Annotated in this window: 53 protein-coding genes and 6 tRNA genes (1 of these 59 running past the window's edge); 18 read left to right on the top strand and 41 right to left on the bottom strand. The window is 61.7% G+C overall.

Features of this window, described 5'->3' with window-relative positions; all coding sequences use genetic code 11:
- From ACF8O8_RS25755 to ACF8O8_RS25765, 3 genes are all read right to left on the bottom strand, one after another.
- On the bottom strand, positions 1-322 hold the start of the coding sequence (locus ACF8O8_RS25755; RefSeq protein ID WP_392510731.1) for a DNA cytosine methyltransferase. The gene continues 977 nt to the left of window position 1, outside the view; only the first 322 of its 1,299 coding nucleotides appear in the window; the start codon lies at positions 320-322; its stop codon lies beyond the left edge, outside the window.
- A 139-nt stretch (positions 323-461) separates the two neighbouring features.
- Positions 462-1,733, bottom strand: coding sequence for a Y-family DNA polymerase (locus ACF8O8_RS25760; RefSeq protein WP_392510732.1), 1,272 nt, complete (start codon positions 1,731-1,733; stop codon positions 462-464).
- Entirely contained in the window at positions 1,730-2,161 is a 432-nt protein-coding gene (locus ACF8O8_RS25765; protein ID WP_196163412.1) for a hypothetical protein, read from the bottom strand. The genes ACF8O8_RS25760 and ACF8O8_RS25765 overlap by 4 nt, the downstream gene beginning before the upstream one ends.
- Before the next feature lie 325 nt (positions 2,162-2,486).
- Between ACF8O8_RS25765 and ACF8O8_RS25770 the strand changes: the two genes are divergently transcribed.
- A complete protein-coding gene (locus tag ACF8O8_RS25770; protein WP_392510733.1) occupies positions 2,487-2,657 on the top strand; it encodes a hypothetical protein in 171 nt (56 codons plus the stop codon).
- A 91-nt stretch (positions 2,658-2,748) separates the two neighbouring features.
- Here the strand turns inward: ACF8O8_RS25770 and ACF8O8_RS25775 are convergent.
- The 3 genes from ACF8O8_RS25775 to ACF8O8_RS25785 form a co-directional block, all read right to left on the bottom strand.
- Positions 2,749-2,825: transfer RNA gene (locus ACF8O8_RS25775), tRNA-Arg, on the bottom strand.
- A gap of 110 nt (positions 2,826-2,935) precedes the next feature.
- A complete protein-coding gene (gene phnN / locus ACF8O8_RS25780) occupies positions 2,936-3,529 on the bottom strand; it encodes a phosphonate metabolism protein/1,5-bisphosphokinase (PRPP-forming) PhnN (RefSeq protein WP_049587030.1) in 594 nt (197 codons plus the stop codon).
- 5 nt (positions 3,530-3,534) lie between these two features.
- Complete coding sequence (locus ACF8O8_RS25785; RefSeq protein ID WP_061405701.1) at positions 3,535-3,804, bottom strand: hypothetical protein; 270 nt, start codon at positions 3,802-3,804, stop codon at positions 3,535-3,537.
- Positions 3,805-3,873: 69 nt separating this feature from the next.
- Between ACF8O8_RS25785 and ACF8O8_RS25790 the strand changes: the two genes are divergently transcribed.
- Positions 3,874-4,200: an Arc family DNA-binding protein gene (locus ACF8O8_RS25790; RefSeq protein ID WP_003254499.1), complete on the top strand. Its 327-nt coding sequence runs from the start codon at positions 3,874-3,876 to the stop codon at positions 4,198-4,200.
- Between the two features lie 107 nt (positions 4,201-4,307).
- On the opposite strand, the gene mgtE is transcribed toward ACF8O8_RS25790, so the two are convergent.
- From mgtE to acs, 22 genes are all read right to left on the bottom strand, one after another.
- The gene (gene mgtE, locus ACF8O8_RS25795) at positions 4,308-5,750 is read right to left on the bottom strand and encodes a magnesium transporter (RefSeq protein WP_003254500.1); all 1,443 of its coding nucleotides are present in this window, start codon (positions 5,748-5,750) and stop codon (positions 4,308-4,310) included.
- A gap of 396 nt (positions 5,751-6,146) precedes the next feature.
- Positions 6,147-6,223: transfer RNA gene (locus tag ACF8O8_RS25800), tRNA-Arg, on the bottom strand.
- Between the two features lie 73 nt (positions 6,224-6,296).
- Positions 6,297-6,373 (bottom strand) — tRNA-Arg (locus ACF8O8_RS25805).
- A gap of 74 nt (positions 6,374-6,447) precedes the next feature.
- Positions 6,448-6,524, bottom strand: a tRNA-Arg gene (locus ACF8O8_RS25810).
- A gap of 71 nt (positions 6,525-6,595) precedes the next feature.
- Positions 6,596-6,672: transfer RNA gene (locus tag ACF8O8_RS25815), tRNA-Arg, on the bottom strand.
- Positions 6,673-6,778: 106 nt separating this feature from the next.
- Positions 6,779-6,869, bottom strand: a tRNA-Ser gene (locus ACF8O8_RS25820).
- Positions 6,870-6,941: 72 nt separating this feature from the next.
- Positions 6,942-7,130, bottom strand: coding sequence for a carbon storage regulator CsrA (gene csrA / locus ACF8O8_RS25825; protein ID WP_003254503.1), 189 nt, complete (start codon positions 7,128-7,130; stop codon positions 6,942-6,944).
- Positions 7,131-7,297: 167 nt separating this feature from the next.
- Positions 7,298-8,533, bottom strand: a complete 1,236-nt coding sequence (locus tag ACF8O8_RS25830) for an aspartate kinase (RefSeq protein WP_003254504.1) — start codon at positions 8,531-8,533, stop codon at positions 7,298-7,300.
- A 102-nt stretch (positions 8,534-8,635) separates the two neighbouring features.
- The gene (gene alaS, locus ACF8O8_RS25835; protein WP_392510734.1) at positions 8,636-11,260 is read right to left on the bottom strand and encodes an alanine--tRNA ligase; all 2,625 of its coding nucleotides are present in this window, start codon (positions 11,258-11,260) and stop codon (positions 8,636-8,638) included.
- Positions 11,261-11,644: 384 nt separating this feature from the next.
- On the bottom strand, positions 11,645-12,652 hold the full coding sequence (gene astE, locus ACF8O8_RS25840; RefSeq protein WP_392510803.1) for a succinylglutamate desuccinylase: 1,008 nt from the start codon (positions 12,650-12,652) through the stop codon (positions 11,645-11,647).
- A 10-nt stretch (positions 12,653-12,662) separates the two neighbouring features.
- A complete protein-coding gene (locus ACF8O8_RS25845) occupies positions 12,663-12,953 on the bottom strand; it encodes a topoisomerase II (RefSeq protein WP_003254508.1) in 291 nt (96 codons plus the stop codon).
- A gap of 14 nt (positions 12,954-12,967) precedes the next feature.
- Positions 12,968-14,317 carry an N-succinylarginine dihydrolase gene (gene astB / locus ACF8O8_RS25850; protein ID WP_010955174.1) on the bottom strand — a complete coding sequence of 450 codons (1,350 nt, stop codon included), beginning with the start codon at positions 14,315-14,317 and terminating at the stop codon, positions 12,968-12,970.
- 23 nt (positions 14,318-14,340) lie between these two features.
- Positions 14,341-15,804 (bottom strand): succinylglutamate-semialdehyde dehydrogenase, encoded by a 1,464-nt coding sequence (astD, locus tag ACF8O8_RS25855; protein WP_020191888.1) that lies wholly within the window; start codon positions 15,802-15,804, stop codon positions 14,341-14,343.
- The gene (gene astA / locus ACF8O8_RS25860; RefSeq protein ID WP_010955176.1) at positions 15,805-16,833 is read right to left on the bottom strand and encodes an arginine N-succinyltransferase; all 1,029 of its coding nucleotides are present in this window, start codon (positions 16,831-16,833) and stop codon (positions 15,805-15,807) included.
- A 78-nt stretch (positions 16,834-16,911) separates the two neighbouring features.
- On the bottom strand, positions 16,912-17,931 hold the full coding sequence (gene aruF / locus ACF8O8_RS25865) for an arginine/ornithine succinyltransferase subunit alpha (protein WP_010955177.1): 1,020 nt from the start codon (positions 17,929-17,931) through the stop codon (positions 16,912-16,914).
- 147 nt (positions 17,932-18,078) lie between these two features.
- A complete protein-coding gene (locus ACF8O8_RS25870; RefSeq protein WP_392510735.1) occupies positions 18,079-19,299 on the bottom strand; it encodes an aspartate aminotransferase family protein in 1,221 nt (406 codons plus the stop codon).
- Between the two features lie 520 nt (positions 19,300-19,819).
- Positions 19,820-20,800 (bottom strand): transcriptional regulator ArgR, encoded by a 981-nt coding sequence (argR, locus tag ACF8O8_RS25875; RefSeq protein WP_004576734.1) that lies wholly within the window; start codon positions 20,798-20,800, stop codon positions 19,820-19,822.
- Between the two features lie 98 nt (positions 20,801-20,898).
- Complete coding sequence (locus tag ACF8O8_RS25880; RefSeq protein ID WP_010955179.1) at positions 20,899-21,663, bottom strand: ABC transporter ATP-binding protein; 765 nt, start codon at positions 21,661-21,663, stop codon at positions 20,899-20,901.
- A 22-nt stretch (positions 21,664-21,685) separates the two neighbouring features.
- Positions 21,686-22,384, bottom strand: a complete 699-nt coding sequence (locus ACF8O8_RS25885) for an ABC transporter permease (RefSeq protein WP_003254520.1) — start codon at positions 22,382-22,384, stop codon at positions 21,686-21,688.
- Complete coding sequence (locus ACF8O8_RS25890; RefSeq protein ID WP_003254523.1) at positions 22,381-23,070, bottom strand: ABC transporter permease; 690 nt, start codon at positions 23,068-23,070, stop codon at positions 22,381-22,383. The genes ACF8O8_RS25885 and ACF8O8_RS25890 overlap by 4 nt, the downstream gene beginning before the upstream one ends.
- Positions 23,071-23,158: 88 nt before the next feature.
- Positions 23,159-23,944: an ABC transporter substrate-binding protein gene (locus ACF8O8_RS25895; RefSeq protein ID WP_003254524.1), complete on the bottom strand. Its 786-nt coding sequence runs from the start codon at positions 23,942-23,944 to the stop codon at positions 23,159-23,161.
- 535 nt (positions 23,945-24,479) lie between these two features.
- Positions 24,480-26,441, bottom strand: a complete 1,962-nt coding sequence (gene acs, locus ACF8O8_RS25900; protein ID WP_003254525.1) for an acetate--CoA ligase — start codon at positions 26,439-26,441, stop codon at positions 24,480-24,482.
- Between the two features lie 397 nt (positions 26,442-26,838).
- Here acs and ACF8O8_RS25905 point away from each other — a divergent pair, with 397 nt between their 5' ends.
- Positions 26,839-27,093, top strand: coding sequence for a DUF2790 domain-containing protein (locus ACF8O8_RS25905; protein ID WP_003254526.1), 255 nt, complete (start codon positions 26,839-26,841; stop codon positions 27,091-27,093).
- 154 nt (positions 27,094-27,247) lie between these two features.
- Here the strand turns inward: ACF8O8_RS25905 and ACF8O8_RS25910 are convergent, their stop codons facing one another.
- Positions 27,248-28,807 (bottom strand): sigma-54-dependent phenylalanine hydroxylase transcriptional regulator PhhR, encoded by a 1,560-nt coding sequence (locus tag ACF8O8_RS25910; protein ID WP_014590097.1) that lies wholly within the window; start codon positions 28,805-28,807, stop codon positions 27,248-27,250.
- A 257-nt stretch (positions 28,808-29,064) separates the two neighbouring features.
- Between ACF8O8_RS25910 and phhA the strand changes: the two genes are divergently transcribed.
- The 4 genes from phhA to ACF8O8_RS25930 all read left to right on the top strand — a co-directional run bounded on the left by phhA (position 29,065) and on the right by ACF8O8_RS25930 (position 32,159).
- Complete coding sequence (gene phhA / locus ACF8O8_RS25915; protein WP_003254528.1) at positions 29,065-29,853, top strand: phenylalanine 4-monooxygenase; 789 nt, start codon at positions 29,065-29,067, stop codon at positions 29,851-29,853.
- Between the two features lie 39 nt (positions 29,854-29,892).
- Entirely contained in the window at positions 29,893-30,249 is a 357-nt protein-coding gene (locus ACF8O8_RS25920) for a 4a-hydroxytetrahydrobiopterin dehydratase (RefSeq protein ID WP_003254532.1), read from the top strand.
- Between the two features lie 189 nt (positions 30,250-30,438).
- A complete protein-coding gene (locus ACF8O8_RS25925) occupies positions 30,439-30,567 on the top strand; it encodes a hypothetical protein (protein WP_003254533.1) in 129 nt (42 codons plus the stop codon).
- A 389-nt stretch (positions 30,568-30,956) separates the two neighbouring features.
- The gene (locus tag ACF8O8_RS25930; RefSeq protein ID WP_350298161.1) at positions 30,957-32,159 is read left to right on the top strand and encodes an MFS transporter; all 1,203 of its coding nucleotides are present in this window, start codon (positions 30,957-30,959) and stop codon (positions 32,157-32,159) included.
- A gap of 113 nt (positions 32,160-32,272) precedes the next feature.
- Here ACF8O8_RS25930 and ACF8O8_RS25935 read toward each other — a convergent pair whose 3' ends face one another.
- Positions 32,273-35,293, bottom strand: coding sequence for an FAD-binding and (Fe-S)-binding domain-containing protein (locus tag ACF8O8_RS25935; RefSeq protein ID WP_010955182.1), 3,021 nt, complete (start codon positions 35,291-35,293; stop codon positions 32,273-32,275).
- A 152-nt stretch (positions 35,294-35,445) separates the two neighbouring features.
- Between ACF8O8_RS25935 and ACF8O8_RS25940 the strand changes: the two genes are divergently transcribed.
- Positions 35,446-36,330 carry a LysR substrate-binding domain-containing protein gene (locus ACF8O8_RS25940; protein ID WP_003254537.1) on the top strand — a complete coding sequence of 295 codons (885 nt, stop codon included), beginning with the start codon at positions 35,446-35,448 and terminating at the stop codon, positions 36,328-36,330.
- A 138-nt stretch (positions 36,331-36,468) separates the two neighbouring features.
- On the opposite strand, the gene ACF8O8_RS25945 is transcribed toward ACF8O8_RS25940, so the two are convergent.
- The 6 genes from ACF8O8_RS25945 to ACF8O8_RS25970 all read right to left on the bottom strand — a co-directional run bounded on the left by ACF8O8_RS25945 (position 36,469) and on the right by ACF8O8_RS25970 (position 42,967).
- Positions 36,469-37,887, bottom strand: coding sequence for an amino acid permease (locus ACF8O8_RS25945; RefSeq protein WP_392510736.1), 1,419 nt, complete (start codon positions 37,885-37,887; stop codon positions 36,469-36,471).
- 638 nt (positions 37,888-38,525) lie between these two features.
- Positions 38,526-39,593 (bottom strand): 23S rRNA pseudouridine(2605) synthase RluB, encoded by a 1,068-nt coding sequence (gene rluB / locus ACF8O8_RS25950; protein ID WP_003254539.1) that lies wholly within the window; start codon positions 39,591-39,593, stop codon positions 38,526-38,528.
- Between the two features lie 265 nt (positions 39,594-39,858).
- Complete coding sequence (gene scpB, locus ACF8O8_RS25955; protein WP_392510737.1) at positions 39,859-40,626, bottom strand: SMC-Scp complex subunit ScpB; 768 nt, start codon at positions 40,624-40,626, stop codon at positions 39,859-39,861.
- Entirely contained in the window at positions 40,613-41,353 is a 741-nt protein-coding gene (locus ACF8O8_RS25960; protein WP_162490571.1) for a ScpA family protein, read from the bottom strand. Before ACF8O8_RS25960 ends, scpB begins: the two co-directional genes overlap by 14 nt.
- Positions 41,354-41,463: 110 nt before the next feature.
- On the bottom strand, positions 41,464-42,093 hold the full coding sequence (locus ACF8O8_RS25965; RefSeq protein ID WP_014590089.1) for an L-threonylcarbamoyladenylate synthase: 630 nt from the start codon (positions 42,091-42,093) through the stop codon (positions 41,464-41,466).
- Positions 42,094-42,106: 13 nt separating this feature from the next.
- Positions 42,107-42,967, bottom strand: coding sequence for a PHP domain-containing protein (locus ACF8O8_RS25970; protein WP_010955187.1), 861 nt, complete (start codon positions 42,965-42,967; stop codon positions 42,107-42,109).
- 67 nt (positions 42,968-43,034) lie between these two features.
- Between ACF8O8_RS25970 and ACF8O8_RS25975 the strand changes: the two genes are divergently transcribed.
- The 5 genes from ACF8O8_RS25975 (at position 43,035) to ACF8O8_RS25995 (ending at position 46,747) form a co-directional block, all read left to right on the top strand.
- Complete coding sequence (locus ACF8O8_RS25975) at positions 43,035-43,628, top strand: septation protein A (RefSeq protein WP_010955188.1); 594 nt, start codon at positions 43,035-43,037, stop codon at positions 43,626-43,628.
- Position 43,629: 1 nt separating this feature from the next.
- A complete protein-coding gene (locus ACF8O8_RS25980; RefSeq protein WP_003254549.1) occupies positions 43,630-43,929 on the top strand; it encodes a YciI family protein in 300 nt (99 codons plus the stop codon).
- A gap of 164 nt (positions 43,930-44,093) precedes the next feature.
- The gene (locus ACF8O8_RS25985; RefSeq protein WP_003254551.1) at positions 44,094-44,771 is read left to right on the top strand and encodes a response regulator transcription factor; all 678 of its coding nucleotides are present in this window, start codon (positions 44,094-44,096) and stop codon (positions 44,769-44,771) included.
- A 160-nt stretch (positions 44,772-44,931) separates the two neighbouring features.
- A complete protein-coding gene (locus ACF8O8_RS25990; protein WP_010955189.1) occupies positions 44,932-45,348 on the top strand; it encodes a Spy/CpxP family protein refolding chaperone in 417 nt (138 codons plus the stop codon).
- Between the two features lie 58 nt (positions 45,349-45,406).
- The gene (locus ACF8O8_RS25995; RefSeq protein WP_392510738.1) at positions 45,407-46,747 is read left to right on the top strand and encodes a sensor histidine kinase; all 1,341 of its coding nucleotides are present in this window, start codon (positions 45,407-45,409) and stop codon (positions 46,745-46,747) included.
- Between the two features lie 121 nt (positions 46,748-46,868).
- Here the strand turns inward: ACF8O8_RS25995 and ACF8O8_RS26000 are convergent, their stop codons facing one another.
- Positions 46,869-47,426, bottom strand: coding sequence for an NAD(P)H nitroreductase (locus ACF8O8_RS26000; RefSeq protein WP_003254557.1), 558 nt, complete (start codon positions 47,424-47,426; stop codon positions 46,869-46,871).
- Between the two features lie 102 nt (positions 47,427-47,528).
- On the opposite strand from ACF8O8_RS26000, the gene ACF8O8_RS26005 reads away from it, so the two are divergent.
- A complete protein-coding gene (locus tag ACF8O8_RS26005; RefSeq protein ID WP_020193572.1) occupies positions 47,529-48,983 on the top strand; it encodes a TrkH family potassium uptake protein in 1,455 nt (484 codons plus the stop codon).
- Here ACF8O8_RS26005 and ACF8O8_RS26010 read toward each other — a convergent pair.
- On the bottom strand, positions 48,940-50,001 hold the full coding sequence (locus tag ACF8O8_RS26010) for an AraC family transcriptional regulator (protein ID WP_392510739.1): 1,062 nt from the start codon (positions 49,999-50,001) through the stop codon (positions 48,940-48,942). The two genes, ACF8O8_RS26005 and ACF8O8_RS26010, sit on opposite strands and share 44 nt — an antisense overlap.
- A 153-nt stretch (positions 50,002-50,154) precedes the next feature.
- Here ACF8O8_RS26010 and ACF8O8_RS26015 point away from each other — a divergent pair, with 153 nt between their 5' ends.
- Positions 50,155-50,466, top strand: coding sequence for a DUF962 domain-containing protein (locus ACF8O8_RS26015; RefSeq protein WP_003254563.1), 312 nt, complete (start codon positions 50,155-50,157; stop codon positions 50,464-50,466).
- 38 nt (positions 50,467-50,504) lie between these two features.
- On the opposite strand, the gene ACF8O8_RS26020 is transcribed toward ACF8O8_RS26015, so the two are convergent.
- Entirely contained in the window at positions 50,505-51,302 is a 798-nt protein-coding gene (locus ACF8O8_RS26020; RefSeq protein ID WP_003254566.1) for a UDP-2,3-diacylglucosamine diphosphatase, read from the bottom strand.
- Between the two features lie 127 nt (positions 51,303-51,429).
- Here ACF8O8_RS26020 and ACF8O8_RS26025 point away from each other — a divergent pair, with 127 nt between their 5' ends.
- Complete coding sequence (locus ACF8O8_RS26025) at positions 51,430-52,197, top strand: AraC family transcriptional regulator (protein WP_104886533.1); 768 nt, start codon at positions 51,430-51,432, stop codon at positions 52,195-52,197.
- Positions 52,198-52,378: 181 nt separating this feature from the next.
- Positions 52,379-53,269: a DMT family transporter gene (locus tag ACF8O8_RS26030; protein ID WP_010955195.1), complete on the top strand. Its 891-nt coding sequence runs from the start codon at positions 52,379-52,381 to the stop codon at positions 53,267-53,269.
- Here the strand turns inward: ACF8O8_RS26030 and ACF8O8_RS26035 are convergent, their stop codons facing one another.
- A complete protein-coding gene (locus ACF8O8_RS26035; protein ID WP_010955196.1) occupies positions 53,270-53,551 on the bottom strand; it encodes a SelT/SelW/SelH family protein in 282 nt (93 codons plus the stop codon).
- 67 nt (positions 53,552-53,618) lie between these two features.
- Between ACF8O8_RS26035 and ACF8O8_RS26040 the strand changes: the two genes are divergently transcribed.
- Positions 53,619-55,805, top strand: a complete 2,187-nt coding sequence (locus ACF8O8_RS26040) for a patatin-like phospholipase family protein (protein WP_392510740.1) — start codon at positions 53,619-53,621, stop codon at positions 55,803-55,805.
- Positions 55,806-55,838: 33 nt separating this feature from the next.
- Here the strand turns inward: ACF8O8_RS26040 and ACF8O8_RS26045 are convergent, their stop codons facing one another.
- Positions 55,839-56,276, bottom strand: coding sequence for a MarR family transcriptional regulator (locus tag ACF8O8_RS26045; protein WP_392510741.1), 438 nt, complete (start codon positions 56,274-56,276; stop codon positions 55,839-55,841).
- Positions 56,277-56,301 lie beyond the last annotated feature (25 nt).

Genomic DNA, 56,301 nt, shown 5'->3' on the forward strand with positions numbered 1-56,301 from the left:
CCGCCAAGAGATCCACATCGCCAGCAGAAACTCCCAAGCGCTGCTTGATATCTGACTCGCTGACCTCTCTCACATCACCGACAACCAAATTGGTATCAGGATGATTGCGCTGATACGTCTTGGCGTACTGATCAACCAACTCATTCGCCAGCAGGGGCTTGAAGCCAGCCATGCCCAATCCGCACGAAATGCCACCAGCACCGGCAAAGAGATCCACGTTTCTCAACACCGCAAAATCATCGCCTGTATCGACTTCACTAGCAGCGGCGCTGCGGTATTCCTTGTCAACAACATCGCTAGATTCTACAGCTGAAAAACTCATGATTTATCCCCAAAAAAAAGCTGCGACACCTTAGCATTTGAGCCGGCAACTGTCTTCCTTCGCCGGACGCGAAACACTGTATTTTTATACAGATTAGTCACCTTTTCATCAATGCCAAGTCAGGGGAAAGCGTATTCACCTAGCTCACCCTCGGCAGCTCCCGCCAGCTGGACGTATACGCAGGCGACAGCATCTCTCTCTTCATCTCCCATGCCCTCCCATCCGGCCACACCGTCCCCACCCTCACCGCTCCTCGCCCAAAGCGCTGGTTGAGCAGATCAATCGTCTCCATGAGCTTCGCATTGTTCCTTCTCGGCGACTCAGCAAACAGATCCGGCGTGTACTCATCGCTTTGCACCAGTTTTGTCAGCAAAACGCCAACCTTCGAGTACGCGTACCCATTCCTGAATATGCGTAATAGGGCTTGGTTTGCGGCCTGGGTCATCAGGAGGGTGTCATTTGTTGGGTAGGGAAGGATGCACCTGGCGCTGTTGAAATAGCGCTCTCTGTCTTCGACGAATCCCGAGGTCTGCAAGCTGATGACCATTTCCTCGGCCAGACTGCCCTGCTCCCGAAGCTTTTCGGCAGCGCGGGCGACGTAGCTGGCCAATGCCTCCCGGATCGGCTCGATGCTCCGCAGTTTCTGGCCGAACATCTTCGAGCTGCAAATCTCTTTTTTGAGGTCGGGCGCCTGGTGCATGCACAGCCATTCTTCACCTCGCAGCTCCCTCGCCGTGCGTTCCAGGACGCGTCCAAACGTCTGTCTGATCACTGCCAGATCGGCATGAGCGAGATCCCAAGCCGTGTTTATGCTCATCGCCTGGAGCGTCTTCGAGAGCCGGCGACCGATACCCCACACTTCATCCACTGGCGCGATCTTCAGCAGCTTGTCACAGCGAACCGGGTCGGTCAGATCAACCACTCCACCAGTTTTCTGCCATTTCTTTGCAGCGAAATTCGCGAGTTTGGCGAGTGTCTTGGTATGACCGATACCCACGCCTACCGGCATCGCACATTCGCCCCAGACGCGCTCTTTGATAGCTTTCCCGATTGTTGCCAGATCACCTGGCAGGCCTGTCAGGTCTGCCCAGCACTCGTCGATGCTGTACTGCTCCAGATCCGGCACTTGGCCGTGAATGCATCGCATGACTTTGTTAGACACGTCGCTGTAGAGCGCGTAGTTGCTCGAAAAAGCTTGAACACCGGACTTACGAAGTTGACCACGGATTTCGAAGAAAAGCGCTCCCATGGCTATGCCAAGCGCTTTGGCTTCACTCGTACGGGCGATGACGCAGCCGTCGTTGTTGCTCAAGACCACTATCGGCGTTGTCGCAAGCTCGGGGCGGAAGATTCGCTCGCACGAGCAATAGAAGCTGTTGCAGTCGATCAGCGCGTACACACGTTTAGTCATGGGCGTAGGTCTCGGAACAAGAAATCAACGATTCCCCAAAGCACCACTTCATCCTGTCCGGCGATGTGCTGGCACTCGCCCTGGCGGTCTATCGTGACCAGGGACCGCTTTTTCTCAGCGTCAGTGAGTATCGAGCAGAGCTTGAACTCACTGTCGATGATGACGATTGCAGCACGCCCTGGAGCGGCCAGGCCGGTGCGGTTCACGACGAGCACATCATTTTGGTTGATGCCGAGGCCTGCAAGAGCATCGCTGTCGGCGATCCAAAGCCAGATGTGCGGTGCGCCAAGGCCAACGAATTCGTCGATGCTGAGCGGTCCCTGCTCATGATCGCCAGCTGGCGACTGGAAGCCGGTGATCTTGAGCTTTTCCGGAGAGAGACAGAGACGCTCGATGCGGCGGCCCGGTGTTGAAAATGCTGTATTCATCGAGGCACTCTAAAATACTGTATAGATAAACAGTATAGTGAGATTTTTCGGATAGCCAAGAGGTACAGCGATGTGTGGCGGCGTAGAAATTTCCGGTCAGTACACCAGGACTGGTGAGCAGTTGAAGATCTATTTCCCGAATCCCAGAGCTGCCATGCCCGTTCTCAGTAGTGAATGCCAGGAAGTCATATGGGTGCCCTGGGGCAGGCGCAGAGAACAACCAGGCAAAGGCCCTGCGGGCGGCTGGGCGAGACTCAGCTCAATCGAAGATGGGCGATGGGAGAAGTACGGACCGACGCGGGTCTACATACCAGCGTTGAGGTTCATGGAGAAGGACGAACAGAAGATCAGTCACTGGTTCGACCTAGAGCCTGGCCAGGCGATTGAGGGGCTTGTGATCGGCGATGGTGAGCAGCAGAAAGTCTATGTGATCACGACCGAGGCGCCTGCGGAGCAGGGCTGGGTGCATGACCGATGGCCACTGATCAAATTTTAACCAATGGCAAAGTAGTTACCAAAGTAGTTACTAAAACTCACTTTGAATGCCGGTCACCACTTGCTAAAACGGCTGGAGGCCTTGAATTATATGGCGTCCCAGGCAGGATTTGAACCTGCAACCTTCCCCTTAGGAGGGGGATGCTCTATCCAATTGAGCTACTGAGACGCTACGACCGGCAGCGAGCGCTGCACAGCGGGATGGCCAGCATGTTAACCAGCATGCTGGCGTTTGTCATGCCTGAACTGGGCTTTTTCGCGTAATCCTTTTCTGCGCTGCTATCCCCGCGGTAGTACGCCCTGATCGCGAAGCAGCGAAACGAATGCGGCGACCGCCGCCTCCAGTGTGGAAGAATTATCCAGCACATGCACCGACGGGTCGGCTGCAGCTTGCAAGCGTGCGCTGCGCGCCAGGCGCTGTTCCACTTCTTCTGCGCTTTCCCGCCCCCGGGCCAGCAAGCGCTGGCGCAGCACCTCAGGCTTGACCTCGACCAACACGGCCAACAAATCCGGATAGCGCTGACGGGCCTCTGGCAGATAAGCCCGCGAGCCATTCACCAGCACTGCCCTCCCCGCCGCCAACCACTGGTCCACCTGCCGGGGTATGCCATAGTCTAGGCCATTGGCCCGCCAGTGCATGGCAAACGCACCCTGCGCACGCAAGGTATCAAAATGCTCAGGCGTGACCCCTTGGGCAGCTTCGCCCTTGGCTTCGGCCGAACGGGTGATGACCCGGCGGGCAATTTCTACCCCGGCGGCGGCCAGTTGCTCACGCGACGCGTCGATCAGGGAATCTTTCCCGGAACCCGACGGCCCAACCAGAAATATCAACCGGCCCGTCCCTGATCGGCGGTCGCTTGCGTCATGTTGCATAGCCACTATGCTCTATAGAGGGAACCGGCGCATTCTAGGGCTTTTCTGGGCATTTTTCTGCGTTTTACCGATTGTTGACGGCAAAAGACTGACGGCCAGGCTAGCCAGAGCATGTAAAACTTTTCAAACCAGTGCTCATTTCTGATAATTGGTACTGGCATAAAGCCTTTATCCGGATCACTATTTGTCACATAATTGACGCCAAGCAAACGGCGACCATGAGGCAAGATGAGCATCCATTTTTCACTGGCGGTTGAACATTTTGTCGTCGCCACGGTCGTACTTCCATCCCGTGCGGCCAATTTGAGAACCGCTTCCCCTGAACCAAACTCTGGTCAATTTATATGCGCCCAATGAAACAGGCTATTTATTCGAGCCGCACTGCTGACAAGTTCGTCGTCCGCCTGCCTGACGGAATGCGTGAGCGCATTGCCGAGGTAGCACGCAACCACCACCGCAGCATGAACTCCGAGATCATTGCACGCCTGGAACAGAGCCTTATCCAGGAAGGTGCGCTGGGTGACGAACTGAGCATGCGCCTGGACAGCCCTGAACTGTCCCTGCATGAGCGCGAGTTGCTGCAGCGTTTCCGCCAACTGTCCCACCGCCAGCAGAACGCCTTGGTCGCCCTCATCGCTCACGATGTGGAAATGGCCGCAGACGCCTCCTGAGGGCTGCAGCGAACACGAAAAAGCCAGCGTAAGCTGGCTTTTTTGTGGGCGTCTGACTGGCAGCAAGGCCATTTCCCTGCGGGATTGTTCCCACAGGGAGGATTGGCTTACAACAGGAACAGCGTGGCCAGCCCAAGGAAGATGAAGAAACCACCGCTGTCGGTCACAGCAGTGATCATCACACTCGCCCCCATCGCAGGGTCGCGCCCCAAGCGGGCCAAGGTCATCGGGATCAGCACGCCCATCAGCGCCGCCAATAACAAGTTCAAGGTCATCGCTGCGGTCATCACCACCCCCAGCGACCAGCTGCCATACAGCCAGAAAGCCACTGCACCAATGACTCCGCCCCAAACCAGGCCGTTGATCAGCGACACCGCCAACTCCTTGCGCATCAAGCGGCTGGTATTGCCTGGCGACACTTGGTCCAGGGCCATGGCGCGGACGATCATGGTGATGGTCTGGTTACCAGAGTTGCCACCAATACCCGCAACGATCGGCATCAACGCAGCCAACGCCACCAGCTTTTCAATCGAACCTTCGAACAACCCGATCACTCGCGAAGCAACAAAGGCGGTAATCAGGTTGATTGCCAGCCACGCCCAACGGTTGCGGAACGAACGCCAGACCGAGGCGAAAATATCTTCCTCTTCACGCAGACCCGCCATGTTGAGGACTTCGCTCTCGCTTTCCTCACGGATCAGGTCAACCATTTCGTCGATGGTCAGACGGCCGATCAGGCGTTCGCTCTTGTCCACCACCGGGGCGGATACCAGGTCATAACGCTCGAAAGCCTGCGCTGCATCGTAGGCATCTTCCTCGGGCTGGAAGGAGACAGGGTCGGTCGCCATGACCTCCGCCACCTTCTTCTCCGGGTCGTTGACCAGCAGGCGCTTGATCGGCAATACCCCCTTGAGGATGCCGTCGTAATCGACCACGAACAATTTGTCGGTGTGGTTCGGCAGTTCTTTCAGGCGGCGCAGGTAGCGCAGCACCACTTCCAGGCTGACGTCTTCGCGGATGGTGACCATCTCGAAGTCCATCAGCGCACCAACCTGCTCCTCGTCGTAGCTCAGCGCCGAACGCACCCGCTCGCGTTGCTGGGCATCGAGGGTTTCCATCAGCTCGTGAACAACGTCACGCGGCAGCTCTGGGGCGAGGTCGGCCAGTTCGTCGGCGTCCATCTCCTTGGCGGCAGCCAGCAGCTCGTGATCGTCCATGTCGGCGATCAGCGATTGGCGAACCGAATCGGAAACTTCCAGCAGGATGTCGCCATCGCGCTCCGAGCGCACCAGCTGCCAGACCGTCAGGCGATCTTCCAGGGGCAAGGCTTCGAGGATGTAGGCGATGTCGGCGGGGTGCAGGTCATCGAGCTTGCGCTGCAGCTCGACGAGGTTCTGGCGGTGGACCAGGTTTTCGACCAGGTCGTTGTGCGCGCCTTCCTGGCGATGGGTCAGGTCTTCGACCATGCGCTGACGCTGCAGCAGTTCGACCACCTGGGCCAGGCGATCCTGCAGGCTTTCTTGCGCTTTTTTAACTTCTACTTCGGTCATAGGCGAACTCCACTCCCAGCAGCGGAGCACGCCGAGGGAATCAATCGGTCAGATCTTTCTGTATGAATCGTGTTAGCGAGTAACTACTGGGTAAGTCCATGGTGGTTTTCCACAAGCCCCGGCGGGGCTGACGGGCGCAATCATACACTGCTAAAGCTGTCAGATCGCTTAAATTTTTGGCCAGAACAATCGTTTGCGCGATAAAGCTGGGACAACGCGTGAAGCTATCAGTGCGACGATTGTTGTGGATGGGAAAGCACATTTGATTTTTGAGGCCGCTCAGCGGCTCAAGACTACACCGCAATCATTACAGAAGAGCGTAGATCGACAGGCTCAAGAATTCATTGGCGCACAAACAAAAAGCCCGCTCTATTGAGCGGGCTTTTTGATGGGGTATGGCGGACTCAGCAGGATTCGAACCTGCGACCGCTCGGTTCGTAGCCGAGTACTCTATCCAGCTGAGCTATGAGTCCGTGATGGTAGTTTTAGACCAGGTTACCACTGGCTTACTGAAATGGCTTTTCAAACAGAACCACTTCAAGAAAGTGGCGGACTCAGCAGGATTCGAACCTGCGACCGCTCGGTTCGTAGCCGAGTACTCTATCCAGCTGAGCTATGAGTCCGCGATTGGCAGTTTTAAACCAGATTACCGCTGGTTGACTGAAATGGCTTTGCAAGCAGAACCACTTCAAGAAAGTGGCGGACTCAGCAGGATTCGAACCTGCGACCGCTCGGTTCGTAGCCGAGTACTCTATCCAGCTGAGCTATGAGTCCGCAATTGGCAGTTTTAGACCAGATACCGCTGGTTGATTGAAGCAGCCTTGCAAACAAAGCCACTTCAAAAGTGGCGGACTCAGCAGGATTCGAACCTGCGACCGCTCGGTTCGTAGCCGAGTACTCTATCCAGCTGAGCTATGAGTCCGTGTCTTGCCGCGCATTATAGGTCGCTGAAACATTTTTGCAAGAAGCTTTTCGTTATAAAACAACTACTTAGCGTTCCTACCGTTTACAGCGCCCTACGCAAATAATGGCGGTGAAGGGGGGATTCGAACCCCCGATACCCTTATGAGGTATACTCCCTTAGCAGGGGAGCGCCTTCGGCCACTCGGCCACCTCACCGCAACACGAGGCGAATATTAAAGAACCTCTTTCACCTTTGCAACCCTTTTTTTGAAAAAAACTTCAAAAAAATTAAAGGCTTGGCTCTTCATCCTTCTCCTTCTTGATCCGCAGGTAGATTTCCTCGCGGTGAACTGCCACTTCTTTCGGGGCGCTCACGCCAATACGCACCTGGTTGCCTTTGACGCCAAGCACCGTCACGGTGATCTCGCCGTCTCCAATGATCAGGCTCTCGGCGCACCGACGAGTCAGAATCAACATAGCTTTCTCCTTACGCAAAACATTCAGGGGTAACAGTCTTGGATATCGGGCCCGGGTCGCGGACGACGACCATGGCCCCGGTTACTCGCCGCACAAGGCAGGACAGGACCTGCGCGGCGAGCAGAAACGCGAAGGGCGCGGCAAGCCGCGCCCTTCCAGGCAGCGCCTTACTCGCCCTGTCGGGCAGGAGCATCCAGATCGAACGCGGTATGCAGCGCGCGTACGGCCAGCTCCAGGTACTTCTCTTCGAGCACCACCGAAACCTTGATCTCGGAAGTGGAGATCATCTGGATGTTGATGCTCTCCTTGGCCAGGGCTTCGAACATGCAGCTGGCAACACCGGCGTGCGAACGCATGCCGACGCCAACGATCGAGACCTTGGCGATCTTGGTGTCGCCGATCACTTCACGGGCACCGATTTCGCGCGCAGTGTTTTCCAGCACGCTCTGCGCCTTCTCGTACTCGTTGCGGTGCACGGTGAAGGTGAAGTCGGTGGTGTTATCGTGAGCAACGTTCTGCACGATCATGTCGACTTCGATGTTCGAAGCGCTGATCGGGCCGAGGATCTTGAAAGCCACGCCCGGGGTATCCGGCACGCCGCGAATGGTCAGCTTTGCTTCATCACGGTTGAAGGCGATACCGGAAATGATCGGCTGTTCCATGGATTCCTCTTCATCAATGGTAATGAGGGTACCCGGACCCTCCTTGAAGCTGTGCAGCACGCGCAGCGGAACGTTGTACTTGCCGGCGAACTCCACCGAACGGATCTGCAGCACCTTGGAACCGAGGCTGGCCATTTCCAGCATCTCTTCGAAGGTGATCTTCTCCAGGCGACGAGCCTGTGGCACGACGCGCGGGTCGGTGGTGTAGACGCCATCAACATCAGTGTAAATCTGGCACTCATCAGCCTTCAGCGCCGCCGCCAGGGCCACGCCGGTGGTATCAGAGCCACCACGACCCAGGGTAGTGATGCTGCCGTGCTCGTCGACGCCCTGGAAGCCTGCAACCACGACCACGCGGCCTTCCTTGAGGTCGGCACGAATCTTCTGGTCGTCGATTTGCAGAATGCGCGCCTTGTTGTGCGAGCTGTCGGTGAGAATACGCACCTGGTTGCCGGTGTAGGACACCGCTGGCACACCACGCTTGATCAAGGCCATGGTCAGCAGGGCAATGGTGACCTGCTCACCCGTCGACACGATCACGTCCAGTTCACGAGGAACCGGCTGATCGGTGATCTGCTTGGCCAGGTCGATCAGGCGATTGGTTTCACCGCTCATGGCCGACAGCACAACCACCAGGTCGTCGCCCGCTTCACGGTGTTTCTTGACCTTTTCGGCTACCTGCTCGATCCGCTCGATGGAACCGACAGAGGTGCCGCCAAATTTCTGTACGATCAACGCCATTTCAATGGTGCCTCAGCCCATACAGGGCCCCAAAAAACAATCCAACATGAAGGGGTGGACGGGAGTGACCTGTGTGACCACTGGACCATCCACCCCTTCATCTCAAAGTCCCTGCTCTGCGAATGGCACGGCCAGCGCCAGGGCCTGGTCCAGCGCAGCGACGTCGACGCCACCACCCTGGGCCATGTCCGGACGGCCGCCGCCCTTGCCACCCACCGCCGCAGCGGCTTGTTTCATCAGATCGCCAGCCTTGAGTTGGCTGGAGAGGTCCTTGGTCACGCCGGCCACCAGCACAACCTTGCCCTCATGCTCGCTGCCCAGCAGGATCACTGCGTGGCCGAGCTTGTTTTTCAGCTGATCGACCAGGGCCAGCAGGGCCTTGCCATCCTGCCCATCCAGGCGGGCGGCGAGGACCTTGGCACCCTTGACCTCAACAGCCGCGTTGGAGAGATCGTCCCCGGCGGCGCTGGCGGCCTTGGCCTGCAGCTGTTCCAGCTGCTTCTCCAGCTGGCGGTTGCGCTCAAGCACAGCCGACAGCTTGTCGATCAGGTTGTCGCGGTTACCCTTGACCAGTTGCGCGGCTTCCTTGACCTGCTCTTCGGCAGCGTTCAGGTAAGCCAGCGCAGCGGCACCGGTTACGGCTTCGATACGGCGCACGCCAGAGGCTACGCCGCCTTCGCTGATGATCTTGAACAGGCTGATGTCACCGGTGCGCTTGGCGTGGATACCGCCGCACAATTCCACCGAAAAATCACCGCCCATGCTCAGCACACGCACGGTGTCGCCGTATTTCTCGCCGAACAGCGCCATTGCGCCTTTGGCCTTGGCAGTTTTGATGTCGGTCAGTTCGGTTTCAACCGGGGTATTCTTGCGAATCTCGCGGTTGACGATGTCTTCCAGCTGCTTGATCTGCTCCGGCTTCACCGCTTCGAAGTGGCTGAAGTCGAAACGCAGGCGCTGGCTGTCGACCAGCGAGCCCTTCTGCTGTACATGCTCGCCCAGTACCTGGCGCAATGCTTCGTGCAGCAGGTGGGTAGCGGAGTGATTCAACGAGGTGGCGTGCTGTACGTCGGCATCGACCTTGGCCTCGACGGGCGAACCGATCACCAGCGCACCGCTGGCCACCACGCCGTGGTGCAGGAAGGCACCGCCGGTCTTGGTGGTGTCGCGCACGTCAAAGCGTGCAGCGCCAGCCTGCAAGAAGCCGGTATCACCCACCTGACCACCGGACTCGGCGTAGAACGGCGTGCGGTCGAGCACCACAACGCCCTCCTCGCCTTCACCCAGCTGGTCAACGGATTGGCCGTCCTTGTACAGGGCGATGATCTTGCCCTGGCCCTCGGTGGCGTCGTAACCGAGGAACTCGGTGGCGCTGTCGACCTTGACCAGGCTGTTGTAATCCATGCCGAAGGCGCTGGCGGAGCGGGCGCGCTCACGCTGGGCGTCCATTTCACGCTCGAAGCCGGCTTCGTCGATGGTCAGCTCACGCTCACGAGCGATGTCGGCAGTCAGGTCCATCGGGAAGCCATAGGTGTCGTACAGCTTGAACACCACGTCGCCCGGTACCACGTCGCCTTTCAGCTGGGCCAGGTCTTGCTCGAGGATGCGCAGGCCCTGCTCCAGGGTCTTGGCAAACTGCTCTTCTTCGGCCTTGAGCACGCGCTCGATGTGCGCTTGCTGGCTCTTCAGCTCCGGGAAGGCTTCGCCCATTTCAGCGGCCAGTGCGGCAACGATCTGGTAGAAGAAGCTGCCCTTGGCGCCCAGCTTGTTGCCGTGACGGCAAGCGCGGCGAATGATGCGGCGCAGCACGTAGCCACGGCCTTCGTTGGACGGCAGCACGCCGTCGGCAATCAGGAAGCCGCACGAACGGATGTGGTCGGCGACCACTTTCAGCGAAGCCTGGCCGTCATTGCTGCAACCGATGGCCTTGGCTGCGGCAGCCAGCAGGTTCTGGAACAGGTCGATCTCGTAGTTCGAATGCACGTGCTGCAGCACGGCGCTGACACGCTCCAGGCCCATGCCGGTGTCCACCGACGGCGCTGGCAGCGGGTGCAACACACCGTCGGCAGTGCGGTTGAACTGCATGAAGACGTTGTTCCAGATCTCGATGTAGCGGTCACCGTCTTCTTCTGGCGAGCCAGGTGGACCACCCCAGATATCCGGGCCGTGATCGTAGAAAATCTCGGTGCACGGGCCGCACGGGCCGGTATCGCCCATGGTCCAGAAGTTGTCGGAGGCGTACGGGGCGCCCTTGTTATCGCCGATGCGCACCATGCGCTCGGCCGGCACGCCGACTTCCTTGGTCCAGATGTCGTAGGCTTCGTCGTCGGTGGCGTAGACGGTGACCCAGAGCTTTTCCTTGGGCAGGTTCAGCCACTGCTCAGACGTCAGGAAGGTCCAGGCAAAGGTAATGGCGTCGCGCTTGAAATAGTCGCCGAAGCTGAAGTTGCCCAGCATTTCGAAGAAGGTGTGGTGACGCGCGGTGTAACCGACGTTTTCCAGGTCGTTGTGCTTGCCACCGGCACGCACGCACTTCTGGCTGCTGACAGCACGCGTGTAGGCGCGCTTCTCCGCACCGAGGAAGCAGTCCTTGAACTGGTTCATGCCTGCGTTGGTGAACAGCAGGGTCGGGTCGTTGTTCGGGATCAGCGAACTGGAGGCGACTCGGGTATGTCCCTGCTCTTCGAAGAAGCGAAGGAAGGCTTCACGGATTTCTGCGCTTTTCATAGGTTCTTCCACGGAAACGGCGGCCCTGTTGGGCAAACGCGTCGACGAAACGACGGCAAAGGGCCGCATTATATCGGTCCTGCAGTCTCGATGCAGTGTGTTTATACGATAGAAGCCATCGTTTGGACGGTTTTTCGGGCTATGCAAACGAAAACGACATGACCGGATGCTAAATCCTGTGTTTCGCCACTGGCAAGCCAATTACCGCTCAAGGGAGGGGAAAATGGAACAGGCGGTGAATTAAAGGGTTTTCATCAAGGATAGGATCCGAAACTGTGTCGCCTGTTTCGCGGGTAAACCCGCTCCTACGGGCACGGCACCACATTGAGACCTTGCACATATCTCGTAGGAGCGGGGTCACCCACGAAACAGGCGACACCGCTCTTACCCCAGGCGCTGCCCCGAATCCGGCACGATCAGAATGCCGGCGCGCAAGCCGTTCTTGACCTTGGGGTTGGGGAAGATGATGCGCGCACCCTCCTCCTCGACCACCCAGCGCATCTCGGCCAAGTCTTCAGCCAGCAGGTAACCCTTGCTCAGCTCGGAGAAGTTTTCGATGTCCGCCGGCAGGTGCAGGTGGAAGCTGTCGCTGTGCTTGATGATTTCGCGGGAAACACTGAACAGCTGCAGGCCATCCAGCGAACTTTCTTCCTCTGGCTCGGTAGCCTCGATGATGCGGATCAGCCGCTCTTCGAGCTTGTCGAGGTTGACCTGCTCGTTCTGGCCGAACGGACGGGCCTTGCCCAACTCCAGGGTGAAAGCTTCAGCCTCAAGTTGCTCGTAGGTGAAAGCGCTGAAGGTGATGGACGACTTGCTTTGCAGCAACACCGCCTCCATACCTGCCGCCGCCAGGCGCGCCAGTTCGCGACGGGAGTGCTTGCGTCCCTCTTTATAAGGGTACAAGGCGAATTGCTCGATCTTCGAACCGCGGATGGCAGTATGCAGGTCGTAATGCAGGCGGTTGCGCCCCGGCTTGCTGAAGAACACCCGGGCGAACTGTTCCAGCTCGGCAGCACGCAATGCTTCGAAACCGCTGGACAGCTCATGGCGGCCATTGAACAGGCGGTTGATGTCCTGTTCGATAAAGCGCTCGCCCTTGCGGATCGCCGCCGGGTTGCCGAACAGGAACAGCACCCGTGCCCTGGGCCTGATCTTGCCGTTGGCCACGCCGTGCAGCAGCCGCTCGAGCAATTCGATCGGCGCTGTTTCATTGCCATGAATGCCGGCGGACAACAGCAAGTCCAGCCCGCAATCGTCGCTTTCGGCCGGGCGCACTTCGAGCGCGCCCTCCCCCAGCCATCGCAAACGCGCGCCCTTGGGTGTCACTTGGGTCTTCTCGGCCGGTTCGTGATCGGTGAGGGTCAGCTCAAGCAATTTGCCAAGGGCGAGCATAGGTGCTTCCTTAGTGGTGGTGACCGCAGTCAGGGCCATGAACGTGATCGTCGTCTTCGCCAAGTTCTGCCGGTTCCATTTCCAGCTGCAGGCTGACCAGATTGGTGGCCATCGGGCGCAGCAGCAAGTTGGCATACTCGGTGTCGTCTTCCTCGACATCCACGCCGATCAGCAACTGGCCACGGCCATCCTGCTGAATCCACACTTCCTTGCCTTGCCAGACCACAGCAAAGCGGGTGCAGGAGGTTTCCAGCTGGGTGCCGTCTTCATCTTCGAGGATCAGGCGCAAGGCGTCGGTCATTACAGAGTCTCTCTTCAAGGTTGGCGTTGGAACGGATACACCGAGCCCAACTTCAGGATCTGGGTCAATTCGTCCAGTGCCGTACGGCATTCCACCAGCAGTTGCGGGTCAGCCAGGTCTGCTTCGCCAAGGCGATCGCGGTAGTGCCTGTCGACCCACTGCAGCAGCGTGTCATACAGCGTGGCCGTCATGATAACGCCTTGGTTGACCGCCGCCAGCTCCGCTTCCTTCAAAGCCACGCGCAAACGCAGGCAGGCCGGGCCGCCGCCGTTCTGCATGCTTTGCTTGAGGTCGAACACCTTGACCTCCTTCACCGGGCCTCCCTGGCTGGTCAGCTGGCCCAGATAGGCCCAGACCCGCTCGTTGTTGCGGCACTCTTCCGGCACGACCAACAGCATCGAACCATCTTCGCGGCTGAGCAGCTGGCTGTTGAACAGGTAGGAACGCACCGCGTCCTCCACCGCCACCGCTGCCCTGGGCACGCAGATGGCCTGGAAGTTGCCACCCTTGCTGGCCAGTTTAGCTCGCAGCTGCCCAAGTACCGCGTCGGTCTCGAGAAACGCGTCCTCGTGGTAGAACAGCACCTCGCCGTTACCTACCGAAATCACATCATTGTGGAACACACCCTGGTCGATCACCGCCGGGTTCTGTTGAGCGTAGACCACACCGTCATCGCTCAGGCCGTGCAGCCGGGCCACAGCTTGCGAGGCCTCCAGGGTTTGTCGGGCCGGGTACTTCTGTGGCGCCGGGTAACGGCTGTCAAAGGCACTGCGGCCGTAGACAAAGAACTCCACGCCAGCCTCGCCATAGGCGCGGCAGAAGCGCGTGTGGTTGGCCGCGCCCTCGTCACCGAACTGTGCCACGGCAGGCAGCGCGGCGTGGTGGGCAAAGTATTTCTCGTCATTGAACATGGCGCCCAGCACGCGGCTGGTGGTCGGGTGCTCGATGCTGCGGTGATATTTGCAGTTGAGGTTGGCGGCGGTGAAGTGCACGCGACCGTCAGCAGTGTCGGCACTCGGGCTGACTGTTGCGGCGTTGGCCACCCACATGCTCGAGGCCGAGCAACTGGCCACCAGCAACGGCATGGCCTCGCGGGCGGCGCGCTGGATAACTTCGGCATCGCTGCCACTGAACCCCAGGCGGCGCAGCGCCGCCACGTCCGGGCGCTCTTGTGGCGCCAGAACACCCTGCTTGAAGCCCATGTCGGCCAGCGCTTTCATCTTCGCCAGGCCCTGGCGCGCGGCCTCACGCGGGTTGGACGCCTGCTGGCTATTGCTCTGCGAAGCCACGTTACCGTAAGACAGGCCGCCATAGTTGTGGGTAGGCCCCACCAGGCCATCAAAATTCACTTCATAGGATTTCATCGGCTAGGCTCCGTGACCTGTTGTTATAGGGTGACGCCCGGCGTCAGGGTCGCCGGCAAGGCAAGGCTGGCGGTCTCCAGCGAAGCCACGGGGTAAGCGCAGTAGTCGGCTGCGTAATAGGCACTGGCGCGATGGTTGCCACTGGCTCCCACGCCACCGAACGGCGCGCTGCTGGCAGCCCCTGTCAGCTGTTTGTTCCAGTTGACGATGCCTGCGCGACTGCGCAGCCAGAAGTACTGGTAGCGGGCTCGCGAATCAGACAATAAGCCGGCGGCCAGGCCATACTGGGTGTTATTGGCTTCATCGATGGCGGCATCGAAGTCGGCGTAGCGGATCACCTGCAACAGCGGGCCGAAAAACTCTTCGTCCGGGCGGTCAGCCACGGCAGTGACATCGACAATGCCCGGGGTCAGCAGTGCAGCATCGGCCTGCGGCTGAGTCATTTCCAGCAGTTTCACGCCACCTTTGGCAGCCAGTTCGGCCTGGGCGGCAAGCAGCGCCCGAGCCGCCTGCAGCGAAATCACCGAGCCCATGAAAGGCGCCGGCTGTTCATCGAACGCCCCCACCGTGATGGTTTTGCACACCTCGACCAGGCGCGCGATCAGTGCATCGCCCCAGGCGCCTTGCGGCACCAGCAGGCGCCGCGCGCAAGTGCAGCGTTGGCCGGCGGAAATGAACGCCGACTGGATAATGGTATACACCGCCGCGTCGAGGTCCTTGACCTCGTCCACCACGAGCGGGTTGTTACCCCCCATTTCCAGGGCCAGAATCTTGTCTGGGCGGCCTGCGAACTGTTGATGCAACAGGTTGCCGGTGCGGCTGGAGCCGGTGAAGAACAGGCCATCGATACCTGGGTTGGCGGCCAGCGCCACACCGGTTTCGCGTGCGCCCTGCACCAGGTTCAGCACACCCGCCGGCAGGCCGGCAGCAATCCAGCAGTTGACGGTAAGCTCAGCGACCTTGGGGGTCAGCTCGCTGGGCTTGAACACCACGCAGTTGCCTGCCAGCAGCGCCGGCACGATATGGCCATTGGGCAGGTGCCCGGGGAAGTTGTAAGGGCCGAACACCGCCACGACGCCGTGAGGCTTGTGCCGCAGAACAGCCGTGGCATCGGCCAGAGGACCACTCTTTTCGCCGGTGCGCTCGCGGTAGCTCTGTACCGAAATCGCCACCTTGTTGATCATGCTGGTGACTTCAGTCGCAGATTCCCACAGCGGCTTCCCGGTTTCCTCGCCAATGCACTGGGCCATGGCCTCGGCATGCACTTTCAGCTGCGCGGCAAACTTCTCCAGCACATCGATACGTGCCTCCAGGCTCAATTGCGCCCAGGCCGGAAAGGCCTGCCGCGCGGCCTGCACGGCGGCGTCGACCTGGCTGGCGTCAGCGCCCTGCCCTTGCCAGATCACGGCCTGGGTCACCGGGTTGAGCGACTGCAGGGTTTCGCCCTGGCCGGCCTGCCAATTGCCTGCGATGTAATGCGTGGTCATTTAATGGGCCTCCCGGCTGGCCGACAGCGGCACCGCGCGGACATTGTCGCCAACGCCCATGCGCAGGCGTTTGGCGGTCAACGGGTCGACCACCAGGGTGCCGGCGGCCAACCGTGCAGGTGCGGCAGTGATGCGACAGTCGTCGCGCTTGCGGTTGTGGATGATGAAAGGGGTCGCGTCATCGCCTGGCGTACCTACCGCCAGCACCAGGGTCTGGCTCTCGCGTACGGCGCGGATCTTGGCAGTGTCACACTCGATGGCCGGGCCGGCATCGAAGATGTCGACGTAGCCCTGGTAGTTGAAGCCTTCCTGCTTGAGCATGGCCAGCGCCGGCTCGGTGTCTTTGTGCACACGGCCGATCACACTGCGCGCCGCTTCGGACAGGAAGCAGGTGTACAGCGGGAACTTGGGCATCAGTTCGGCGATGAACGACTTGTTGCCCACGCCGGTGAGGTAGTCGGCCTGGCTGAACTCCATCTTGAAGAAATGCCGGCCCAGGCTTTCCCAGAACGGCGAACGGCCCTGCTCGTCAGACATGCCGCGCATTTCGGCAATGATCTTCTTGCCGAACAGCTCGGGGAACTCGGCAATGAACAGCATGCGCGCGCGCGACAGCAGGCGGCCATTGAGGCCCGAGCGGTAGTCGCTGCGCAGGAACAGCGAGCACAGCTCTGAGTTGCCGGTCAGGTCGTTGGCCAGGAACAGCGTCGGGATTTCGCGGTAGATCTTCAGCTCCTGCGAGGCGCTGACAGTCAGGCCGACCCGGTAGTTGTACCAGGGCTCACGCAGGCCGACGGCGCCGGCGATGGCACTGATGCCCACCACCAGGCCTTCGTCGTTTTCCAGCACGAACAGGTAATCGGTGTCGCCACGCTCGGCTTCGCCACGAAAGCTTTTTTCCGCCCAACCAACGCGATGCCCCAGGCGCTCTTCGTTGGCCGGCAGCGTGGTCAGCCCGGTGGTGCCGGTGCTGCGTGCCAATTCGATCAACGCAGGCAAATCGCTGCTGCGTACAGGACGAACGATCATGCTATCTCCTTGTGCGACGGCATCGGCCGGCGCGAAACTCTGCTAACGCATCAAGCCCGAAACGTCTGTTGCCAGACCTCAAACCGCGACCAGGCGCACGCTGGCGCCCTCACCCACGCCCAGCGCGTCGGCTGCTGCCACGCTCAGGCTGACAGGCTTGCCAGGCACCCAGTCCAGGTCCAGCAACACCGCGCGGTAGTCCTGCAACAGGCCGTTGCACACCAGGTACGGGCGCCCGCCTTTGACCGGGGCCTCTTCGATCTTCACCGGTACAACCCGGCTCTGGGCGATCGAGCGGATGCCAGAGGTGCGCGCATGCAGGGTCGGGCCGCCGTCGAAGATGTCGATGTAGTGCTCGGTCTCGAAGCCTTCGCGCATGAGTATGTCGAAGGTGATCTGCGCCCGCGGATGTACCTGGCCCATGGCTTCCTGCGCCAGGTCTGGCAACAACGGCACGTAGATCGGGTAGTGGGGCATCAGCTCGGCGAGAAAGGTACGGCTCTTCAGGCCGCACAGGCGCTCGGCGTCGGCATAGTTGAGGTCGAAGAAGTTGCGGCCGATGGCATCCCAGAACGGCGATTCACCCTGCTCGTCGCTGAAGCCGACGATTTCGGTCACCACCGAATCGGCAAAGCGCTCCGGGTGCGCAGCCATGAACAGCAGTCGGCCGCGCGAGTTGAGCTCGGCCCAGCCACTGTTCACCAACTCCGGCGCCACATAGAAACTGGTCAGCAGGCTGTTGCCGGTCAGATCGTGGCACAGCGACAGCACATGGATCTTGTTGTGTATCTTCAGCTCGCGTGAGGCGTGCACGAATGTTTCGTTACGAAAACTGTAGAACGGCTCGGAGTAGCCGGCCGAAGCGACAATGGCCGAGCAGCCGGCCAACTTGCCTGTTTCACTGTCTTCGAGCACGAAAAAGTAACTCTCTTCACCGTTGAAGCTGACCTCGGCGGCGAAGGATGTCTCAGAGGCGGCAATCTTGTCGCCCAGACGAGCAGTGTCGTCCGGCAGCGAGGTGACACCAATGGGGCTGTCTGCAGCCATGCGCTGCACGTCGTTCAGATCAGCCATTTGCGCGGGGCGCATCACCAGCATGGTGTCACTCCTTTGGAATACGGGCCATTCACGTCGGCACGGAAAAACGGCAGGCACCCAGGCACCTGCACTGGAATCGGGTATCGCCGACCCGGCTCAGCCTCGGGCTGAGGCTGCGCCGGGGCCGGCGAAAGGACCGCTGGCGGATCAGCCTTTGGTCAGTGTGGCCACAGCGCGTTCGAAGCGGTCCAGGCCTTCGTCGATGTCAGCGTCTTCAACCACCAGGCTTGGCGCGAAGCGGACCACGTCCGGGCCGGCCTGCAGCACCATCACGCCTTCTTTCTCGGCAGCATTGAGCACGTCCTTGGCCTTGCCTTGCCAGGCCTCGGTCAAGACACAGCCCAGCAGCAAGCCGACGCCACGCACCTGGCTGAACAGGTTGTACTTCTGGCCGATCTGCTCCAGGCGGGTTTTGAAGCGCTCGTGCTTAGCCCTGATACCGGCCAGGGTTTCCGGGGTATTGACCACATCCAGCACCGCGCAGGCAACGGCGCAGCCCAGCGGGTTGCCGCCATAGGTGGTGCCGTGGGTGCCAACGGCCAGGTGCTTGGCCAGCTCGGTGGTGGTCAGCATGGCGCCAATCGGGAAGCCGCCGCCCAGGCTCTTGGCACTGGTCAGAATGTCCGGGGTCACGCCGTAGTGCTGGTAGGCATACAGCGAGCCGGTACGGCCCACGCCAGTCTGCACTTCGTCGAAGATCAGCAGCGCATTGTGCTCGTCACACAGCTTGCGCGCGCCTTCCAGGTAGGCCTTGTCGGCCGGCACCACGCCGCTCTCGCCCTGGATCGGCTCGATCACCACGGCGCAGGTCTTGTCGGAAATCTGTGCCTTCAACGCTTCCAGGTCGTTGTACGGCACATGGCTGATACCGGTGATCTTCGGGCCAAAGCCATCGGAGTACTTCGGCTGGCCACCCACGCTGACGGTAAACAGGGTGCGACCGTGGAAGCTGTTCACGGTGGCGATGATTTCGTGCTTTTGCGGACCGAAGCGGTCATGCGCCACACGACGGGCCAGCTTGAAAGCGGCCTCGTTGGACTCGGCGCCGGAGTTGCAGAAAAACGCGCGGTCGGCAAAGGTGGCGTCCACCAGCTTGTGGGCCAGGCGCAGGGCCGGCTCGTTGGTGAACACGTTGGAGACGTGCCAGAGGGTGTTGGCCTGTTCAGTCAGGGCCTTGACCAGTGCCGGGTGGCAGTGGCCCAGGGCATTGACCGCGATGCCGCCGGCAAAGTCGATCAACTCGCGACCCGACTGGTCCCAGACACGGGAACCCTCGCCTCGCACAGGAATGAAGGCCGCCGGAGAATAGTTGGGGACCATCACCTGGTCGAAATCGGCACGTTGCACCGGGGCTTGCTCAACGGACATCTGAGTCTCCTGAAGAGGAACGCTGGCCTGGAAGTGGCGAGCGATGGGGGGATTGTAAGGACTGATCCGCGCCTGTCCTTGCGGCCAAGCGACAACTTGTTACAGCGCAAAACCCAGTTTTGACAAGGCTTTCGGCAATGCGACAAACACTGTCGCAATCGCGCAGTGTACGGGAGAGAGGGGGCTGGGTGAACGGGTGTTCACACAGGATTGTGAGGGGGCGGGATGTACGGCGATGTTGATGTGTTGACGGGGAGATCGAGCGCCGCCCGCGCGGCGCATCGCGAGCGAAGCTCGCTCCTACATTTGTTGCAACGTGGCCAGGCCTGTGAGGCCATGGTTGTCAGCCTTGTTTGTAAGGCTCAAGCCATGCACAAAGGCTGGCAACCATGGCGTAACAGGCTCGGCACGTTGCAACAAATGTAGGAGCGAGCTTCGCTCGCGATGCGCCGCGCGGGCGGCGCTCGATTTGCGCCCCACCACCAACCTCAAGGCCTACACCCCGAACCCACCCGAAATCTCAGCCCTTTTCAGCCGGCGCCGAGCTCAATTCAAACGGGCTGCTGCTGCGACGCTGGTTCCGGTCTTCCCGCGGCGTTGCACCAAAGAAATTACGGTAGGCACTGGAAAAATGCGGCCCCGACGAGAAACCACAAGACAGCCCGATCTGGATGATCGACTTGCTGGTCTGCATCAGCATCTGCCGCGCCTTGTTCAACCGTAACTCCAGGTAGTACTGGCTGGGCACGCGGTTCAGGTACTGCTTGAAGATACGCTCCAACTGCCGACGCGACACACACACATGCTGGGCAATTTCGTCGGTGGTCAGCGGCTCTTCGATGTTGGCTTCCATCAGCAAAACGGCCTGAGTCAGCTTGGGGTGACTCGAGCCCAGGCGGTTCTGCAGCGGAATACGCTGGCGCTCGCCACCCTCGCGGATGCGCTCTACCACCAGCTCTTCCGACACCGCCCCGGCCAGCTCCGCCCCGTGATCGCGCGCCAGCACTGCCAGCAGCAGGTCGGTCACGGCCATACCGCCGCAGGCGGTCAGTCGGTCGCGATCCCAGTCGAACAGGTGGCTGGTGGCAATCACCTTGGGGAAGCGTTCGGCAAAGTCATCCTGCCAGCGCCAGTGCACGGCTGCCCGGTACCCATCGAGCAGGCCCAGCATGGCCAGCGGATACACCCCGGCCGACAGGCCACCGATCAGGCAACCACTGCGCGCCAGTTGCTTGAGCGCCGCTGAAAAGGCAGCCCCCATCGCCGCAGGCGGCTCGTCGGCCAGCAGAAAGAGCTTGTGGCAGCCCTCCAGGCGGCCGGTCCACGGCTCGCCCGGCAGCCGCCAGGCGCCTTCCTGCGCAGGCTCGGCCTGCAGGAAGACCAACTCGTAGACCACATCCGGATGCACACGCTGCGCCACCAGCAACACTTCCTCGGCCAACGCCAGGGTCAAAGGCCTGGTGCTGGGCCAGATGAGAAAACCGATTCGCTGGGTGGTCATAGGGTGCGGTCCGAAACCTGAGGTCGTTCGAGTCTGTGCGCCGGGTCAGGCTGCGCTCGCCGCGCAGCATGCCCTATTCTGGTGCAAAAATGCAGCTTTTACTTCAGGCTGCCGGAGAGGAACTGCTGCAGGCGCTCCGACTGCGGGTTGGCCAGCACTTCACGTGGGCAGCCGGTTTCTTCCACCAGGCCTTTGTGCAGGAACACCAACTGGTTGGACACCTCGCGGGCAAAGCCCATTTCGTGGGTCACCACCACCATGGTCCGACCTTCCTGGGCCAGCGCCTGCATCACCTTCAGCACATCACCCACCAGCTCAGGGTCAAGTGCCGAGGTCGGCTCGTCGAACAGCATGACCTCCGGTTCCATGGCCAGCGCCCGGGCAATTGCCACACGCTGTTGCTCACCCCCCGACATATGCCCGGGGAAGGCATCCTTGCGATGGGCAACACCCACCTTGGCCAGGTAGTGCTCGGCCTTTTCCAGGGCTTCCTTCTTGTTCACGCCCAGCACGTGCACGGGCGCTTCGATGATGTTCTCAAGCGCAGTCATGTGCGACCACAGGTTGAAGTGCTGGAACACCATCGACAGGCGCGAGCGCATGCGCTGCAATTGACGCGGGTCGGCAGCCTTCAACGCGCCATCCTTGCCGGGGACCAGCTTCAGTTCTTCGTTGTTGAGCAGGATCTTGCCAGCGTGCGGCTGCTCCAGCAGGTTGATGCAGCGCAGGAAGGTTGACTTGCCCGAACCGCTGGAGCCGATGATGCTGATGACGTCGCCGGCCTTGGCCGCCAGCGACACGCCCTTGAGCACTTCGTGGCTGCCGTAGCGCTTGTGCAGGTCTTGGACTTCGAGTTTGTACATGCTGTCGATTCTCACAAAGCGGTCAGTGCTTGCGCGGCGCCAGGTAGCCGAGCCAGCGGCGTTCGGCCATCTTGAACAGGCGCACCAGGATGAAGGTCAGGCACAGGTAGAACACGCCCGCCGTGATATAGGCCTCGAAAGGCAGGTAGTACTGGGCATTGACCGTGCGCGCAGCACCGGTGATGTCGATCAGGGTGACGATCGACGCCAGGCTGGTGGTCTGCAGCATCATGATCACTTCATTGCTGTACTGCGGCAGTGCCCGACGCAGTGCTGAAGGCAGCAGGATGCGGCGGTACATTTTCATGCGCGACATCCCCATGGCCTTGGCAGCCTCGATCTCGCCATGCGGCGTCGCCTTGAGGCTGCCGGCAATGATTTCGGCGGTGTAGGCGCTGGTATTGATGCCGAACGCCAGGCAGGCGCAGAAGGTGGCGCTGGACAGCAGCGGCCAGAAGATACTCTCGCGCACCGCCTCGAACTGGGCCAGGCCGTAGTAGATCAGAAACAGCTGCACCAGCATCGGCGTGCCACGGATGACGTAGGTGTACAGCCATGCAGCAAGGTTGACCACCGGCTGCCTGGATACCCGCATCAGGCCCAGCGGAATGGCTGCCAACAGGCCGAAGAAAAGCGAAATCGCCAGCAGTTTCAGGGTGGTCAGCAGGCCGCCGAAGTACATCGGCAGCGCTTCCCAGACGACGTTGTAGTCGAAGATCATAGTTCAGCCACCTTGACGCCCACCGAGTAGCGGCGCTCCAGATACTTCAGGGCCAACAGCGAAACACTGGTCAGCACCAGGTACAGCGCCGCCACTGCCAGGAAGAAGGTGAAGGGTTCGCGGGTGGCGTCAGCCGCCTGCTTGGCCTTGAACATCATGTCCTGCAGACCGACGACCGAAATCAGCGCAGTAGCCTTGGTCAGCACCAGCCAGTTGTTGGTGAAGCCCGGAATGGCCAGGCGAATCATTTGCGGCACCTGGATACGGAAGAACACCTGGCGAGGGCTCATGCCATACGCCACGCCCGCCTCGGCCTGGCCCTTGGGAATGCCCAGGAAGGCCCCGCGGAAGGTTTCCGAGAGGTAGGCGCCAAAGATGAAGCCCAGGGTACCGATACCCGCAATCAGCGGATTCAGATCGATATAGTCTTCATAGCCGAGCAGCGGCGCCACCCGGTTGATGATGTCTTGCCCGCCGTAGAAGATCAGCAGGATCAGGACCAGGTCCGGAATACCACGGATCACCGTGGAATACAGATCGCCCAGCCAGGCCAACCAGCGCACTGGCGACAAACGCAGCGCCACACCGATCAGGCCGAGCACGATGGCCAGGGCCATCGACGACAGGGCGAGCTGTAGCGTCAGCCACGCCCCGTCGAGGATGACTGCCCCGTAGCCTTTCAACATGATGAGGTCCTCGACCTAGAGAATGAAAAATGGTGCAAACCTCAGAGCCTCTGCTGTTTGCACCATTGCACAGGTGAAACCCGACGTCTTACTTCGAGTCTGGACCGTAGATGTCGAAATTGAAGTACTTGCTTTCGATTTCTTTGTACTTGCCGTTGGCACGGATGGCGTCGATCGCCGCGTTGATGCGGTCGACATTGGCCTTGTCACCCTTGCGTACGGCAATACCGATACCGTCACCGAAGTACTTGGCGTCGGTGAAGGCCGGGCCTACGAACGCGAAGCCCTTGCCGGCGTCAGTCTTGAGGAAGCCATCTTCCAGCAGGGTGGCGTCAGCCACAGTGCCGTCGAGGCGGCCAGCTGCGACGTCCAGGTAGATTTCGTTCTGGGTGCCGTAAGGCACCACGGTGGCACCCTTGGCGCCCAGCACTTCCTTGGCGAAGCGGTCGTGAATGGAGCCGCGCTGCACGCCGATCTTCTTGCCTTTCAGTTCGTCCAGGCTGTCGCTGACGGTGGTGCCGTCCTTCATGACCAGGCGCGCCGGAGTCAGGTAGTAGCGCTTGGTGAAGTCGACCGACTTCTTGCGGTCATCGGTGATCGACATGGACGACAGGATGGCGTCGATCTTGCGCACTTTCAGCGCCGGGATCAGGCCGTCGAACTCCTGCTCGACCCAGGTACACTTGGTTTTCATCTCTTCGCACAGCGCGTTGCCGATATCGTAGTCAAAGCCGGCAATGCTGCCGTCAGGTTGCTTGAAGGCGAAGGGTGGGTAGGCAGCTTCGATGCCGATTTTCAGCGGTTTTTCAGCAGCCTGCGACACCAGGGAAAACACAGACAGCGCCAGGGCGCCAAGCAGTGCGAGCTTCTTCATCAGGTAACTCCATCGGTACGGGGCAATACAAGGCAGGTAACAGCTGCCCGATATGCGAATGAGTACAACGCGAGCCGCGCAGGGTTCGACCAAGGCCGCATACCACGAGCGAGTGAGTGGCATTTTAACGACAGCCCGGTAGTCGATATTTCTTCAAAGCGACAACTACTTATAGAAGCGCCTGAAACCGCCGCGGGCGATGTTGACAGCCAGTGCAGAATATGCAATGGCGCAAGAAATAGAACCTATAGACCTAGCAATTCCTGGGCCTATTATTGGCAAAGCCTTGTACGACGGCAAGTGCAGCGTGCCTTGATGCACAAAATGCTGACTCCGATGCACCGAAACGGGCCGGAATTGTTTCCTGGCGCCCCGAACCTGTGCGGGGCCGGTGACAGAACAGTAACCGATGATTGTCGGGTAACAATGCAAAAGCGGGCTTGCCCGCGAATGCGTGAGGTCAGGGGACAGCTTAGCCTGAACTGACGCATTCGCGGGCAAGCCCGCTCCTGCAGGGGGTATTGCCGGGAAGGGGTTAGGCCGAAGCCAGGTTCATCGCCTTGTGGGTATCGATCAGGTGCTGTACCACACCCGGGTCGGCCAAGGTCGAGATATCGCCCAGGGCGTCGTACTCACCGGTGGCAATCTTGCGCAGGATGCGGCGCATGATCTTGCCCGAGCGGGTCTTCGGCAGCCCCGGCGCCCACTGGATCACATCTGGCGAAGCAATCGGGCCGATCTCCTTGCGCACCCAGTTCTTCAGCTCCAGGCGCAATTGCTCGCTGGCCTCGATGCCGGCATTGAGGGTGACATACACATAAATGCCCTGCCCTTTGATGTCATGCGGCACGCCAACCACTGCAGCCTCGGCAACCTTCGAGTGCGCGACCATGGCGCTTTCGATTTCGGCAGTGCCCATGCGGTGGCCGGACACGTTGAGCACGTCATCCACACGGCCGGTGATCCAGTAGTAACCGTCCTCGTCGCGGCGCGCACCGTCGCCGGTGAAGTACATGCCACGGAAGGTCTTGAAGTAGGTGTCGACGAAGCGGTCATGGTCGCCGTACAGCGAACGCGACTGACCCGGCCAGGAGTCGAGGATTACCAGGTTGCCTTCGGCAGCACCGTCGATCAGGTTGCCCAGGTTATCGACCAGGGCAGGCACCACACCGAAGAACGGGCGGGTTGCCGAACCCGGCTTGAGGCCGGTGGCACCAGGCAGCGGGCTGATCAGAATGCCGCCGGTCTCGGTCTGCCACCAGGTGTCGACGATCGGGCAACGCTCCTTGCCGACGGTCTTGTAGTACCAGTTCCAGGCCTCAGGGTTGATCGGCTCACCCACCGACCCCAGCAGGCGCAGGCTGGAACCGTCGGCGCCTTCAACAGCCGCCTGCCCTTCGGCCATCATGGCGCGAATGGCAGTTGGCGCTGTGTAGAGGATGTTGACCTTGTGCTTGTCGACGATCTTCGATACGCGGGTAATGTCCGGGTAGTTCGGCACGCCTTCGAACAGCAAGGTGGTGGCGCCGTTGGCCAGCGGGCCGTAGACGATATAGCTGTGGCCTGTGACCCAACCGACGTCGGCGGTGCACCAGTACACCTCGCCCGGACGGTAATCGAACACCCGTTCATGGGTCAGCGCGGCGTAAACCAGGTAACCGCCTGTGGTGTGCAGCACGCCCTTCGGCTTGCCGGTGGAGCCGGAGGTATAAAGGATGAACAGCGCCTCTTCAGCACCCATTTCTTTGGGGGCGCAGTGGCTGGAGGCCACTTTCATCAGGTCTTCGTACCAGATGTCGCGGTGCTGGTGCCAGGCAATGTCGCCACCGGTGCGCTTGCACACGATGATTTTCTGCACGCTGCTGGTTTCAGGGTTGGTCAGCGCCAGGTCGACGTTGGCCTTGAGCGGGGTACGGCGGCCACCACGCACGCCTTCGTCGGCAGTGATCACCACCTTGGATTTGCAGTCGATGATACGGCCAGCCAGCGCCTCGGGCGAGAAGCCACCGAACACCACCGAGTGAATCGCACCAATGCGTGCACAGGCCAGCATGGCGACCACCGCCTCGGGGATCATCGGCATATAGATGGTGACCACGTCACCGCGGTGCACATCCTGGCCACGCAGGGCGTTGGCGAACTTGCAGACCTGCTCGTGCAACTCGCGGTAAGTGATGTTGCGGTGCTCGGAAGGGTCGTCACCTTCCCAGATGATGGCCAACTGGTCACCGCGCTCTTCAAGGTGGCGGTCCAGGCAGTTGGAGGAAACGTTCAGAGTGCCGTCGGCGAACCATTTGATATCGACATGGTGGTCGTCGAAGGAGGTCTGCTTGACCTTGGTGAACGGCTTGATCCAGTCGATACGCTGGGCCTGCTCGCGCCAGAAGCCGTCCGGGTTGATCACCGATTGCTGGTACATGGCCTTGTAGGTGGCCTCGTCGGTCAGGGTAGTGGCCGCAACCTCGGGACGAACGGGATACAGTGGAGCCGCACTCATCTGTGTTACCTCGGTGTAATAGTTGTTTTTGTATGGAACCGTTTGTAACTGTACCAGAGCGACAAAAGCCATTCGACGTTGGTAGTAATTTGGTACACCCGTTCCGGCAAAACGCTCTGGCGCGGGCATTACAGCCTTGCCGACGAAAAAACGAGGGGTTTGCCACAGGATTGTTACAGATTCTGTCAAAACACTTTATCAAAACACCCACTGTTTCGGCCTTGGCCAGCGCCATAAAATTCACCTCGCCAGCAACGGCAAGGCGATTAACAACTGGTAACAGCCCCCACGAAGGCAAGCGTTAATCTCCATCTAATCCCGATAGTTAAAACTAGCAATACTCGCGGCGCCATAAGCGCCGCGTGCCCCCTCACGACCTTAGACAGGTAAATAGAAAATGAAAGCTTTACTGGTATTGGTACTTGGCAGTCTTTGCGGCGCGGCAATGGCCGGCGAAGCCAAAGATGCCGAGCAGATTCCGGTTGAACAGTACAGTTACTCGCAGCACCTGGACATTGCCCGCGTTATTTCCATGAGCGAAGTGCCCAATGTGTGCGAAGTCGTGCCAGCCCGCATGACCTACGAGGACTCCCAGGGCCAGAAGCACATTCTCGAATACCGCGTGATGGGGAACGGCTGCTCTAACGGCTGATACCTTGTGAATTGGGGGCCCTGCGGGCCCCTTCGCGGGTGAACCCGCTCCTACGGGTACCTCGCACACCATGAATACGGCGCGGTACCTGTAGGAGCGGGTTCACCCGCGAAGCATTCACCACCTGATTAACAGGCTATTAACTTACAGCCATTTAATCAGTCGACTTGCCCAACGAATAATCCCTCAACTTGTTGGCAATCGTGGTATGCGAAACACCCAGTCTTTTGCCCAAGGCCCGACTACTGGGAAACTCCCCCATCAAACTTTCCAGCACCGCCTTTTCAAAGCGCCCGACTATCTGCGAAAGATCCCCTTCCAGCGAAAACTCGCCCAACGGTTGCCGCACGCCATAATCCGGCAAACGAATATGCTCGCTTTTAACCACGCCGCCGTCACATAACGAAACCGCCTGGAACAAAACGTTTTCCAACTGCCTTACATTACCTGGCCAGTGATACTGCCCAAGTTTGTCCATTGCCGCCGGTGCCAGGCGCGGCATGGCGCAGCCAATCTGCCGACTGGCCTGATCGAGAAAATGCTGCACCAACCCCTCCAGACCATCCATGCATTCGCGCAAAGGCGGAATGTGCAGCGACAGTACATTGAGCCGGTGATACAGGTCCTGGCGAAACTCGCCACGGGCACACAACTCGGACAAATCGACCTGGGTTGCACAAATCACCCGCACATCCAGGTAGACCTCTTCATCGCTACCTACCCGACGGAAGCAGCCGTCCTGCAGAAAGCGCAGCAGCTTTACCTGCAAGCGCGGGCTCATCTCCCCTACCCCGTCAAGGAACAGCGTGCCGCCTGCAGTCAACTCCAGCAGCCCCAGCTTGCCTTCGGCCCGTGCCCCTTCGAATGCCCCGGGGCCGTAACCGAACAGCTCAGTCTCGGCCATCGACTCGGGCAGCCCGGCGCAGTTGAGCGCCATCAGCGGCGACTGCCCACGCGGGCTGGCCAGGTGGCAGGCACGCGCCAGCAACTCCTTGCCGGTTCCGGTTTCGCCCTCGATCAGCAACGGTGCATCCAGCGGCGCCATGCGCCGCGCTTCACGCACCACGGCAGCCATCACCCGCGAGCTCTGGAAGATGCTGTCGAAGCCACGCAGCTCTTGCTTGCGCACATTGTAGATACGCTCGCCGATCCGGTCGGCACGGTGCAGGGTAAGCACCGCGCCGGCCAGCGCCTCGCTGTCATCGTGTTCGGACTGCAGCGGTGCGATATCGGCCAGAAACACATCACCTTTGACTTTGATGCGCAAGCCGTTGATGCGCGACTTGTTGGCCCGCACCAGCTCCGGAAGATCGAAGTCTTCTACGTAGCGCGCCAGCGGCATGCCCGGCACCTCATCAACCCGCACGCCAAGCAACTGCGCGGCTGCACGGTTGGCCGCAACGATGCTGCCGCCCATGTCGATCGACAGCACCGGGAAGTCCAGCGCCCCCAGCAACGCATTCAGCTCCATGTGCCGGCGTTCGCTGGGCATCAGGCCCACACGCTTAACGCCGAATACGCCGGCAATGGCCTCGAACTTCGGCCGCAGGGCCTGAAATTGCAGGTTGATCAGGTTCGGGCAGTGCAGGTAGATGGCGTTGCCATGATCACCGCCCACCTCGCCGCGCAGTACGTTGATGCCGTACTCCACCAGCAGGTTGAGGATGTCGCGCAGGATGCCAATGCGGTTCTGGCAATGGACTTTGATACGCATGAGGGCTCTCGAAGCGCTGATGTTTTTCAACACAGCGCGGAAAAGTCGTAAAGATAAGCTGACAAAAACTGTGTTTCCGCCAGCCAGATGCCTCGAATTTTCCGACACTTGCCGAGTTTTGTAAAATTATCGTTACGAAAACCGACGTCGGCACACTCCGCGGCCGATCCGCGCCCCCGTGCAAAACCTCTGGCGAAGGGATATTCCTTTAGGCATGTCCTGCACATAACAAGAAAAGCCCTCACCAGGAGAGCCTCATGAAACAGACGCAATACGTGGCACGCGAGCCCGATGCGCATGGTTTTATCGATTACCCGCAGCAAGAGCATGCGGTGTGGAACACCCTGATCACCCGCCAGCTGAAAGTGATCGAAGGCCGTGCGTGCCAGGAATACCTGGACGGCATCGACCAGCTGAAATTGCCGCATGACCGCATTCCGCAACTGGGCGAGATCAACAAGGTGCTGGGTGCCACCACCGGCTGGCAGGTTGCCCGGGTTCCGGCGCTGATCCCCTTCCAGACCTTCTTCGAATTGCTGGCCAGCAAGCGCTTTCCGGTCGCCACCTTCATCCGCACCCCGGAAGAGCTGGACTACCTGCAAGAGCCGGATATCTTCCACGAGATCTTCGGCCACTGCCCGCTGCTGACCAATCCCTGGTTCGCCGAATTCACCCACACCTACGGCAAGCTCGGCCTGGCCGCGACCAAGGAACAACGTGTGTACCTGGCACGCTTGTACTGGATGACCATCGAGTTTGGCCTGATGGAAACCGCGCAAGGCCGCAAAATCTATGGTGGTGGCATCCTCTCGTCGCCGAAAGAGACCGTCTACAGTCTGTCTGACGAGCCTGAGCACCAGGCCTTCGACCCGATCGAGGCCATGCGTACGCCCTACCGCATCGACATTCTGCAACCGGTGTATTTCGTACTGCCGAACATGAAGCGCCTGTTCGACCTGGCCCACGAGGACATCATGGGCATGGTCCATAAAGCCATGCAGCTGGGTCTGCATGCACCGAAGTTTCCACCCAAGGTCGCTGCCTGAGCGACCTTGCCGATAACAACTCGAACCGGAAAACACCTCATGAATGCCTTGAACCAAGCCCATTGCGAAGCCTGCCGCGCCGATGCGCCGAAAGTCACCGACGAAGAGCTGGCCGAGCTGATCCGCGAAATCCCGGACTGGAACATCGAAGTACGTGACGGCCACATGGAGCTGGAGCGCGTGTTCCTGTTCAAGAACTTCAAGCACGCCTTGGCGTTCACCAATGCCGTGGGCGAAATCGCCGAAGCCGAAGGCCACCACCCAGGGCTGCTGACTGAATGGGGCAAGGTCACCGTGACCTGGTGGAGCCACTCGATCAAAGGCCTGCACCGCAACGACTTCATCATGTGTGCACGCACTGACAAGGTGGCGGAAACGGCTGAAGGCCGGAAGTAAACACCAGAAGGAAGGGGCCAGAGGCCCCTTTTTTCATGGGGCATATGTGCGCTGTTCGCCCGCAAAACCGACAAACGACCGGGAAAAAAACCAAACTGTCATCCAGACTTGTGTATCCTGCCCGAGCTTTTTGAAGCTCCAAACGCGCCTGGCGCAGACTTTTCACTCACACTTGCGAGGAACGACGAGATGCATGAAATCCCGAATCTTCCCTTCCCAAGCCTGAACCCAGAAGAGCCATCCGTGACCGTTCACGCCGAACCGGCAGCTGCCGCCGAGCAGGATGGTGACGATCAATCCAGCGCTGACCAGGAATAACTGCGCATCCCCGACTGTGTGAAAACGGCTGACCTGCGGGCTACCCCCGTCATCACGTTTTCACACCGTCTAAAATCAACGTTGTAACAACCCACTACCACCTGCCCCGCCCCTCCCCCCACACTGACTCGTGCCTCCTACCGCTAAGAGGCAGAAATGCGCCAGCCGCTCAAGCGCTCGACGCCCTGCTGCATTCGTCCAGGTTCACCCGATGAGCCGGCTTTGTCCTGCTGCGCTTGCGGCTGGATTACTCGCAAGCCGAGTTCAGTGTGACCAGGATGCTCGATTACACCAACTGACTACAGGCTGACAGCTGCGCCCGCAAACACCCTTGCTGTGGTTAAGATGGCGGCATACACCGCCATTCTTACCGCAGCAACGGATCCCCAATGCCAGCACGCAGTCCCACGTCCCTTGCCGTCACTGGGCAAATCGTCTCCATCGTCCTGTTCACCTTCATCGGCTACCTGAACATCGGCATCCCTCTGGCCGTGTTGCCCGGCTATGTGCACAACGACCTGGGTTTCAGTGCTGTGGTCGCCGGCCTGGTGATCAGCGTGCAGTACCTCGCGACGTTGCTCAGCCGCCCTGGCGCCAGCCGTATCATCGACAACCACGGCAGCAAGAAGGCAGTCATGTACGGCCTGGCCGGCTGCGGGCTAAGCGGGGTATTCATGCTGGCCTGCGCCTTCCTCACTCACCTGCCCTGGCTGAGCCTGGCTTGCCTGCTGGTCGGCCGCCTGGTGCTGGGCAGCGCCGAAAGCCTGGTAGGCTCGGGTGCGATCGGCTGGGGCATTGGTCGGGTGGGTGCCGCAAACACGGCCAAGGTCATCTCCTGGAACGGCATCGCCAGCTATGGTGCGCTGGCCATCGGCGCCCCACTGGGTGTGCTGATGGTCAAAGGCATCGGGCTGTGGAGCATGGGTGTGAGCATCATCCTGCTGTGCGTACTCGGTTTGCTGCTGGCCTGGCCCAAGCAAGCCGCACCCATCGTCAGCGGTGTACGCCTGCCGTTCCTGCGGGTGCTGGGCAAGGTATTCCCGCATGGCTCGGGGCTTGCCCTGGGTTCGATCGGCTTTGGCACCATCGCCACCTTCATCACCCTTTACTATGCAAGCCGTGGCTGGGCCAATGCGGCGCTGACCCTGAGCCTGTTCGGCGCCAGTTTCATCAGCGCACGGCTGCTCTTTGGCAACCTGATCAACCGCATCGGTGGCTTCAGGGTGGCGATCGCCTGCCTGTCGGTGGAAACGCTCGGGTTGTTGATGCTGTGGCTGGCACCCAACGCCGAACTGGCCTTGGCGGGGGCTGCATTGAGCGGGTTTGGTTTCTCGCTGGTGTTTCCGGCATTGGGCGTGGAGGCAGTGAACCAAGTGTCGGCAGCTAACCGCGGGGCGGCGGTGGGGGCGTATTCGCTGTTCATCGACTTGTCACTGGGGGTGACCGGGCCATTGGTCGGTGCGGTGGCGGCGGGGTTCGGCTTTGCTTCGATGTTTCTGTTCGCGGCGGCTGCGGCAGCGTGCGGGTTGGTGTTGAGCCTCTATTTGTACCGCCAAGGGCGTAGGGACAGGGACCGTACAACAGAAGACTGAAAGCCGCTGCCGGCCTCTTCGCGGGTAATCCCGCCCCCCTGGCGTGCACGATCCCCCGTAGGAGCGGGTTCACCCGCGAAGGGCTGCAAAGCAGCCCCCAAAGGCCCTGAACCTTAGCGCTGAGCGTACTGCAACACCACCTCAAGCGGGTGACGCATCTTCCGCTCGGTCATGCGCTTGACCTGGCTACGGCACGAATAACCGGTTGCCAGCGGCTCCCCGTCCTTGTCCAGCTTGGTCGCCCAGCTCTGCTCGAATATGGTCCGAGACGTTTCCTGGTTGCGAGCTTCGTGCCCATAGGTACCGGACATACCACAGCAACCGGTGGCCTCGGTCACCAGCTTCAGCCCCAGACGGGCGAACACCTGCTCCCACTGCCGGGTGCTGGCCGGCACATTGGTCTTCTCGGTGCAGTGCGCCATCAGGCGGAAGCTGCCCGGTGCGGCAGGCGCCTGCTCGGGCAGCACATCCATCAACCATTCCTGCGGCAACAGCACCTTCGGGCAACCCTCCAGGCCTGGCACCTTCTGGTACTCCTGGCGATACACCAGCGTCATCGCCGGGTCCAGCCCCACCAGCGGCACGCCGCAGTCGGCCAGGGCCTTGAGCTGCGTGGCGTTGCGGATCGCTGCCTTGGCAAACGCGCCAAGGAAACCCTGTACGTGCAACGGCTTGCCGTTGGCGCTGTACGGCGCCAGGAATACCCGGTGGCCCAGGCGGTGGGCAAGGTCGATGAAGGCCGACAGCAGCGGCGTTTCGAAGTAGCGGGTGAAGGCGTCCTGCACCAGCACGATGCTGCGCTCGCGCTGGGCCGGGGTCAGCTCGCGCAGGGCCGGCACCGTGGCCATGCCAACGCGACAACGGGTCAGGGTAGCCTGGAAGTTGAAGCGGCTGATCAGCGGGCTGTCGACCATGCCCACCTTGTCGGCCAGCAGCTGGCTCACCCACTTCGAGCCCATCACCGCGTTGTACAGCCCCGGCGCGTGCGCCAGGTAGGGGATGGTGAACTCGAGCGAGCCGATCAGGTAGTCACGCAGCGGGCGCTGGTAGCGACCGTGGTAAAGCTCGAGGAAGCGCGAGCGGAAATCCGGCACATTGACCTTGATCGGGCACTGCCCGGCGCACGACTTGCACGCCAGGCAGCCGGCCATAGCGTCGTACACTTCATGGGAGAAGTCTTCCTGGCCCTGGTTGCGCGCACGGTTGTTGCGCAGACGCGCCGGCAGGCCCTTGAGCCACGACACCTTGTTGCGCGCCGCAGCCAGCACATCGATGTTCGCCTCGCCCTGCAGGCGCAGCCACTCGCGCATCAGCGAGGCGCGCCCCTTGGGCGAATGCTGGCGTTCGCGGGTGGCCTTCCACGACGGGCACATGGCGTCGTTGGGGTCATAGTTGTAACAGGCGCCATTGCCGTTGCAGTGCACGGCGCTGGGGAAGTCCTGCCAAACGCGCTCGTCAATGGTACGGTCAAGGTCGCCGCGCAGGGTCACGCCATCGACCGGGGTCAGGCCCTCTGCGCTGCCAAGTGGCGTGCAGATCTTGCCCGGGTTGAGCTGGTTGTGCGGGTCAAAGGCGCCCTTCAGGCGCTGCAACGCCGGGTACAGTTCGCCGAAGTACTCGGGCACGTATTCCGAGCGCAAGCCCTTGCCGTGCTCACCCCACAGCAACCCGCCATAACGTTTGGTCAGCGCGGCAACGGCATCGGAAATCGGCTTGACCAGCGCGGCCTGCACCGGGTCCTTCATGTCCAGTGCCGGGCGCACGTGCAGCACGCCGGCATCGACGTGGCCAAACATGCCGTAGGCCAGGCCGTAGCCGTCGAGCAGTGCGCGGAAGTCGGCGATGTAGTCGGCCAACTGTTCTGGTGGTACTGCGGTGTCCTCCACGAACGGCTGCGGGCGCACTTCGCCTTCGACGTTGCCCAGCAGGCCGACCGAACGCTTACGCATGGTATAGACGCGGGTGACTGCCTCGGCGCCTTCGGCCAAGGTGTGGCCCAGGCGCTCGACGCTGGTGTCGCTTTGCAGGTGCTGGATGAACGCCTGCACCTTGGCGTTGACCTCGGCCGGCTCGTCGCCGCAGAACTCCACCAGGTTGATGCCCAGCGTGGGGCGCTCGGGGTCCGCCGGGAAGTACTCGGCAACGCTGTGCCAGACGATGTCTTTCATCGCCAGCATCAGCACCTTGGAGTCGACCGTCTCGATCGACAGCGGCTTGTGCGCCATCAGCGCGTTGGCATCACGCAGCGCATCCATGAAGCTGGTGTAGCGCACATTGACCAGCACCGCATACTTGGGAATCGGCAGCACGTTGAGCTTGGCTTCGACCACGTAGCCCAGCGAGCCCTCGGCGCCGCACAGTACGCTGTTGAGGTTGAAGCGGCCCTGCTCGTCGCGCAGGTGCGCCAGGTCGTAGCCGGTCAGGCAACGGTTGAGCTTGGGGAAGGTGGTTTCAATCAGTTCGGCCTGGGTTTCCTGAATTTCCCGGGCCATGCGGTACACCTCGCCGACCCGGCCCGGCGCGGCGCAGGCCTGTTCCAGCGCAGCATCGTCGATCGGCAGGCTGTGCAGGCGTTCGCCACCGAGCAGCACGCTGTGCAGCTCCAGCACGTGGTCGCGGGTTTTACCGTAGGTGCAGCTGCCCTGGCCACTGGCATCCGTGTTGATCATGCCGCCGACCGTGGCGCGGTTGGAGGTGGACAGCTCAGGGGCGAAGAACAGCCCGTGCGGCTTGAGCGCAGCATTGAGCTGGTCCTTGACCGTGCCGGCCTGTACCCGCACCCAGCGCTCTTCCACGTTGATTTCGAGGATGTTGTTCATGTGCCGCGACAGGTCGACGACGATACCGTCGGTCAGCGACTGGCCGTTGGTGCCGGTGCCACCACCGCGCGGGGTCAGCTTGACCTGCTGGAAGCGCGGCTCGCCCATCAGCGTGGCGACCCGCGCCACATCGTCGGCATCCAGCGGGAACACCGCCGCCTGCGGCAAGCGCTGGTAGATCGAGTTGTCGGTGGCCAGTACCGTGCGGGTTGCGTAGTCGGCACTGATCTGGCCGCGGAAGCCGCTGTTGCGCAGGGCTTCGAGGAATTCGGGGTAATTGGCGCTCGGTGCAACGGTGGACAGCTGGGCGATCATCGAAGGATGGCCTCTTGATATTGGCTAGATCACGGGATACCTGTGGCCCCGGCATGGGTTCAGGCATGCAGGGATGACGTATAGGCCAATGTTCCTGTAGTTTCGCGTCAGGGGCAAACGGATAATCCTGCCGCTATCAATGACTTTTATGAATGAATTACCGCCACCTGACCCCATCCATGTCACTGCTGCTGGCTTTCGAGGCCGCCGCCCGGCATGAAAGCTACACCCGCGCCGCCGCCGAACTGTCGCTGACCCAAAGCGCGGTCAGCCGCCAGGTACAGGCCCTGGAGCAGCAGTTGGGCCTGACCCTGTTCCGCCGCGAGGGGCGCCAGGTACAGCTGACCGATGTCGGCCGCCTGTACCAGCGCGAGCTGAGCGAGGCACTGGGGCGCATCCGCAGCGCCACCTTGCAGGCACTGGCCTATCAATCGGGAGTAGGCACGTTGCGCCTGGCCACCCTGCCAACCTTCGGTTCGAAATGGCTGTTGCCGAGGCTGCATGCGTTCTACAGCGCTCACCCGGGCATGCTGGTGCACATTCATTCACGCATTGAAACCATCAACTTCGACACCAGCGAAATCGATGCCGCCATCGGCGTGGCCAGCCACGACTTGCCGGGGCTTGTCTGCCATCGCCTGCATGCCGAGGAGCTGGTGGTGATCTTGCCGCCGGAGGCTGGCGTCGGCAGCCAAGGCTGGAGCCCGGCCAGGATCAGCGAAGAGGTGCTGCTGAATGTGGCCAACAACCCGCATGCGTGGGGCGAGTGGTTTTCCCATCATGGCCTGCCGCACCGGGCGATGCGGCTGGGGCCGAGCTTCGAGCTGACCTCGCACCTGATCCAGGCGGTACGTGCCGGGATCGGGATCGGGCTGGTGCCGCGCATATTGGTGGAGGAGGAACTGGCCAAGGGAGAGCTGTACAGCCCGGGGGTGGCGTTTGCCAGCCAGCGCAGTTATTACCTGATCTACCCGCCGAGGAATGAGGCACTGCCGTCGCTGCGGGCATTCAGGGGGTGGTTGCTGGAGCAGATCTGATTTTTGGCGGGGTCATCTGACCTGAGGGCAACGCTGTACCCGTAGGAGCGGGTTCACCCGCGAAAGGGCCCGCACAGGCAACAAAAAACCCGAAGCCAGTCACCTGACTCCGGGTTTTCACATACCGCCTATGGCGCCTTACTTGGCCACACTCTCAACAGCACCGCCCGCATTCACCTGGCGACGCGACTTGACCATGTACACCACGAACATCGCAAGCAGCCACACCGGGATCGCATACACCGACACCTGGATGCCCGGGATCATCAGCATGATGCCCAGAATCAGCACCACGAAAGCCAGCACCACATAGTTGCCGTACGGGTACCACAGCGCCTTGAACAGCGGTTTCTGGCCGGTACGGTCGAGGTGCTGACGGAACTTCAGGTGCGAGTAGCTGATCATCGCCCAGTTGATCACCAGGGTGGCCACGACCAGCGACATCAGCAGTTCCAGCGCGTTTTGCGGCATCAGGTAGTTCAGCAGCACGGCGACGAAGGTCACGGCAGCCGACACCAGGATCGAACGCACTGGCACGCCCCGCTTGTCGACCTTGGCCAGCGACGCCGGGGCATCGCCCTGCTCGGCCATACCCAGCAGCATGCGGGCGTTGCAGTAGGTACCGCTGTTGTACACCGACAGCGCCGCAGTCAGCACCACGAAGTTCAGCAGGTTGGCAGCCACGTCACTGCCCAGCAGCGAGAACACTTGCACGAACGGGCTGCTGCCGTAGCTGCCACCCGAGGCGTCGATGCTGGCGACCAGGTTGTCCCACGGGGTCAGCGACAGCAGCACCACCAACGCACCGACATAGAAAATCAGGATGCGGTAGATGACCTGGTTGATCGCTTTGGGGATCACGGTCTTTGGCTTGTCGGCCTCGGCGGCGGTGAAGCCGAGCATTTCCAGGCCACCAAAGGAAAACATGATGAAAGCCAAGGCCATTACCAGCCCGCTGACGCCGTTGGGGAAGAAGCCGCCGTGTGTCCACAGGTTGGCCACGGTGGCTTCAGGGCCGCCGCTGCCGCTGGTCAGCAGGTAGGCACCCAGGCCGATCATGCTGACGATGGCGACCACTTTGATGATGGCGAACCAGAATTCGGCTTCACCGAAGAACTTCACGTTCATCAGGTTGATGGCGTTGATCAGCACGAAGAAGGCTGCCGCCGTGACCCAGGTGGGGATCTCCGGCCACCAGTAGTGAACATACTTGCCGACCGCCGAAAGCTCCGACATCCCCACCAGGATATACAGCACCCAGCAGTTCCAGCCCGACAGGAAGCCGGCGAACCCACCCCAGTAGGTGTGGGCGAAATGGCTGAACGAGCCGGCCACCGGCTCTTCGACGATCATTTCACCCAGCTGGCGCATGATCATGAAGGCGATGAAGCCGCAGATCGCGTAGCCAAGGATCATCGACGGGCCGGCGGATTTCATCACGCCTGCCGAGCCGAGGAACAGGCCGGTACCAATCGCACCGCCGAGGGCGATCAACTGGATATGGCGGTTCTTCAGGCCCCGCTTTAGCTCGCCTGAATGCATGTTTTGTCCACTCATGAACGAAGTCACCTGCATTGTTTTTATCTGTGACGGAATCGGACCCACCGCGCTCGTGGCGCAGCGGAATGGGCAAGGTGGTTACCTTGGGTTTCTTGACCTCAGGTGCCGCCGGAGCGGGTCAACCAGGCGTGATCAAGAGTGCGCGGTACGCAAGAGGGTCACAGGTAAAACGCGGCGCACTGTATACCCCTGCAAACGCGCAGGCGTCAACGCGTTGCATCGTTTCCTCGGGAAAAAACGCAGCGTTCCTGTGGTACAGGCCTTCAAAGGCGAAGTGATCGGCGTACATGGCGCCTCCATTTGTTGTTTTGTCAGCCCGGCTCTCTGGACGGGCTCCTGCACAAGGCAATGGCGGCTATAACACCGTGGGGACGGGGGTTTGGGCAAGGGTGGCTGGCGCCATGGCGACGGCTTTGGCACAGGGGCGCCGGCAAGGTTTGTTTACACGATCGGGCTTGATCTGAAATGCGGACTGAAAACGGCCACATTCGTACAGATTTCTTTACAAGGCGGTTCAAGAACTTGCCAGTCGTCCGAAAAATTCTTTTTGTTCAATATCTTGGGCTTGGTCCACATTCCCGCAGGCATAAAAAAACCAGCCCGAAGGCTGGTTCCTTGATGACCACACTGGCTTATTAGCCACGCGGCTTGCCGCGACCACGGCCTGCCGGCTTGTCGCCATCAGGTTTGCCCGGACGCTTGCGCATCTCGCTCGGGCGCTCAGCCACCGTGCTGCCACGGGTGGGTTTGCGCGGCGCTTCTTCACGCGGCTGACGCGCCGGGCGTTCGCCAGTAGCGGCACCTTCGTGGGCCGGGCGCAGGTTGCGCACGCGCTCGCCACGGCCCAGCGGGCGGGTCGACTTGCGCTGCAGGCGCTCCATCTTGTCCTTGGCCTTGAGCTTCATGGCTGGCAGCGCGACCGGCTGCAGGCCGACTTCGGCGGCGAGGATGTCGATTTCGCCCTGGGTCATTTCGCGCCAGCGGCCCATCGGCAGGTCAGAATTGAGGAACACCGGGCCGAAACGCACACGCTTCAGGCGGCTGACCACCATGCCCTGGGATTCCCACAGGCGACGCACCTCACGGTTACGACCCTCCATCACCACGCAGTGGTACCAGTGGTTGAAGCCTTCGCCACCCGGTGCCTTCTGGATATCGGTGAACTTGGCCGGGCCGTCCTCCAGCATTACGCCGGCTTTCAGGCGCTCGATCATCTCGTCGTCGACTTCACCACGCACACGTACCGCGTACTCACGGTCCATCTCGTAGGATGGGTGCATCAGGCGGTTGGCCAGTTCACCGTCGGTGGTGAACAGCAGCAAGCCAGTGGTGTTGATGTCGAGGCGGCCGATGTTGATCCAGCGGCCTTCTTTTGGCCGTGGCAAGCGGTCGAACACGGTCGGGCGCCCTTCCGGGTCGTCACGGGTGCAGATTTCGCCGTCGGGTTTGTTGTACATGATCACCCGGCGGGTGGCCTCGGCGGCCTCCTCGCGCTTGATCAGCTTGCCGTCGACGGCGATGGCGTCGTGCAGGTCGACGCGCTGGCCAAGGGTGGCCTCGACGCCGTTGACCTTGATGCGACCCTGGCTGATCCAGGCCTCGACATCACGCCGCGAGCCCACGCCAATGCGCGCCAGCACTTTCTGCAGCTTTTCGCCGGATGGCGGGGTGATTTCGGTTTCTTTCAGGTCTTGCTCACTCATCTGGGCACCTCCCGGTGTAGGAATGAAAACAGGTTTCTGGCGACGAACGCGCCAAAAGGCCGCGCATCATACGCGGTTCATCAGGGGAACGCACTGGAGGGTAGAGGGTTTTGTGGGGCTGGGCATGATTTTCTGCCCAGTGGGCTTTGTGCTGACCTCTTCGCAGGCACGCCCGTTCCTACAGGTTCGCGCAACCTTCGGGGCCTGTGATACCCCTGTGGGAGCGGGCTTGCCCGCGAAGAGGCCAGCACAGGCAGCAGATCAATCAGGGCTGAGCCTTGATCTCCTCCTCCACCGGAGGCTCAGGCTCCTCTCCCCGCAGATCATCAAAATCGGTTTTCAAACCGTCTTCCATGGCATCCAGCTCCACCAACAGGCTACGGAAGCTGGTCTCCTCTTTCGGCTCACCAACCTCCTCGTCCCCAAGGCTGGCATCCGCCAACGCCTGCAGGTGCGCAGGCACCGGCGCATCATCCGGGTCAAGTTGCGGCGCTGGTTCCATTTCGCGCAGCTCGGCCAAGGCCGGCAGGTCCTCAAGGCTCTTGAGGTTGAAATGATCGAGAAACGCCTTGGTGGTGGCGAACATCGCCGGCCGCCCGGGCACTTCGCGGTAGCCGACCACGCGAATCCACTCGCGCTCCATCATGGTCTTGATGATATTGCTGTTCACCGCAACGCCCCGCACGTCCTCGATTTCACCACGGGTGATCGGCTGGCGGTAGGCAATCAGGGCCAGTGTCTCAAGCAGCGCTCGCGAATAGCGCTGCGGGCGCTCTTCCCACAGGCGCCCGACCCAAGGGGCATAATCCTCGCGAATCTGCAGGCGATAGCCGCTGGCCACCTCCTTGAGCTCGAACGCACGCCCATCACACGACTTGCCCAGCACCTCCAGGGCCTGCCTGAACACCTTGGGCTCGGGGCGCTCGGCCTCCTCGAACAGCTCGTACAGGCGCTCCAGGGATTGCGGCTTGCCCGAAGCGAGCAAGAAGGCTTCGATCAGCGACGCCAGGTCGCGGGGTTCATTCAGGTTCATTGGGTTCTTCAACTGGCGCCGGGCGAAGCCGCACGTGAATGGCGGCGAAAGGTTCATTCTGCACAAGTTCGATCAGCGATTCCTTCACCAGTTCGAGAACGGCCATGAAGGTCACCACCACGCCCAGCTTGCCCTCCTCGGCAGCGAACAGCGCGATGAACGGCACAAAGGCGCCGCCCTTGAGACGCTCCAGCACCTGGCTCATGCGCTCGCGGGTGGACAAGGTCTCACGGGTGATCTGATGGCTTTCGAACAGGTCGTTGCGGCGCATCACCTCGGCCATGGACATCAGCAGCTCTTCCAGGCTGACCTGAGGCAACAGCTTGCGTACCTTGGCCTGCGGCGCTTCCAGGCGCGGCACCACCACCTCGCGCCCGACCCGTGGCAATTCGTCGATGCCCTCGGCGGCAGCCTTGAAGCGCTCGTACTCCTGCAGGCGGCGGATCAGTTCGGCGCGTGGGTCACCCTCCTCCTCCTCGACGTCGGCGGAACGCGGCAGCAGCATGCGTGACTTGATCTCGGCCAGCATGGCAGCCATCACCAGGTATTCGGCGGCCAGCTCAAGGCGTACGCTTTTCATCAGCTCCACATAGCCCATGTACTGCCGGGTGATCTCGGCCACAGGGATGTCGAGGATATCGATATTCTGCTTGCGGATCAGGTACAGCAACAGGTCCAGCGGGCCTTCGAAAGCTTCGAGGATGACTTCAAGGGCGTCCGGCGGAATGTACAGGTCCAGCGGCAGCTCGGTCAGGGCTTCACCATAGACCAGCGCCAACTGCAGTTGCCGAGGCTCCTCGACCCGTTCGGCCGGCGCCTCAGGCGCTTCCAGCTGGCTCACGCGTTGACCAGGAATGGCGTGGGGTCGCCACAACCTTCGCGGATCAGTTCCGGTTCGTCGCCGGACAGGTCGATGATGGTCGACGCCTTGAGGTCGCCGAACCCGCCATCGATCACCAGGTCAACATGGTGCTCCAGCCGTTCACGGATCTCGTAAGGGTCGGTCATCGGCTCGCTGTCGCCCGGCAGGATCAGGCTGACGCTCATCAGTGGCTCGCCCAACTCGGCCAGCAAGGCCAGGGTGATGGCATGGTCCGGTACACGCAGCCCGATGGTACGCCGCTTATCGTGCAACAGCAGGCGCGGCACTTCACGCGTGCCGTTAAGGATGAAGGTGTAAGGCCCCGGCACATGCGCCTTCAGCAAGCGGAAGGTGCCGGTGTCGACCTTGGCGTACAACCCCAGTTGCGACATGTCGCAGCACATCAGGGTGAAGTTGTGCGTCTTGTCCAGCCCGCGCAGGCGCCGCACCCGCTCGATTGCCGACTTGTCGCCTATCTGGCAACCCAGCGCATACGCCGAATCCGTCGGATACACCACCACGCCCCCCTTGCGGATGATCTCGACGGCCTGTTTTATCAGGCGCGCTTGTGGGTTCTCCGGATGAATCTGGAAAAATTGGCTCACGTAATCGTCCTGTTCATAGCGCCAAAGGCTGTTCATGGCTGAATCGACGCCACAAAGGTGGCAGATCCTCGGGCAAAGGCCGATAGGCACCGATCTCGCCCCAGGTGCCGGGGCCGTGGAAGTCACTGCCAGCGCTTGCCAGCAGGCCGAACTCACGGGCAAGGATGGACATGGTGCCCACTTGCTCAGCAGGCATCATCCCGTTGACCACTTCAAGCGCCTGCCCTCCTGCCTGAATATAGTCGGCAATCAGCCGCCTGCGCTTGCTGCGGGTCAGGTCGTAGTGCATGGGATGCGCCAGGCTCACCCAGGCATTGGACTGCCTCAGCGTGGCAACGGTTTCGTCGAGCGTCGGCCAGTGCTGCTTGACGTCGCCCAGCTTGCCGGCGCCCAGCCACTTGCGAAACGCTTCACCACGGTCCTTGACGTGCCCGGCCCGCACCAGATACTCGGCAAAATGCGGGCGCGCCGGGGCGTTGCCGCTGTCACCCAACTCGTGCTGCACGGCGCGCGCGCCTTCGAGCGTGCCGGGCATGCCCTTGGCCGCCAGCCGTCTGTCGATTTCTTCGGCACGCAGCCAGCGGCCGTGGTGCAGCGCTTGAATCGCCGCCAGCAATGGCGGTGCGTCGAGTGGGAAGTCATAACCCAGCACATGGATGGTCGCGCCGCCCCACGTGCAGGACAGCTCCACCCCGCTGACCCAGCGCATACCCAGGTCAACGCAGGCCTGGCGCGCTTCGGGCAGGCCTTCGAGGGTGTCATGGTCGGTCAGTGCCAGCGCTTGCACCCCGTGCTCATGAGCCCGGGCAACCAGTACCGAAGGCGACAGGGCGCCGTCGGAGGCCGTGCTGTGACAGTGCAGATCAACATTCATAGAGGAGCGCTTTCGCTGGAATCGATGTTTGTTATTATGCCGTCACATCCCGATTCTGGCTGCCATTGTGAAACAATTCATCGATTTCATCCCGCTGCTGCTGTTCTTCATCGTCTACAAGCTCGACCCGCGCCCCATGGAAGTCGCCGGCCATCACTTCGAATTTGGCGGCATCTACAGCGCCACGGCCATGCTGATCATCAGCTCGCTGGTTGTGTACGGCGCACTGTTCCTGCGCCAGCGCAAGCTGGAGAAGGGCCAGTGGCTGACGCTGATCGCCTGCCTGGTGTTCGGTGGCCTGACCCTGACCTTTCACAGCGAAACCTTCCTCAAATGGAAGGCTCCTGTCGTGAACTGGCTGTTTGCCCTGGGTTTTGCCGGCAGCCACTTCATCGGCGATCGGGTGCTGATCAAGCGCATCATGGGCCACGCCCTGACCCTGCCTGATGCCATCTGGACGCGCCTGAATCTGGCCTGGATCGCTTTCTTCCTGTTCTGCGGCGCGGCCAACCTGTTCGTCGCCTTCACCTTCCAGGACTTCTGGGTGGACTTCAAGGTGTTCGGCAGCCTGGGCATGACCGTGATCTTCCTGGTGGCGCAAGGCGTGTACCTGTCGCGCCACCTGCACGATGACCCTTCTACCTCCAAACCCAAGGATTGACATGCTCTACGCCATTATCGCCAGCGACGTCGCAAACTCCCTGGAAAAGCGCCTGGCCGCCCGCCCGGCGCACATCGAACGCCTGCAGCAGCTCAAGGCCGAAGGCCGCGTGGTGTTGGCCGGCCCGCACCCGGCCATCGACAGCAACGACCCGGGCGAAGCGGGTTTCAGCGGTAGCCTGATCGTTGCCGAATTCGAATCGCTGGCGGCGGCGCAGACCTGGGCCGATGCCGACCCGTACATCGCTGCCGGCGTGTACGACAAGGTTGTGGTCAAGCCGTTCAAGCAAGTACTGCCTTGACCTGAGACGGCACGGCCTTCTTCGCTACACAAACCTTCGGATCTGTGCCATCACCCGCGAAGAGGGCCACGCGGCACCAGCAGTTATACTCAGGCCATCAGTCTGCGGTATCTTTGCCACTGGCGGGCCGAATCACCGCCGTCAATGGTTGAATTGAGTGAGTCATGAGCGAGCTGTTACTGATTGATGATGACCAGGAACTGTGCGAGCTGCTCGGCAGCTGGCTGACCCAGGAAGGGTTTTCCGTGCGTGCCTGCCACGATGGGCAGAGCGCACGCCTGGCCCTGGCCGAGCATGCCCCTGCTGCTGTGGTACTGGATGTGATGTTGCCCGACGGCAGCGGCCTGGAGCTTCTCAAGCAGCTGCGCAGCGAGCATGCCGAGCTGCCGGTGCTGATGCTTTCAGCCCGCGGCGAGCCGCTGGACCGCATTCTCGGCCTGGAACTGGGCGCCGACGACTACCTGGCCAAACCCTGCGACCCGCGTGAGCTCACTGCCCGCCTGCGCGCGGTACTGCGCCGCAGCCACCCCACCGCCACGACCAGCCAGATGGAACTGGGTGACCTGGTCTACAGCCCTGCGCGGGGCGTGGCCAGCATCGATGGCCGCGAAATGACCCTGACCCTGTCCGAAAGCCGTATTCTTGAAGCGCTGCTGCGCCAGCCCGGCGAGCCGCTGGACAAACAGGAACTGGCGCAGATCGGCCTGGGCCGCAAGCTGACCCTGTACGACCGCAGCCTGGACATGCATGTCAGCAACCTGCGCAAGAAGATCGGCCCCCACGCCGATGGCCGGCCACGCATTGTGGCGTTGCGTAGCCGTGGATATTACTACTGCCTGTAAAAACGCCGGGGCCGCTGCGCGCCCCATTGGCGGCACAAGGCGGGGCCTGCACAGGCCAATCATCTTTACTTTGCCTTTACCATCCCCTGACTGCGCTTGACGGTGATCTCCCTAGACTGTGCTCATCCGGTAATCACCGGCCTATGAAAGGAGAGACACCATGCGCAAGACCCTTATCGCCCTGATGTTCGCTGCCGCTTTGCCGACCGTAGCCATGGCCATGCCAGATGGCGGCCCGCGCCACGACGGCCCGCATCATCGCGGTGATGCGCCTTTCCACCAACTGGACCTGAGCCGCGATCAGCGCCAGCAGATCGGCAAGCTGATGGGCGAGCAAATGCAGCAGCGCCGCGACATTACCGAGCGCTACCTGTCCAAGCTGCCGGCCACCGACCAGAAAGCCATGAAGGATGAACTGCAAGCCAACCGCGACAAGACCGACAGCGCAGTGCGCAAGTTGCTCACGGCTGACCAGCAGAAGAAGTTTGACGAACTGCAAAAAGAACGCGCCGCCAAGAAAGCCGAGTGGCAGGAGTTCCAGGCCTGGAAAGCTGAAAAAGGCGCCAAGGCCCAGTAAGCTGTCCGCCCCATGCCCGGCCCGCATCACTGCGGGCCGGGCTTTTCCCGTTTAGGAGGTGCACTTGCGTTCACTGTTCTGGCGCATCCTGGCCAGTTTCTGGCTGGCCATCACCCTGGTCGCAGGCCTGTCGATCCTGCTGGGGCACATGCTCAACCAGGACGCCTGGATCCTCAGCCGTCACCCGGGCCTGAATACCCTGGCCAGCAAGTGGACCAAGCACTACGAGCAGGAAGGCCTGGAGGCGGCACAGCACTTTCTGGAACGACGCAAGAACCGCTACAAGATCGACGTGCAGGTGCTCGACGATAGCGGTGAAGCCGTGGTGCCCGGTACCTTCCCACGCCGTGCGGCAGCCCTCGAAGCGCGCCAGCACAATGACCAGCGGCGCTTGCCATGGCGCCGGCTGACCGAGGAATACACCAGCCCCGACACCGGCGAAACCTACTTGCTGATCTACCGCATCCCTCACCCGGCGCTGGATGCCTGGCACCGCGAGAGCCTGCTTTGGCCGCTCAGCGCACTGGGCATTGCCTTGGTCGTGCTGACCCTGTTCAGCCTGCTGGTGACGCTGTCCATTACCCGCCCGCTAAGCCGCCTGCGCAGTGCCGTACACGACCTGGGCCAGACCACCTATCAGCAGAACAGCCTGGCACGGCTGGCAGCGCGGCGCGACGAGTTTGGCGTGCTGGCCAAGGACTTCAACAAGATGGGCGCGCGCCTGCAAAGCACCATTGGCAGCCAGCGCCAGCTGCTACGCGATGTGTCCCACGAACTGCGCTCGCCGCTGGCCAGGCTGCGTATTGCCCTGGCCCTGGCCGAACGCGCCGAGCCTGAGCAGCGGCAAGCGCTGTGGCCGCGCCTGACCCGCGAATGCGACCGCCTGGAAGACCTGATCAGCGAAATCCTCGCCCTGGCCCGGGTGGATGCCGAACAAGCCCATGCCGAACCGGTCGACCTCAATGCCCTACTCGGCAGCGTGCGCAAGGACGCCCTGCTGAGCGCGCCGGATCAGGACGTGCGCCTGGAGGCGCAGCCAGGTTTGAGCTTGCAGGGTTGGCCAACGCTGATCGAGCGTGCCGTTGACAACCTGCTGCGCAATGCCCTGCGCTTCAACCCGGCGGGCCAGCCGGTCGAGGTCAGCGCCGCGCGCGAGCAGGACCGCATCGTGATCAGCGTTCGTGACCATGGGCCTGGGGCGGCAGCGGAGCACCTGGCGCAACTGGGTGAGCCGTTCTTCCGCGCGCCAGGGCAGGAAGCACCGGGGCATGGCCTGGGGCTGGCGATTGCACGCAAGGCCGCGGAGCGCCATGGCGGTAGCCTGGTGCTGGAGAATCATCCACAGGGTGGGTTTGTGGCCAGGCTGGAGTTGCCCCTGGCTGAAGCGACAGGCAGTTGATGGGGTGTAAAGGTACCTGGCCTCTTCGCGGGTAAACCCGCTCCTACAGGGGATGTGGATGCTGTTGTAGGAGCGGGTTCACCCGCGGAAGCCTTGAAACCTGAATCAGCCCAAGGCCAGGTTACTCACCCCAGCCACTGACGAAATCAGCCGTTTCCAGCACCGGCGCTGTCCGCGGCTCGGTCAGCGGCGTGCCGACGTACAGGTAGCCGATCAGCTCCTCGTTCTCGGCCAACCCCAACCCCTTGTGCACATGGGCATCGAAGGCCATGTCACCGGTACGCCACACCGCGCCGATCCCCTGCGCGTGCGCAGCAATCAGAATACCGTGCGCCGCACAGCCCGCCGCCAGGCGCTGCTCGGACTTGGGCACCTTGAAGTGGTCCTGCAACCTGGCCACCACCACGATCAGCAACGGCGCCCGCAGCGGCATCGCACGGGCCTTGTCCAGTGCAGCCTGGCTGGCATCGCCCTTGTGCTGCACGGCTTCGGCGAACAGCTCACCCAGCTTCTCGCGGCCCTGGCCTTCGATGGTAAGAAAACGCCACGGCCGCAGCTGGCCGTGATCCGGGGCGCGCAGGGCAGCCTGGAACAGCGCCTCGCGCTGGGCGGCATTGGGCGCCGGGTCGGTCAGGCGTGGCACGGAAACACGGTTGAGCAATGCGTCGAGAGCCTCCATCGGCTACCCTCCTGGCAGGTGAATGTGCGGCCATTCTAGCGTTTACATCACCAGACCCATAGGTAGAATGGCGCCCTTCCGTTTCGAGTCTGAGCAGATCACATGGCGTTGCCGACCTTAAGGATCATTGGTTTCATCATCGGCATCTTCCTGATTACGCTGGCCGTGAGCATGGCCGTGCCCATGGCGACCCTGGTGATCTTCGAGCGCACCGGTGACATGCCGTCGTTTCTCTGGTCGAGCCTGATCACCTTCATCGCCGGCCTGGCCCTGGTGGTGCAGGGGCGCCCGGAGCATGTACACCTGCGCCCGCGCGACATGTACCTGCTGACCGTCAGCAGCTGGCTGGTGGTGTGCGTGTTCGCCGCGCTACCGTTCCTGCTGACCCAGCACATCAGCTACACCGACGCCTTCTTCGAAAGCATGTCAGGCATCACCGCCACTGGCGCCACCGTGCTCAGCGGGCTCGATAACATGTCGCCGGGCATCCTCATGTGGCGCTCGATGCTGCACTGGCTCGGCGGTATCGGCTTTATCGCCATGGCGGTGGCGATCCTGCCGCTGCTGCGCATCGGTGGCATGCGCCTGTTCCAGACCGAATCGTCCGACCGCTCGGAAAAGGTCATGCCGCGTTCGCACATGGTCGCCAAGTCCATCGTGGGGGTTTACGTCGGTTTCTCGATACTCGGCGCGCTGGCCTTCTGGTGGGCGGGCATGAGCCCGTTCGATGCAATCAACCATGCCATGTCGGCTATCTCTACCGGCGGTTTCTCCACCTCCGACCAGTCGTTGGCGAAATGGGATATCCCGGCCGTGCACTGGGTTGCAGTAGTGGTGATGATCATGGGCAGCCTGCCGTTCACCCTCTACGTAGCCACCCTGCGCGGCAACCGCAAGGCGCTGATCCGCGACCAGCAGGTGCAAGGCTTGCTGGGCATGCTGGTGGTCACCTGGCTGGTGCTGGGCACCTGGTACTGGTACAGCACCAACCTGCACTGGCTCGATGCCCTGCGCCATGTGGCGCTGAACGTGACCTCGGTGGTCACCACCACCGGCTTCTCCTTGGGTGACTACAGCCTGTGGGGTAACTTCTCGCTGATGCTGTTCTTCTACCTGGGCTTCGTTGGCGGCTGCTCCGGCTCGACCGCAGGCGGCATCAAGATTTTCCGCTTCCAGGTGGCATACATCCTGTTGAAGGCCAGCCTCAACCAGCTGATTCACCCGCGCGCGGTGATCAAGCAGAAATACAACGGCCATCGCCTCGACGAAGACATCGTGCGCTCGATCCTGACGTTCTCGTTCTTCTTCGCGATCACCATCTGTGTCATGGCGCTGCTGTTGTCGCTGCTGGGCGTGGACTGGATGACCGCGCTGACCGGCGCCGCCGGCACGGTTTCGGGTGTAGGCCCGGGCCTGGGTGAAGTGATCGGCCCAGCGGGCAACTACGCGACGCTGCCTGACGCGGCCAAATGGATTCTGGCGGCCGGCATGCTGCTGGGTCGCCTGGAAATCATCACGGTGCTGGTGTTGTGCATGCCGGCGTTCTGGCGTCACTGAGCACTTCGCCTTCCGCGCCCAGGCGGGCGCGGTACTCGCTGGGCGTGGCATCGAACCAGCGGCGGAACGCCCGATAGAAGTTGCTGGGGTCGGCAAAGCCCAGCAGGTAGGCGGTTTCCAGCAAGGTCATGCCCGGCTGGGCCAGGTATTGTTCGGCCAGTTCGCGGCGCGTGTCGTCAAGCAAGGCCTGGAAGCTGGTGCCTTCCTCCTGCAGCCGCCGTTGCAGGGTGCGCTGCGACAGGTGCAGGGCCTGGGCCAGGGTTTCGCGCTTGGGCTCACCCTGCGGCAGGATGCGGCACAACACCTGGCGCACGCGGTGGCTGACCCGGGTTTCGGAGAAGCGTGCCAGGTACTCGCCGGCAAACCGGTCGTGCAGCACCGCCATGGCCTCGTTGGCGGTCGGCAGCGGCGCCTCCATGTCGGCCCGCTCGAACACCAGCGCATCATGTGGGGCGCCGAACACCAGCGGCGAATGGAACGCCACCTTGTAAGGCTCGACATTCTTCGGCTGCGGCCCCTGCACCAGGACCCGCCGCGGCTGGACCGGCCGGCCACTGAGCCATTTGCACAGCGCCAGCGCACAGGCCAGCGACGCTTCGGCGCTGTGCCGGGTTGGCGGCAGGTGGTCGCCGTGCACGGTCAGAATCAGCGAATAGCCCTCGGGGCCGAGGACGAAACTGAGGTCGGAGCTTTCGGCGATGATGCGCTGGTAGCGCACCAGGCGCTCGAAGCCCTCGGCCAGGGTGCGGCTGGACATCAACGCATAGCCCACCACATGGAACGACGCCGGGCGGACCACCCGTGCCATGTTCAGGCCGATGGCCTCATTGCCTGACAGCTCCACCGCCAGTTGCCATAGGCGGGTCATGGAGTCTTGCGGAAAACGTGCGTCGGGATCGTCGAGGGCGGCAAAGTCCAACCCCAATTGCTTGAACATGGCTCTGCAATCCAGCCCTTCCAGTTCAAGTGCCTTCACGATCCCTGATGCCCAACTGGCTGACGTTGTTCTTTCGCTCATGACAGGCTTCTTTTACCAACCGCTCCTGCGGTGAACCCCAAGGATACTCATTTGGCGCCTATTGTCACTGGTAGGCCCCGTCAGTCACTCTAGACTCGAATCAGGCTCCACGCCGTGTATCTTGTCCAGAAGTATTAATCCCGGAGCACTGCCATGAACAGCACAGCGCAGTTTCGCAGTTTTGCCGAGTTCTATCCGTACTATCTGGGGGAGCACAGCAACCCCACCTGCCGCCGCCTGCACTTCGTCGGCACCAGCCTGGTGATAGCGCTGCTGGCCTACACCATTGGCAGTGGCAAATGGTTGCTGCTGCTGGCCGTGCCGGTGTTCGGCTATGGCTTTGCCTGGGTCGGGCACTTCTTTTTCGAGAAGAATCGGCCAGCGACCTTTACCTATCCGCTGTACAGCCTGGCCGGGGATTTCGTGATGTTCCGGGATATCCTGCTAGGCAAGCTCAGGCTGTAAGCATCTGAGGCCGCTTGGCGGCCCCCTGCCCTCGAGCCTTAAGCCGGCTCGCGCAACGCCGCCACGGCCTGCGCTTCGGCCAGCCGATACAGCTCGACACTGCCGTCCCAATGCTCGATCAGGGCCGTGCACGACTCCACCCAGTCCCCGCAATTGAGGTAGTCCACCTCACCCACCTTGCGGATCTCGGCATGATGGATATGCCCGCACACCACCCCGTGAAAACCACGGCGGGTGCACTCATGGGCAATGGCGTTCTCGAAGTCGCTGATGAAGTTCACCGCGCCTTTCACCTTGTGCTTGAGGTACGCCGACAGCGACCAGTAACCATAGCCATACCGCGCACGCCAGTGGTTGAGCCAGCGGTTGAGCACCAAGGTGAATTCGTAGGCGCGGTCACCCAGAAACGCCAGCCAGCGGTGGTAACGGGTAATCACATCGAACTGATCACCATGGACCACCAGCAGTCGGCGGCCATCGGCTGTCAGGTGCTCGGCCTCGTCTACCAGCTGAATGTTGCCCAGAATCAACTTTGAGTAGCGGCGCAGGAATTCGTCATGGTTGCCGGTGACGTAGATCACCTCGGTACCGCGCTTGCTCATGGTCAGCAGCCGGCGAATCACGTTGGTGTGGGCTTGCGGCCAGTAGATCCCGCCGCGCAGCTTCCAGCCATCTATGATATCGCCCACCAGATAGACGCGATCAGCCTGGTAGCCCTTGAGAAACTGCGACAGGTGTTCGGCCTGGCAGTCGCGGGTACCCAGGTGCACGTCGGAGATCCACAGGGTACGCACGCGTTGCTTGCGCGAGGGGCGGGACAGTTCGGCATGGCTCATGGGCAGGCTCCGGCGCAGTTTGCTGGAGACTGGCAGGCACACATGACAGCGCCATGGCAAAACGGTGACGAGTGATGGCGTGCAGGGATTGAGGCACAATGGGCGCCTGCCCTGCGAGGAAGCCCCCATGACCGCCGGCCCGATCCTCTCGCTGCGCCATTACCGCGACAGCCTGATCGCCCATAGCCACGAACACCCGCAACTGGTGTTCGGCCTGCGCGGCCGCCTGGAGTTCGAGGTCCAGGGACATGGCGCCGGCATCGATCGCCAGGGGCTGATCGTGGTCCCGGCGGGTGCTCATCACACGTGCGCCAGCGATGCCGGCAGTGATTGCCTGGTGCTTGATGTGCCAGGGGAGCCTTGGCTGCGCGAGCACCTGGGCGAGCATGCCGATGCCAGCCGCCGCCTGCTCGACCGCCCGGCCGCCGTAAGCCTGGATGAGCGCCAGCAGCAACTGGTGGACTGGCTGGCGACCAGCCCCGTGCACGACCCGTTGATCGCCAGGCAAGGCGCGGCACTGCTGCTGGCCAGCCTCAACGCCACGGCGGCAGCCAGCGTGCACCCCAGCCAGCGCCTGCCCTACAGCGCCTTCGATGCGCATATCGAACAGCATGCTGCCTACCCGCTGCAGGTTGCCGACCTGGCACGCATCGCCGGGCTGTCCATTGCCCGGCTGCATGCGCGATTTACCGCGGAGTGCGGGATGACTCCGATGGACTACATTCGCCAGCGGCGGTTGCTCAAGGCGCGGCGGCTAATCGTGCAGACCGTGCTGCCGATGGGCGAAATTGCGGCGCAGGTGGGGTATAGCTCGCAAAGTGCCTTTTCAGCGGCGATGCTGCGGGCGTTCGGGTGTACACCTTTGGCTTTGCGGCGAGAGTCTGGCGATAACTGACAGCAGTCTTGCGACAGAATGTGTTTGCCTGAGGCTTTACACTTTGCCTTTGCCGGCCCCTTCGCGGGTAAACCCGCTCCTACAGGATGCCCCCGCCTGAATGTTGTGCAAAACCTGTAGGAGCGGGTTTACCCGCGAAAGGGCCGGCACTGCCTGTAGAGATCTCCATCAAGGACCCACCATGAACCACCGCACCGCCCTCGGCGCACTGCACATTGGCGCGCTGTTCTTCGGCCTTACCGGCGTCTTCGGCAAACTGGCCACCAGCGCCAGCCCGGCGATCATCGTCTTCGGTCGCGCCACCTTCGCCGTACTCGCGCTGGCCCTGTTCGCCAGCCTGGCCGGTCCGGGCTGGCAACGCCTGAGCAGCCAGGATGCGCGCCGCCTGCTGCTCGGTGGTGTGCTGCTGGCCGGCCACTGGGTCAGCTTCTTCATCGCCGTCAAAGTGGGCGGCGTAGCCATCGCCACCCTCGGCTTCGCCAGCTTCCCGGCCTTTACGGTGATCCTCGAAAGCCTGCTGTTCCGCGAGCGTATCCACCGTAACGAAGCCGTCTTGGTCGTGCTGGTCAGCATCGGCCTGATACTGGTCACACCAGCATTCGACCTGGCCAGCGAAGCCACCGGCGGCCTGCTCTGGGCACTGCTCTCGGGCCTGCTGTTCTCGCTGCTGTCACTGACCAACCGGGCCGGCTCCGGCCGTTTGCCTGCGGTACAGGCCGCACTGTGGCAAAACCTGGTGGTGGGCCTGTGCCTGCTGCCGTTCGCAGCGCCCGGCCTGGCCGACGTTGCGGCCCTGGACTGGCTGTGGATCGCCCTGCTCGGCATCTTCTGCACGGGTGTGGCGCACAGCCTGTTCGTCGCCAGCCTGGCGGTGATCAAGGCGCGCACCGCCGCGGTCGTGTTCGGCATGGAGCCGGTCTACGGTATTGCCGTGGCCTGGGCAGTGTTCGCCGAAACCCCGACCGTGCGCATGCTGCTGGGCGGCGCGCTGATCATCTTCGCTATCGTGCTGTCCAGCCGTCTGGCTGCCGAGCAACCGCCCAGGCAGCGACCACTGACCGAGGGCGCCTGATCAGCGGTCGTTGTGACCAAGATCACGCTGCGGGTCGACCTGGTCGCGCACCCGCTGCTTCAGTACCTTCGCTTCGGGGAAACCACCGTCGGCCTTGCGCTCCCAGATCTGCACGCCATTGCAGGTGATGCGGAAGATACCCCCGGTACCCGGCTCCAGCGCTACCCGGCCAAGGTCGTCGGCAAAGGTGCTGAGCAGTTCCTGAGCCAGCCAGGCAGCACGCAGCAGCCACTGGCACTGGGTGCAATAGGTGATGACGATTTCCGGCTTGTGGTTAGCCATGGTGAAACATCTCCAGGTAAGGGGCCGCTTATACTATCGGTCTTTAGCCCACGGTTTGAGACTCACGATGCGCCGTTTGCTGTTCTGTTTTCTGCTCGTCCTTACCTCGCTTACGGCAATCGCGGCGGAACCCGCCAGGCCCAAGGTCGGCCTGGTGTTGTCTGGCGGTGCGGCCCGTGGCCTGGCCCACATCGGCGTACTCAAGGCGCTGGAGGAACAGGGTGTGCGCATCGACGCCATCGCCGGCACCAGCATGGGCGCGGTGGTCGGCGGCCTGTACGCCTCGGGCTACAGTGTCGAAGAGCTGGAAAAACTCGCGACCACCCTTGACTGGCAACAGGCGCTCTCCGATGCACCGCCCCGCGAGGATGTGCCGTTCCGGCGCAAGCAGGATGATCGCGACTTTCTGGTCAAGCAGAAGCTCAGCTTTCGCGACGACGGCAGCCTGGGCCTGCCGCTGGGTGTGATTCAGGGCCAGAACCTGTCACTGCTGCTGGAAAGCAAACTGGCGCATACCGCCGATACCCGCGACTTCGACAAGCTGCCCATCCCCTTCCGCGCCGTGGCCACCGACATCGCCAGTGGCGAAAAAGTCGTATTCCGCCGTGGTCACCTGCCCCAGGTAATCCGCGCCAGCATGTCGATCCCCGCCGTGTTCGCCCCGGTCGAACTGGACGGCCGCCTGCTGGTCGACGGCGGCATGGTCGACAACATTCCGGTGGATGTGGCCCGCGAAATGGGCGTGGACCTGGCCATCGTGGTCGACATCGGCACCCCGCTGCGCGATCGCAAGCAATTACTGACGGTGGTCGACGTGCTGAATCAGTCGATCACTTTGATGACCCGGCGCAACTCCGAAGAACAACTGGCCAGCCTGCACCGCGACGACATCCTCATCCAGCCATCGCTGACCGCCTTCGGCGTGACAGATTTCGGCCGTGCCCGCGACATGATCGACGCCGGTTACCGCGCCACTCGCCTGCTTGACCCGCGCCTGGCCACCCTGCGCCAGCTCGAGGGCGACGCCAGCCTGGCCGTGGCCCGCTCGCCGCGCCAGCGCACGCCGGTAATTACCGCAATCCGGATCGAAAACGACTCCAAGGTCAGCGATGATGTGATCCGCTCGTACATTCGCCAGCCGATCGACGCGCCGCTGGAACTGGATCGCCTGCAGACCGACATGGGTACGCTGTATGGCCTGGACTACTTCGACAGGGTGCAGTACCGCGTGGTGCACAAGGGCAACGACAATACCCTGGTGATCAACGCCCGCGGCCGCCGCGGCGGCACCGACTACCTGCGCCTGGGCCTGAACCTGTCCGATGACCTGCGCGGCGACAGCGCTTTCAACCTGGGCGCCAGCTACCGGGTCAACGGCATCAACAGCCTTGGCGCCGAATGGCTGACCCGCGGCCAGATCGGTGACCAGCAAGCGCTGTACAGCGAGTTCTACCAACCCCTGGATGTGGGCTCACGCTACTTCATCGCGCCGTACCTGGACCTGGGCTCGCAGAACATCGAAGCCACCCTGGACAACGACCCGGTCGCCGAGTATCGCCTGGAACGCTATGGCTTTGGCCTGAACGTAGGCCGGCAGATCGGCAACAGCGGTGAAGTGCGCCTGGGCGTGGGCAAGGCCTGGGGCGAGGCCGAGGTGCGCATCGGCGACCAGGACCTGCCCAAAGTCAGTTTCAACGAAGGTTTCTACGAGCTGAAGTACTCGTTCGACACCCTCGATAACGTGTACTTCCCGCACCATGGCGAGGACATCGGCCTGACTTTGCGCAAATACGACAAGTCGCTGGACTCCGACCAGGATTACCGGCAGTGGCTGTTCACCCTGGACAAGGCCATCAGCAGCGGGCCGAACACGTTCGTACTGGGTGGGCGCTACGGGCGCACGCTGGACGACACCGAAGTGGTGACGTCGAGCTTTGTGATGGGCGGGGCGCGAGAGCTGTCAGGCTTCCGCCAGGACTCGGTATCGGGGCAGAACGTGAGCCTGCTGCGCATGGTCTATTACCACCGGCTGACGCCACGGGCCTATGTGCCGCTGGACTTCCCGCTGTACATCGGCGGCTCGCTGGAGCGAGGGCGGGCGTGGAACAACGACAACGAATTCGACAGTGGGTACATCAATGCGGCGAGCATCTTCCTGGGGCTGGAGACGCCTCTAGGGCCGCTGAACTTCAGCTACGGCGCCAACAGTGCGCATGAGCAGGCGGTGTACCTGAACCTTGGGCACACCTTCTGAGGCTTGCACTGCACCTGCAACGATGGGGGGAGCTCAGGACTTTTCGAGGTTGGCCAGGATCTTGGCATGCACGCGCATGCAGACCTGCAAGTCCGCCTCGTCCACGCCGGTAAACAGCTCTACCCGCAGTTGGTTGGCGATGGTCTCGATCTGATCGATCAACGGCTTGGCCGGCGGGCACAGCACGATTTTCTTCGCCCGCCGATCCTCCAGCACCGCCTGCCGGCGCACCAGCCCTTGCCCTTCCAGGCTGTCGAGCAGACGCGCCAGGGTCGGGCCTTCGACACCTACGCTCTGGGCCAGCTCACGCTGGGTCGGGGCGTCTTCGAAGCGCGCCAGGTGCAGCAACACCAGCCAGCGCGCCTGGGACAGGTTGAGCCCGGCCAGGCGGCGGTCCAGCTCGGCACGCCAACCTCGGGACATCTGGGCCAGTTGCATGCCAAAGCGGTGTTGGTTGTCGTTCAGGGGCATAAGGAACTCATTGAGTAGATCTAAT

Origin of the sequence: Pseudomonas sp. TYF_14, from assembly GCF_043105275.1 — a bacterium.
In the GTDB taxonomy this organism is placed as follows: domain Bacteria; phylum Pseudomonadota; class Gammaproteobacteria; order Pseudomonadales; family Pseudomonadaceae; genus Aquipseudomonas; species Aquipseudomonas alloputida.

Bases quoted from the DNA above. Each gene is read 5' to 3' on its own strand.
- ACF8O8_RS25830 (WP_003254504.1), bottom strand. From the start codon at position 8,533: ATGGCGTTGATCGTACAGAAATTTGGCGGCACCTCTGTCGGTTCCATC.
- alaS (WP_392510734.1), bottom strand. From the start codon at position 11,260: ATGAAAAGCGCAGAAATCCGTGAAGCCTTCCTTCGCTTCTTCGAAGAG.
- ACF8O8_RS25890 (WP_003254523.1), bottom strand. From the start codon at position 23,070: ATGTTGAAAGGCTACGGGGCAGTCATCCTCGACGGGGCGTGGCTGACG.
- astB (WP_010955174.1), bottom strand. From the start codon at position 14,317: ATGAAATCCTATGAAGTGAATTTTGATGGCCTGGTGGGGCCTACCCAC.
- ACF8O8_RS25970 (WP_010955187.1), bottom strand. From the start codon at position 42,967: ATGAATGTTGATCTGCACTGTCACAGCACGGCCTCCGACGGCGCCCTG.
- scpB (WP_392510737.1), bottom strand. From the start codon at position 40,626: ATGAACCTGAATGAACCCCGCGACCTGGCGTCGCTGATCGAAGCCTTC.
- ACF8O8_RS26015 (WP_003254563.1), top strand. From the start codon at position 50,155: ATGAACAGCACAGCGCAGTTTCGCAGTTTTGCCGAGTTCTATCCGTAC.
- ACF8O8_RS26025 (WP_104886533.1), top strand. From the start codon at position 51,430: ATGACCGCCGGCCCGATCCTCTCGCTGCGCCATTACCGCGACAGCCTG.
- ACF8O8_RS25935 (WP_010955182.1), bottom strand. From the start codon at position 35,293: ATGATCGCCCAGCTGTCCACCGTTGCACCGAGCGCCAATTACCCCGAA.
- ACF8O8_RS25760 (WP_392510732.1), bottom strand. From the start codon at position 1,733: ATGACTAAACGTGTGTACGCGCTGATCGACTGCAACAGCTTCTATTGC.
- ACF8O8_RS26040 (WP_392510740.1), top strand. From the start codon at position 53,619: ATGCGCCGTTTGCTGTTCTGTTTTCTGCTCGTCCTTACCTCGCTTACG.
- phnN (WP_049587030.1), bottom strand. From the start codon at position 3,529: ATGCAACATGACGCAAGCGACCGCCGATCAGGGACGGGCCGGTTGATA.
- ACF8O8_RS25845 (WP_003254508.1), bottom strand. From the start codon at position 12,953: ATGACCGACGCCTTGCGCCTGATCCTCGAAGATGAAGACGGCACCCAG.
- ACF8O8_RS25885 (WP_003254520.1), bottom strand. From the start codon at position 22,384: ATGATCTTCGACTACAACGTCGTCTGGGAAGCGCTGCCGATGTACTTC.
- mgtE (WP_003254500.1), bottom strand. From the start codon at position 5,750: ATGACCGAAGTAGAAGTTAAAAAAGCGCAAGAAAGCCTGCAGGATCGC.
- ACF8O8_RS26035 (WP_010955196.1), bottom strand. From the start codon at position 53,551: ATGGCTAACCACAAGCCGGAAATCGTCATCACCTATTGCACCCAGTGC.
- astA (WP_010955176.1), bottom strand. From the start codon at position 16,833: ATGATCGTTCGTCCTGTACGCAGCAGCGATTTGCCTGCGTTGATCGAA.
- astD (WP_020191888.1), bottom strand. From the start codon at position 15,804: ATGACCACGCATTACATCGCAGGCAATTGGCAGGCCGGCCAGGGCGAA.
- acs (WP_003254525.1), bottom strand. From the start codon at position 26,441: ATGAGTGCGGCTCCACTGTATCCCGTTCGTCCCGAGGTTGCGGCCACT.
- aruF (WP_010955177.1), bottom strand. From the start codon at position 17,931: ATGCTGGTGATGCGCCCCGCGCAAATGGCTGATCTGAACGACGTGCAG.
- ACF8O8_RS25925 (WP_003254533.1), top strand. From the start codon at position 30,439: ATGCATGAAATCCCGAATCTTCCCTTCCCAAGCCTGAACCCAGAAGAG.
- ACF8O8_RS26005 (WP_020193572.1), top strand. From the start codon at position 47,529: ATGGCGTTGCCGACCTTAAGGATCATTGGTTTCATCATCGGCATCTTC.
- ACF8O8_RS26030 (WP_010955195.1), top strand. From the start codon at position 52,379: ATGAACCACCGCACCGCCCTCGGCGCACTGCACATTGGCGCGCTGTTC.
- ACF8O8_RS25765 (WP_196163412.1), bottom strand. From the start codon at position 2,161: ATGAATACAGCATTTTCAACACCGGGCCGCCGCATCGAGCGTCTCTGT.
- ACF8O8_RS25990 (WP_010955189.1), top strand. From the start codon at position 44,932: ATGCGCAAGACCCTTATCGCCCTGATGTTCGCTGCCGCTTTGCCGACC.
- ACF8O8_RS26020 (WP_003254566.1), bottom strand. From the start codon at position 51,302: ATGAGCCATGCCGAACTGTCCCGCCCCTCGCGCAAGCAACGCGTGCGT.
- phhA (WP_003254528.1), top strand. From the start codon at position 29,065: ATGAAACAGACGCAATACGTGGCACGCGAGCCCGATGCGCATGGTTTT.
- ACF8O8_RS26045 (WP_392510741.1), bottom strand. From the start codon at position 56,276: ATGCCCCTGAACGACAACCAACACCGCTTTGGCATGCAACTGGCCCAG.
- argR (WP_004576734.1), bottom strand. From the start codon at position 20,800: ATGACCACCCAGCGAATCGGTTTTCTCATCTGGCCCAGCACCAGGCCT.
- ACF8O8_RS26000 (WP_003254557.1), bottom strand. From the start codon at position 47,426: ATGGAGGCTCTCGACGCATTGCTCAACCGTGTTTCCGTGCCACGCCTG.
- ACF8O8_RS25905 (WP_003254526.1), top strand. From the start codon at position 26,839: ATGAAAGCTTTACTGGTATTGGTACTTGGCAGTCTTTGCGGCGCGGCA.
- ACF8O8_RS25895 (WP_003254524.1), bottom strand. From the start codon at position 23,944: ATGAAGAAGCTCGCACTGCTTGGCGCCCTGGCGCTGTCTGTGTTTTCC.
- rluB (WP_003254539.1), bottom strand. From the start codon at position 39,593: ATGAGTGAGCAAGACCTGAAAGAAACCGAAATCACCCCGCCATCCGGC.
- ACF8O8_RS25985 (WP_003254551.1), top strand. From the start codon at position 44,094: ATGAGCGAGCTGTTACTGATTGATGATGACCAGGAACTGTGCGAGCTG.
- ACF8O8_RS25910 (WP_014590097.1), bottom strand. From the start codon at position 28,807: ATGCGTATCAAAGTCCATTGCCAGAACCGCATTGGCATCCTGCGCGAC.
- ACF8O8_RS25980 (WP_003254549.1), top strand. From the start codon at position 43,630: ATGCTCTACGCCATTATCGCCAGCGACGTCGCAAACTCCCTGGAAAAG.
- ACF8O8_RS26010 (WP_392510739.1), bottom strand. From the start codon at position 50,001: ATGAGCGAAAGAACAACGTCAGCCAGTTGGGCATCAGGGATCGTGAAG.
- csrA (WP_003254503.1), bottom strand. From the start codon at position 7,130: ATGTTGATTCTGACTCGTCGGTGCGCCGAGAGCCTGATCATTGGAGAC.
- ACF8O8_RS25790 (WP_003254499.1), top strand. From the start codon at position 3,874: ATGCGCCCAATGAAACAGGCTATTTATTCGAGCCGCACTGCTGACAAG.
- ACF8O8_RS25940 (WP_003254537.1), top strand. From the start codon at position 35,446: ATGAATTACCGCCACCTGACCCCATCCATGTCACTGCTGCTGGCTTTC.
- ACF8O8_RS25870 (WP_392510735.1), bottom strand. From the start codon at position 19,299: ATGTCCGTTGAGCAAGCCCCGGTGCAACGTGCCGATTTCGACCAGGTG.
- ACF8O8_RS25920 (WP_003254532.1), top strand. From the start codon at position 29,893: ATGAATGCCTTGAACCAAGCCCATTGCGAAGCCTGCCGCGCCGATGCG.
- ACF8O8_RS25930 (WP_350298161.1), top strand. From the start codon at position 30,957: ATGCCAGCACGCAGTCCCACGTCCCTTGCCGTCACTGGGCAAATCGTC.
- astE (WP_392510803.1), bottom strand. From the start codon at position 12,652: ATGCTCGCCCTTGGCAAATTGCTTGAGCTGACCCTCACCGATCACGAA.
- ACF8O8_RS25945 (WP_392510736.1), bottom strand. From the start codon at position 37,887: ATGAGTGGACAAAACATGCATTCAGGCGAGCTAAAGCGGGGCCTGAAG.
- ACF8O8_RS25770 (WP_392510733.1), top strand. From the start codon at position 2,487: ATGGAGAAGGACGAACAGAAGATCAGTCACTGGTTCGACCTAGAGCCT.
- ACF8O8_RS25880 (WP_010955179.1), bottom strand. From the start codon at position 21,663: ATGTACAAACTCGAAGTCCAAGACCTGCACAAGCGCTACGGCAGCCAC.